The 56,230-nt window shown below is 60.6% G+C and carries 52 protein-coding genes, 1 tRNA gene, 1 pseudogene and 1 riboswitch (1 of these 55 cut by a window edge); of the genes and pseudogenes, 13 read left to right on the top strand and 41 right to left on the bottom strand.

Going from position 1 to position 56,230, the window contains the following annotated elements; all coding sequences use genetic code 11:
• A protein-coding gene (purL, locus tag OKC40_RS05235; protein ID WP_270794401.1) for a phosphoribosylformylglycinamidine synthase crosses the window boundary here: on the top strand, positions 1-1,383 show its final stretch. 2,559 nt of this gene lie to the left of the window's left edge; 1,383 of the gene's 3,942 nt are visible here — the last part of the coding sequence; its start codon lies off the left edge, out of view; the stop codon is at positions 1,381-1,383.
• Positions 1,384-1,628: 245 nt separating this feature from the next.
• Here the strand turns inward: purL and nuoN are convergent, their stop codons facing one another.
• The 29 genes from nuoN to OKC40_RS05090 form a co-directional block, all read right to left on the bottom strand.
• The gene (gene nuoN / locus OKC40_RS05230; RefSeq protein ID WP_234601432.1) at positions 1,629-3,092 is read right to left on the bottom strand and encodes an NADH-quinone oxidoreductase subunit NuoN; all 1,464 of its coding nucleotides are present in this window, start codon (positions 3,090-3,092) and stop codon (positions 1,629-1,631) included.
• Positions 3,089-4,633 (bottom strand): NADH-quinone oxidoreductase subunit M, encoded by a 1,545-nt coding sequence (gene nuoM, locus OKC40_RS05225; protein ID WP_234601433.1) that lies wholly within the window; start codon positions 4,631-4,633, stop codon positions 3,089-3,091. Before nuoM ends, nuoN begins: the two co-directional genes overlap by 4 nt.
• Positions 4,634-4,731: 98 nt before the next feature.
• On the bottom strand, positions 4,732-6,579 hold the full coding sequence (nuoL, locus tag OKC40_RS05220; RefSeq protein ID WP_234601434.1) for an NADH-quinone oxidoreductase subunit L: 1,848 nt from the start codon (positions 6,577-6,579) through the stop codon (positions 4,732-4,734).
• A complete protein-coding gene (gene nuoK, locus OKC40_RS05215) occupies positions 6,576-6,884 on the bottom strand; it encodes an NADH-quinone oxidoreductase subunit NuoK (RefSeq protein ID WP_005337247.1) in 309 nt (102 codons plus the stop codon). The genes nuoL and nuoK overlap by 4 nt, the downstream gene beginning before the upstream one ends.
• Positions 6,881-7,432 carry an NADH-quinone oxidoreductase subunit J gene (gene nuoJ / locus OKC40_RS05210; protein ID WP_111808375.1) on the bottom strand — a complete coding sequence of 184 codons (552 nt, stop codon included), beginning with the start codon at positions 7,430-7,432 and terminating at the stop codon, positions 6,881-6,883. The genes nuoK and nuoJ overlap by 4 nt, the downstream gene beginning before the upstream one ends.
• 10 nt (positions 7,433-7,442) lie before the next feature.
• Complete coding sequence (gene nuoI, locus OKC40_RS05205) at positions 7,443-7,985, bottom strand: NADH-quinone oxidoreductase subunit NuoI (protein WP_005337245.1); 543 nt, start codon at positions 7,983-7,985, stop codon at positions 7,443-7,445.
• Positions 7,986-7,995: 10 nt separating this feature from the next.
• A complete protein-coding gene (gene nuoH / locus OKC40_RS05200; RefSeq protein WP_270794396.1) occupies positions 7,996-8,964 on the bottom strand; it encodes an NADH-quinone oxidoreductase subunit NuoH in 969 nt (322 codons plus the stop codon).
• A complete protein-coding gene (gene nuoG / locus OKC40_RS05195; RefSeq protein WP_270794395.1) occupies positions 8,961-11,717 on the bottom strand; it encodes an NADH-quinone oxidoreductase subunit NuoG in 2,757 nt (918 codons plus the stop codon). The genes nuoH and nuoG overlap by 4 nt, the downstream gene beginning before the upstream one ends.
• 41 nt (positions 11,718-11,758) lie before the next feature.
• Positions 11,759-13,144, bottom strand: a complete 1,386-nt coding sequence (gene nuoF / locus OKC40_RS05190; RefSeq protein WP_043823885.1) for an NADH-quinone oxidoreductase subunit NuoF — start codon at positions 13,142-13,144, stop codon at positions 11,759-11,761.
• The gene (nuoE, locus tag OKC40_RS05185; RefSeq protein WP_075112544.1) at positions 13,141-13,683 is read right to left on the bottom strand and encodes an NADH-quinone oxidoreductase subunit NuoE; all 543 of its coding nucleotides are present in this window, start codon (positions 13,681-13,683) and stop codon (positions 13,141-13,143) included. Before nuoE ends, nuoF begins: the two co-directional genes overlap by 4 nt.
• 80 nt (positions 13,684-13,763) lie before the next feature.
• Positions 13,764-15,569 (bottom strand): NADH-quinone oxidoreductase subunit C/D, encoded by a 1,806-nt coding sequence (nuoC, locus tag OKC40_RS05180; RefSeq protein ID WP_270794392.1) that lies wholly within the window; start codon positions 15,567-15,569, stop codon positions 13,764-13,766.
• Positions 15,570-15,571: 2 nt separating this feature from the next.
• Positions 15,572-16,246: a NuoB/complex I 20 kDa subunit family protein gene (locus OKC40_RS05175; protein WP_005344917.1), complete on the bottom strand. Its 675-nt coding sequence runs from the start codon at positions 16,244-16,246 to the stop codon at positions 15,572-15,574.
• Positions 16,247-16,275: 29 nt separating this feature from the next.
• Positions 16,276-16,680, bottom strand: coding sequence for an NADH-quinone oxidoreductase subunit A (locus OKC40_RS05170; RefSeq protein WP_075112542.1), 405 nt, complete (start codon positions 16,678-16,680; stop codon positions 16,276-16,278).
• A gap of 377 nt (positions 16,681-17,057) precedes the next feature.
• The gene (locus OKC40_RS05165; RefSeq protein WP_270794390.1) at positions 17,058-17,627 is read right to left on the bottom strand and encodes an Lcl C-terminal domain-containing protein; all 570 of its coding nucleotides are present in this window, start codon (positions 17,625-17,627) and stop codon (positions 17,058-17,060) included.
• Positions 17,628-17,640: 13 nt separating this feature from the next.
• Positions 17,641-19,080, bottom strand: coding sequence for an Lcl C-terminal domain-containing protein (locus OKC40_RS05160; protein ID WP_270794389.1), 1,440 nt, complete (start codon positions 19,078-19,080; stop codon positions 17,641-17,643).
• A gap of 59 nt (positions 19,081-19,139) precedes the next feature.
• Positions 19,140-21,587, bottom strand: coding sequence for a proprotein convertase P-domain-containing protein (locus tag OKC40_RS05155; RefSeq protein WP_270794388.1), 2,448 nt, complete (start codon positions 21,585-21,587; stop codon positions 19,140-19,142).
• On the bottom strand, positions 21,584-23,590 hold the full coding sequence (locus tag OKC40_RS05150; RefSeq protein WP_270794387.1) for a prolyl oligopeptidase family serine peptidase: 2,007 nt from the start codon (positions 23,588-23,590) through the stop codon (positions 21,584-21,586). The genes OKC40_RS05155 and OKC40_RS05150 overlap by 4 nt, the downstream gene beginning before the upstream one ends.
• Entirely contained in the window at positions 23,590-25,728 is a 2,139-nt protein-coding gene (locus tag OKC40_RS05145) for a TonB-dependent hemoglobin/transferrin/lactoferrin family receptor (RefSeq protein ID WP_270794385.1), read from the bottom strand. The genes OKC40_RS05150 and OKC40_RS05145 overlap by 1 nt, the downstream gene beginning before the upstream one ends.
• Positions 25,729-25,890: 162 nt before the next feature.
• Positions 25,891-26,769 (bottom strand): flagellar motor protein MotB, encoded by an 879-nt coding sequence (locus OKC40_RS05140; RefSeq protein ID WP_270794384.1) that lies wholly within the window; start codon positions 26,767-26,769, stop codon positions 25,891-25,893.
• Positions 26,744-27,502, bottom strand: a complete 759-nt coding sequence (locus OKC40_RS05135) for a flagellar motor protein (protein WP_075112536.1) — start codon at positions 27,500-27,502, stop codon at positions 26,744-26,746. Before OKC40_RS05135 ends, OKC40_RS05140 begins: the two co-directional genes overlap by 26 nt.
• Before the next feature lie 393 nt (positions 27,503-27,895).
• Positions 27,896-27,983, bottom strand: a tRNA-Ser gene (locus tag OKC40_RS05130).
• A gap of 177 nt (positions 27,984-28,160) precedes the next feature.
• Positions 28,161-28,778, bottom strand: coding sequence for a TPM domain-containing protein (locus OKC40_RS05125; protein WP_005337196.1), 618 nt, complete (start codon positions 28,776-28,778; stop codon positions 28,161-28,163).
• Between the two features lie 20 nt (positions 28,779-28,798).
• Positions 28,799-29,524, bottom strand: coding sequence for a TPM domain-containing protein (locus tag OKC40_RS05120; protein WP_270794381.1), 726 nt, complete (start codon positions 29,522-29,524; stop codon positions 28,799-28,801).
• Positions 29,521-30,111 (bottom strand): LemA family protein, encoded by a 591-nt coding sequence (locus tag OKC40_RS05115; protein WP_270794379.1) that lies wholly within the window; start codon positions 30,109-30,111, stop codon positions 29,521-29,523. The genes OKC40_RS05120 and OKC40_RS05115 overlap by 4 nt, the downstream gene beginning before the upstream one ends.
• An 85-nt stretch (positions 30,112-30,196) precedes the next feature.
• Positions 30,197-30,934 (bottom strand): penicillin-insensitive murein endopeptidase, encoded by a 738-nt coding sequence (mepA, locus tag OKC40_RS05110; RefSeq protein ID WP_139708351.1) that lies wholly within the window; start codon positions 30,932-30,934, stop codon positions 30,197-30,199.
• The gene (locus OKC40_RS05105; protein ID WP_333563265.1) at positions 30,928-31,809 is read right to left on the bottom strand and encodes an amino acid ABC transporter permease; all 882 of its coding nucleotides are present in this window, start codon (positions 31,807-31,809) and stop codon (positions 30,928-30,930) included. Before OKC40_RS05105 ends, mepA begins: the two co-directional genes overlap by 7 nt.
• A complete protein-coding gene (locus tag OKC40_RS05100) occupies positions 31,809-32,630 on the bottom strand; it encodes a transporter substrate-binding domain-containing protein (protein WP_270794373.1) in 822 nt (273 codons plus the stop codon). Before OKC40_RS05100 ends, OKC40_RS05105 begins: the two co-directional genes overlap by 1 nt.
• 2 nt (positions 32,631-32,632) lie before the next feature.
• Positions 32,633-33,430, bottom strand: a complete 798-nt coding sequence (locus OKC40_RS05095) for an amino acid ABC transporter permease (protein WP_270794371.1) — start codon at positions 33,428-33,430, stop codon at positions 32,633-32,635.
• A complete protein-coding gene (locus OKC40_RS05090) occupies positions 33,423-34,193 on the bottom strand; it encodes an amino acid ABC transporter ATP-binding protein (protein ID WP_139406952.1) in 771 nt (256 codons plus the stop codon). Before OKC40_RS05090 ends, OKC40_RS05095 begins: the two co-directional genes overlap by 8 nt.
• Before the next feature lie 106 nt (positions 34,194-34,299).
• On the opposite strand from OKC40_RS05090, the gene OKC40_RS05085 reads away from it, so the two are divergent.
• Together OKC40_RS05085 and OKC40_RS05080 are read left to right on the top strand one after the other, a co-directional pair.
• Positions 34,300-34,842, top strand: coding sequence for a hypothetical protein (locus OKC40_RS05085; protein WP_270794368.1), 543 nt, complete (start codon positions 34,300-34,302; stop codon positions 34,840-34,842).
• Between the two features lie 216 nt (positions 34,843-35,058).
• Positions 35,059-35,340, top strand: coding sequence for an RNA recognition motif domain-containing protein (locus OKC40_RS05080; protein WP_005337180.1), 282 nt, complete (start codon positions 35,059-35,061; stop codon positions 35,338-35,340).
• Between the two features lie 70 nt (positions 35,341-35,410).
• Here the strand turns inward: OKC40_RS05080 and OKC40_RS05075 are convergent, their stop codons facing one another.
• Complete coding sequence (locus OKC40_RS05075; protein WP_270794366.1) at positions 35,411-36,310, bottom strand: aldo/keto reductase; 900 nt, start codon at positions 36,308-36,310, stop codon at positions 35,411-35,413.
• A 147-nt stretch (positions 36,311-36,457) separates the two neighbouring features.
• Between OKC40_RS05075 and OKC40_RS05070 the strand changes: the two genes are divergently transcribed.
• The 3 genes from OKC40_RS05070 to ltaE all read left to right on the top strand — a co-directional run bounded on the left by OKC40_RS05070 (position 36,458) and on the right by ltaE (position 38,786).
• On the top strand, positions 36,458-36,865 hold the full coding sequence (locus OKC40_RS05070) for a helix-turn-helix domain-containing protein (protein ID WP_033137628.1): 408 nt from the start codon (positions 36,458-36,460) through the stop codon (positions 36,863-36,865).
• A gap of 87 nt (positions 36,866-36,952) precedes the next feature.
• A complete protein-coding gene (locus OKC40_RS05065; protein WP_075115894.1) occupies positions 36,953-37,654 on the top strand; it encodes a short-chain dehydrogenase in 702 nt (233 codons plus the stop codon).
• A 112-nt stretch (positions 37,655-37,766) separates the two neighbouring features.
• Positions 37,767-38,786, top strand: coding sequence for a low-specificity L-threonine aldolase (gene ltaE, locus OKC40_RS05060; RefSeq protein ID WP_005351141.1), 1,020 nt, complete (start codon positions 37,767-37,769; stop codon positions 38,784-38,786).
• Positions 38,787-38,875: 89 nt separating this feature from the next.
• Here ltaE and OKC40_RS05055 read toward each other — a convergent pair whose 3' ends face one another.
• Genes OKC40_RS05055 through OKC40_RS05045 form a run of 3 tightly spaced genes read right to left on the bottom strand, consistent with a single transcriptional unit; the run spans position 38,876 to position 41,331 of the window.
• The gene (locus OKC40_RS05055; RefSeq protein WP_005337175.1) at positions 38,876-39,307 is read right to left on the bottom strand and encodes a PAS domain-containing protein; all 432 of its coding nucleotides are present in this window, start codon (positions 39,305-39,307) and stop codon (positions 38,876-38,878) included.
• An 8-nt stretch (positions 39,308-39,315) separates the two neighbouring features.
• Positions 39,316-40,338: a response regulator gene (locus OKC40_RS05050; RefSeq protein ID WP_270794362.1), complete on the bottom strand. Its 1,023-nt coding sequence runs from the start codon at positions 40,336-40,338 to the stop codon at positions 39,316-39,318.
• 54 nt (positions 40,339-40,392) lie between these two features.
• Complete coding sequence (locus tag OKC40_RS05045) at positions 40,393-41,331, bottom strand: LysR family transcriptional regulator (protein WP_075112857.1); 939 nt, start codon at positions 41,329-41,331, stop codon at positions 40,393-40,395.
• An 846-nt stretch (positions 41,332-42,177) separates the two neighbouring features.
• Here OKC40_RS05045 and OKC40_RS05040 point away from each other — a divergent pair.
• The 5 genes from OKC40_RS05040 to OKC40_RS05020 all read left to right on the top strand — a co-directional run bounded on the left by OKC40_RS05040 (position 42,178) and on the right by OKC40_RS05020 (position 48,140).
• Positions 42,178-44,130, top strand: coding sequence for a putative bifunctional diguanylate cyclase/phosphodiesterase (locus OKC40_RS05040; protein ID WP_139406977.1), 1,953 nt, complete (start codon positions 42,178-42,180; stop codon positions 44,128-44,130).
• Between the two features lie 143 nt (positions 44,131-44,273).
• On the top strand, positions 44,274-45,839 hold the full coding sequence (locus OKC40_RS05035; RefSeq protein WP_270794360.1) for an AbgT family transporter: 1,566 nt from the start codon (positions 44,274-44,276) through the stop codon (positions 45,837-45,839).
• Between the two features lie 71 nt (positions 45,840-45,910).
• The gene (gene nfsA / locus OKC40_RS05030; RefSeq protein WP_182937670.1) at positions 45,911-46,636 is read left to right on the top strand and encodes an oxygen-insensitive NADPH nitroreductase; all 726 of its coding nucleotides are present in this window, start codon (positions 45,911-45,913) and stop codon (positions 46,634-46,636) included.
• A 191-nt stretch (positions 46,637-46,827) separates the two neighbouring features.
• The gene (locus OKC40_RS05025) at positions 46,828-47,592 is read left to right on the top strand and encodes a hypothetical protein (RefSeq protein ID WP_058051754.1); all 765 of its coding nucleotides are present in this window, start codon (positions 46,828-46,830) and stop codon (positions 47,590-47,592) included.
• Entirely contained in the window at positions 47,586-48,140 is a 555-nt protein-coding gene (locus tag OKC40_RS05020) for a VOC family protein (RefSeq protein WP_182937669.1), read from the top strand. The genes OKC40_RS05025 and OKC40_RS05020 overlap by 7 nt, the downstream gene beginning before the upstream one ends.
• A gap of 83 nt (positions 48,141-48,223) precedes the next feature.
• On the opposite strand, the pseudogene OKC40_RS05015 reads toward OKC40_RS05020, so the two are convergent.
• The 4 genes and pseudogenes from OKC40_RS05015 to argA all read right to left on the bottom strand — a co-directional run.
• Positions 48,224-48,954, bottom strand: a pseudogene (locus tag OKC40_RS05015) (transposase); the annotation flags it as partial.
• Positions 48,933-49,055: a hypothetical protein gene (locus tag OKC40_RS05010; protein ID WP_267967743.1), complete on the bottom strand. Its 123-nt coding sequence runs from the start codon at positions 49,053-49,055 to the stop codon at positions 48,933-48,935. The gene OKC40_RS05010 and the pseudogene OKC40_RS05015, both read right to left, overlap by 22 nt.
• Before the next feature lie 132 nt (positions 49,056-49,187).
• Complete coding sequence (lysC, locus tag OKC40_RS05005) at positions 49,188-50,540, bottom strand: lysine-sensitive aspartokinase 3 (RefSeq protein ID WP_182937668.1); 1,353 nt, start codon at positions 50,538-50,540, stop codon at positions 49,188-49,190.
• Between the two features lie 90 nt (positions 50,541-50,630).
• Positions 50,631-50,854, bottom strand: a riboswitch (Lysine riboswitch).
• A gap of 107 nt (positions 50,855-50,961) precedes the next feature.
• The gene (gene argA / locus OKC40_RS05000) at positions 50,962-52,290 is read right to left on the bottom strand and encodes an amino-acid N-acetyltransferase (RefSeq protein WP_042657634.1); all 1,329 of its coding nucleotides are present in this window, start codon (positions 52,288-52,290) and stop codon (positions 50,962-50,964) included.
• Between the two features lie 269 nt (positions 52,291-52,559).
• On the opposite strand from argA, the gene msrA reads away from it, so the two are divergent.
• Complete coding sequence (gene msrA / locus OKC40_RS04995) at positions 52,560-53,192, top strand: peptide-methionine (S)-S-oxide reductase MsrA (protein ID WP_270794358.1); 633 nt, start codon at positions 52,560-52,562, stop codon at positions 53,190-53,192.
• Positions 53,193-53,454: 262 nt separating this feature from the next.
• Here the strand turns inward: msrA and OKC40_RS04990 are convergent, their stop codons facing one another.
• The 3 genes from OKC40_RS04990 to OKC40_RS04980 are packed head-to-tail and all read right to left on the bottom strand — an operon-like array spanning position 53,455 to position 54,716.
• Complete coding sequence (locus tag OKC40_RS04990) at positions 53,455-53,790, bottom strand: DUF3802 family protein (RefSeq protein ID WP_042063403.1); 336 nt, start codon at positions 53,788-53,790, stop codon at positions 53,455-53,457.
• A 57-nt stretch (positions 53,791-53,847) separates the two neighbouring features.
• Complete coding sequence (locus OKC40_RS04985; RefSeq protein ID WP_270794356.1) at positions 53,848-54,336, bottom strand: GNAT family N-acetyltransferase; 489 nt, start codon at positions 54,334-54,336, stop codon at positions 53,848-53,850.
• Positions 54,333-54,716, bottom strand: coding sequence for an MmcQ/YjbR family DNA-binding protein (locus OKC40_RS04980; RefSeq protein ID WP_058051672.1), 384 nt, complete (start codon positions 54,714-54,716; stop codon positions 54,333-54,335). The genes OKC40_RS04985 and OKC40_RS04980 overlap by 4 nt, the downstream gene beginning before the upstream one ends.
• Positions 54,717-54,834: 118 nt before the next feature.
• On the opposite strand from OKC40_RS04980, the gene OKC40_RS04975 reads away from it, so the two are divergent.
• Positions 54,835-55,623 carry an alpha/beta fold hydrolase gene (locus OKC40_RS04975; protein WP_270794353.1) on the top strand — a complete coding sequence of 263 codons (789 nt, stop codon included), beginning with the start codon at positions 54,835-54,837 and terminating at the stop codon, positions 55,621-55,623.
• A 112-nt stretch (positions 55,624-55,735) separates the two neighbouring features.
• Here OKC40_RS04975 and OKC40_RS04970 read toward each other — a convergent pair whose 3' ends face one another.
• Positions 55,736-55,984: a hypothetical protein gene (locus OKC40_RS04970; RefSeq protein ID WP_270794351.1), complete on the bottom strand. Its 249-nt coding sequence runs from the start codon at positions 55,982-55,984 to the stop codon at positions 55,736-55,738.
• Positions 55,985-56,230: the final 246 nt, after the last annotated feature.

Here is a 56,230-nt window from a genome sequence, read left to right as displayed (position 1 = left end):
CAGCGCCTCGGCGCCTCGGCCCTGGCTCAGGTCTACCGTCAGCTGGGTGACAAGGCGCCGGATCTTGACAATCCGGTACAACTGAAAGGCTTCTTCAACGCCATTCAGGCGCTGGTGGCCGATCGCAAGCTGATCGCCTACCACGACCGCTCCGACGGCGGCCTGTTCGTTACCCTGACCGAGATGGCCTTCGCCGGTCACTGCGGGCTCGACATCCAGCTTGACCGCATCGGTGGCGAGCTGTTGCCTGCGCTGTTCAACGAGGAGCTGGGCGCCGTCATTCAGGTGCGTCGCGACGACAAGGAAGCCGTGATGACACTGCTGGCCGGTCACGGCCTGGCTGCCTGCTCCCATGTGCTGGGCACAGTGCGCGAGGGGGACCTCATCACACTGCAGCGCGCGGGTACAGAAGTGTATCGTGCCAGCCGCACCGCCCTGCGCACCCTCTGGGGCGAGACCAGCTGGCAGATGCAGCGTCTGCGGGACAACCCCGAGTGCGCGGATCAGGAACATGCCGCTCGTCAGGATGCCACCGACCCGGGTCTGCAGGCCAAGCTCAGCTACAACCCGTCCGAGGATGTTGCCGCGCCCTATATCGCCAAGGGGGTTTCCCCCCGTCTGGCGGTGCTGCGCGAGCAGGGGGTCAACTCCCATGTGGAGATGGCGGCGGCGTTCGATCGTGCCGGTTTCGCGGCTGTGGACGTCCATATGAGCGACATTCTCTCCGGTCGCATCAAGCTGGAAGAGTTCCAGACCCTGGTGGCCTGCGGCGGCTTCTCCTACGGTGACGTGCTGGGGGCGGGGGAAGGCTGGGCCAAGTCCATCCTGTTCAACGACAACGCCCGCGAGCAGTTCCAGCGCTTCTTCGAGCGTGGCGATACCCTCTCTCTGGGTGTCTGCAACGGTTGCCAGATGATGTCCAACCTGCGGGATCTCATCCCGGGCGCAGATCTGTGGCCGCGCTTTGTGCGCAACCGCTCCGAGCGCTTCGAGGCCCGCTTCAGTCTGGTGCAGGTGCAGGAGTCCCCATCGGCCTTCTTCGCCGGCATGGCAGGCTCGGTGATGCCTATTGCCGTTTCCCACGGGGAAGGGCGTGTCGAGGTGCGCGATGCCGCTCACCTGAACGCACTGCAGCAGAGCGGTCTGGTAGGGCTGCGCTTTGTCGATAACCGCGGCAGCGTGACCGAGCAGTACCCGGCCAACCCGAACGGCTCGCCGGATGGTATCACCGCCGTGACCACCACCGATGGCCGCGCCACCATCATGATGCCGCACCCGGAGCGGGTGTTCCGCACTGTGGCCAACTCCTGGCACCCCGACAACTGGGGCGAAGATGGCGCCTGGATGCGGATGTTCCGCAACGCCCGGGTCCGTCTGGGTTAATAGCGACAGCGCAAGCGCATAAAAACAGAAACCGGCCAAATTTGGCCGGTTTTTTTATGGTTCAGCTGAGTGGGTCAGGCAGGCGAGGTGCCAAGTCAACCAATGGCTTCGTCGCCCAGTACGTTGATGAGGGGAGAGTCGATTCAAGCCCTGCAAATGGTTTAAGGGGAAGGATTTGATAAAAAAACCGGCAGCCTTGGCTGCCGGTTTTGACGGGTAATGATGAGGGGGAATGTCAGCGAAGGTTACTGCAACACCACGTGCTGGAACCCTTGTACCAGGCTGATGACCGGCTGGGGATAAAGCCCCAGCAACACCACCAGCGCCGCAGAGAGCAGTACCACCACGCCACCGGAGGAGAGTGCCCAGTCGGCGCTGGCATCCCGCTGCTGCATACCCGGTTCGCGCAGATAGAGGGTCACCATCACCTTGAGGTAGTAGTAGAGACCCAGCGCGCTGCCGAGCACTATTGCACCGGAGAGCCACCAGAGTTGCGCCTCGACGGTGACGCCGATGAGGTAGAACTTGCCGATAAAGCCGAGCGTCATCGGGATGCCCGCCAGGGAGAGCATCATCACCGTCAGCACGGCAGTGAGGTATGGGCGCTTCCAGAACAGGCCGCGATAGCTGTGCAGGGAGTCTGCATCCTTGCCGCGATAGGGGCTCGACATCATGCTCACCACGCCAAAGGCACCCAGGCTGGTGAAGAGATACATCAGCAGGTAGACCCCGGCCGCCTCCACCGGCATCTGGCCGATGCGGCTCGCCACGATCACCGCCAGCAGGTAACCGAAATGGGAGATGGAGGAGTAACCCAGCATCCGTTTGACGTTGGTCTGCACCAGCGCCAGCAGGTTGCCGACCAGGATGGAGATGACCGCCATGGCTGCCAGCAGCCAGTGGATCATCGGGTCCGCTGCCGCCGGTACCGCCAGATAGAAGCGCAGCAGCACGGCAAAGACCGCGACCTTGCTCACGGTGGCGAGGAAGGTGGCGACCGGTGCCGGCGCACCTTCATAGACATCCGGGGTCCAGAGGTGGAAGGGGGCCAAGGAGAGTTTAAAGGCAAAGCCGACCAGCATCAGACCGAGGCCGCCCATCAGCAGCGGGTGGTGTGCCGGGCTCTCGGCCAGGGTCTGCCCCAGGGCGGCAAAGCTCAGGCTGCCTGCCTGTGCATAGAGCAGCGCCATGCCAAACAGCAGGAAAGCGGTGGCGGCGGCAGAGAGCACCATGTATTTCACCGCGGCTTCCAGCGAGTGGCGCTCGCGGTAGGCGTAACCCACCAGACCGAACATCGGCAGGGTCAGCATCTCGATCCCGATAAACAGGGAGGCGAGGTGGCGGGAGCAGGCCAGCACCAGACCACCGGCGGTGGCGATCAGCAGCAGCAGGAAGAACTCCTCCCGGTTATCCGGGTAGGCTTTCAGCCAGGACTGACCGAAGGTACAGGTGGCCAGCGCGCCGATCAGTACCAGTCCCATGTAGAAGACGGCGTAACTGTCCACTTGCAGCAGCGGAGTGACCCCCTGATCCCCCTGCGCCATCACGATGGGCAGCGAGAAGAGCGCCAGGTTGAGGCCAACAATGGTCACGGTAAAGGCGGTGGTGACACAGCGGCGCCAGGCGATGGCCAGCATCAGGGCCGCCATGGCCCCGGTGGTCAACAGCAGGGGAAGCAGTGCCAGCAGTTGGGAAGCGGAGAAAGTCATTGCAGGGCTCCAGCAGTCGGCAGCAGATACCAGTGCAGCACGTTGATAAGGCTGCTGCTGGCGGTATCGATCACGGGTTGGGGATAGAGGCCAAGCAGTACCAGTAGGCCCGCGATCACCATCATCATGGTCAGTTCGCGGTGATCCAGTCCCTTGAGCACGCTCTCATCCTTGGCGGGGCCAAAGCAGGCACGCTGCAGCATGATGAGGGAGTAGACCGAGGCCAGCACCAGACCGAAGGTCGCCACCGCAGTGATGACGGGGGCAACCTGGAAGCTGCCGATAAGGATCAGAAACTCGCCGACGAAGTTGCCGGTTCCCGGCATGCCGAGGGATGCCACCGAGAAGAACAGCATCACGCCGGGCAGATAGCGCAGACGCCCCCACAGGCCGCCCATCTGGCGCAGATCCCGGGTGTGCAACCGCTCGTAGAGCTGACCGCAGAGGATGAAGAGGCCGGCAGCGGAGAGACCGTGGGCGATCATCTGCACCACGGCGCCTTGCAGGGCCAGCTCGCTACCCGAGTAGATGGCGATCATCACAAAGCCCATGTGGGAGATGCTGGTGTAGGCCACCAGCCGTTTGATGTCGGTCTGACCGAACGCCACGATGGCGCCGTAGACGATGCCGATCAGGCCCAGCACCATGGCATAGGGGGCAAACTCGGCTGAGGCTTCGGGGAACAGCGGCAGGGCGAAGCGCAGCAGACCGTAGGCGGCGGTTTTCAGCAAGATCCCGGCCAAATCCACCGAGCCTGCGGTCGGTGCCTGACTGTGGGCATCCGGCAGCCAGCCGTGCAGTGGCACCAGTGGCATCTTGACGGCGAAGGCGATGAAGAAGCCCAGCATCAGCAGCCACTGAACGCCCTTGCTCATCGGGGTATTGAGCAGATCCAGATAGTTGAAGGTGAAGACACCGGTGGCATGCTGGTGGGTCAGCACCAGCCCGATGATAGCCACCAGCATGATAAGGCCCGAAACCTGGGTGTAGATAAAGAACTTGGTCGCGGCGTTGATCCGTGATTTTCCGTCAGTGACCGAGTGGCCCCACAGTGCAATCAGGAAGTACATGGGGACCAGCATCATCTCCCAGAAGAAGAAGAAGAGGAACAGGTCCAGTGCCATGAAGACACCGAGCACGCCGCCCAGGATCCAGAGCAGGTTGAGGTGGAAAAAGCCGATGCGCTGCACGATCTCTTTCCACGAACAGAGGATGGCCAGCACCCCGATAAAGCAGGTGAGGATCACCATCAAGAGCGACAAGCCATCCACCGCCAGATGCAAAGAGATGCCAAAGCGGGGGATCCACGGCAGGCGCCACTCAGCAGCCCAGGCGGAGGCAGCACCGGTGACGCCCGCGCTGTCGAGACCCGTCGTGGCAAGGGAGAAGTCACCACTTAGCCAGATGGCACAGGAGAGCAGCAGGCTGGCGCTCATGGAGAGCAGGGCAACCCAGCGGACAAACTGCCCGCCGAGACGCTCCATCTGCCAGCAGAGCAAGCCGCCGATAAAAGGAATTAGCAAGATCCAGAGTAAGGTCACGGTATCAGCTCTCGTTCAAGTTCATATGAGATTGCGCTCCCTGTTCCATCAGGGAGAGCAAACAGCCTGGCTGTATGATTGTCCGGTTGTTCATCGCGTTACCCCAGCAGCAACAGCGCCAGCACCAGCACGGCGCCGATCCCCATGGAGGCGGCATACCAGCGCAACTTGCCGGTCACGGTCCAGGCCAGCAGCTGGTTGCCACGCAGGGCAATCCAGGCGGGCAGTCCCATCATCCAGTCCAGCGGGTCTCGGGCCAGCAGCCTAGTGGCCAGCAGATAGGGTTTTACCCATAACTGGTCATAGAGCCAGTCAAAGCCCCAGGCGTTGAACCAGAGCGTGCTGAGCAGGCGACCCGGCGCGCTGTTGGCAATGAAGGTGGCCAGACGGCGCTCACCGAGGAACAGAAACGCGGCCAGCGCAATGCCTGCGATGGCGATGATGCCGGAGGCTACCTCCAGCGCATGGCGACCCTCTTCGATATGATCCCCCGGGCCTGCTGGCAGTACCCCGGCCAGTGGCGGGGTGATCAGCGCCCCGATGCCGGTGGAGAGCACCAGCAGCACCAGCAGCGGCAGATGGTGAGCCAGACCGTGGCCGGCGTGGGCTTTGGTCTGCTCTTTTCCATGGAAGGCGATAAAGATCAGCCGGAAGGTATAGAGCGAGGTGAGGAATGCCCCCGCCAGACCGGCCCACAGCAGCGCGCTTTGGCCCGAGGCCTCTACTTGCCACAGGATGGCGTCCTTACTGTAGAAACCGGAAGTGACTAGCGGCAACGCCGCCAGCGCCGAGCCACCCACCAGGAAGCAGGCATAGACCAGCGGCAGACTCTTGCGCAGCCCGCCCATCTTGAAGATGTTCTGCTCGTGGTGGCAGGCGACAATGACGGCACCAGCGGAGAGGAACAGCAGCGCCTTGAAGAAGGCGTGGGTCATCAGGTGGAAGATGGCCCCTTCCCATGCGCCGACACCGAGGGCCAGGAACATATAGCCAATCTGGCTCATGGTGGAGTAGGCGAGGATCCGCTTGATGTCGGTCTGAACCAGCGCGGCAAAGCCTGCCAGCACAAGGGTGATGGCGCCAACCAGCCCGACCAGATGGAGGATCTCCGGCGCCAGCAGGAACAAGCCGTGGGTGCGGGCAATCAGGTAGACACCGGCGGTCACCATTGTGGCGGCGTGGATCAGCGCGGAGACCGGGGTCGGGCCTGCCATCGCATCCGCCAGCCAGGTTTGCAGCGGCAGCTGGGCCGATTTGCCGACCGCACCGCCCAAGAGCATCAGGCAGGCCAGTGACAGGGCAGGGGAGCCCTCGGCAAACAGGGTGGGGGCGCGCACCAGCAGATCGTGAATATTGAGGGTGCCCAGTTCCCGATAGAGGATAAACAGGCCGATGGCGAGGAAGACATCACCCACCCGGGTCACGATGAAGGCCTTAAGGGCCGCCGCGCCGTTGTTGCGATCCTTGTAGTAGAAGCCGATCAGCAGGTAGCTGCACAGCCCCACCCCTTCCCAGCCGAGGTAGACAAACAGCAGGTCATCGGCCAGCACCAGAAACAGCATGCTGGCGATAAAGAGGTTGGTGTAGGTGAAGAAGCGGGAGTAACCCTCTTCCCCGCGCATATACCAGGAGGCGAACAGGTGGATGAAGAAACCCACCCCGGTTACCACGCCGAGCATGGTCAGCGACAGGCCATCCAGTGCCAGGCTGAAGGTTGGGGTGAAGTGACCCACCGCCATCCACTGCCACAGGTGCTGGATATAGACGCCCCCCTCGGGCGGGTTGCCCAAAAAGTCGATAGCCACCCACAGGGTGGTGAGGGCCGACAGGCCAATGGAACCCACCCCGATCAGCGCCGAGGTGCGCTCGCCAAACCGGCCGAGGGAGAAGGCCAGCACCAGCCATCCCAGCAGCGGAAATAGAAAAGTCAGATATAAGAGGCTCATCCGCGCATCTCGCTCACAGTGTCCACGTTCAGGGTGTGGTAACGACGATAGAGCAGCAGTAACAGGGCGAGGCCGATACTGGCCTCCGCTGCCGCCAGAGAAATCACCAATATGTACATGATCTGGCCATCGGCCTGGGCCCAGCGGCTACCTGCCACCACAAACGCCAGTGCCGAGGCATTCATCATGATCTCGATACTCATCAGGATGTAGAGCAGGTTGCGGCGGATCAGCAGACCGCACAAGCCGATGCAGAAGAGCACCGCGGCCAGCAAAAGCCCGTGCTCCATAGGGATTCCATTCATTGCTGACCTCCTTCTTGTGCAGAGCGGGATGCGGAGCGCGGGACGGAGAGCACTTCACCGCTCTTGTCTTCCCGACCCAGGTGATAGGCGGTCACCAGACCCGCCAGCAGCAGGATGGAGGCGAGCTCCACCGCCAGTACATAGGGGCCAAAGAGCTCAACACCGACCTGCTTGGCGGTCACCTCGGTCACTCCGATAAGGCCCCCGGTCACCCCGAGAATGCCGTGGCCCAGGAAGCCCAGCAGGATCAGCGAGAGCAGGGCAGGGCCTACCCAGGTCATGGGGGTGAGCCAGTTTTTCTCCTGCGCCTGGGCACTTCCCAGGTTCAGCATCATCACCACAAACACGAACAGCACCATGATGGCGCCGGCGTAGACAATCACCTGCAGGGCGCCCGCAAAGGCGGCGCCCAGGCAGAAGAAGATCATGGCCACGGCGATGAGGGAGATGATGAGATTGAGCAGCGCATGCATCGGATTGCTTGTGCTGATCACTCGCAGCGTGCTGTAAATGGCCACCAGGGCCGAGGCATAAAATGCCAGTTCCATGATTGACTCCTCAGGGCAGCAGGCTCTTGACATCGATGGGTTTGGCTTCGTTTTCGGCATCCCCTTTCGGCTTGCCGTCGATGGCCATCCCGCTCATGCGATAGAAGTTGTAGTCCGGGTATTTGCCCGGCCCGCTGATCAGCAGATCCTCTTTCTCGTACACCAGATCCTGGCGGCGATACTCACCCATCTCGAAATCCGGCGTCAGCTGGATGGCGGTAGTGGGGCAAGCCTCTTCACACAGGCCGCAGAAGATGCAGCGAGAGAAGTTGATGCGAAAGAATTCCGGATACCAGCGACCATCTTCCCGCTCGGATTTTTGCAGCGAGATACAGCCGACCGGACAGGCAACCGCGCAGAGGTTGCAGGCCACGCAGCGCTCGTCCCCGTCGGGGTCGCGGGTCAGCACGATGCGACCGCGGTAGCGGGGGGCCGCATAGACCGCCTGCTCCGGATAGTTGAGGGTTTCACGGGGCCGCCAGGCATGGGAGAAGACCATGGCCAGGCTGCGTAACTGGGTGCCGACACCCTGAATGATGCTAACAATTTTCATAATGAGTGCCTCACTGCGTACTTATCAGTACAACTGCCGCGGTGACCAGCATATTGATCAGGGTCAGCGGCAAGCAGACTTTCCAGCCAAACGACATCACCTGGTCAAAGCGCGGGCGAGGCAGGGAGGCTCGCAGCAGGATGAAGAACACCATGAAACAGGCGGTCTTCAGGGCAAACCAGATGAAGGGGGGCAACCAGGGGCCGTGCCAGCCACCGAAGAAGAGGGTCACGATAAGGGAAGATACCAGCACGATGCCGATATACTCGCCCACGAAGAAGAGACCCCACTTCATCCCCGCATATTCGATGTGATAGCCGTCGGCGAGCTCCTGCTCGGCTTCCGGCTGGTCAAACGGGTGGCGGTGGGTGACGGCGACACCGGCAAACAGGAAGGTGACAAAGCCCAGGATCTGGGGCACCACGTTCCACAAGTCTGCCTGTGCCTCGACGATATCCCTCAGGTTGAAACTGCCGGTCTGGATCACTATCCCCATCAGGGAGAGGCCGAGAAACACCTCGTAGGAGAGGGTCTGGGCCGAGGCGCGCAAGCTGCCGAGCAGGGAGTATTTGTTGTTGCTCGACCAACCGGCGAACAGCACCGCATAGACTGCCAGCCCCGCGATGGCCAGGATGTAGAGCAGCCCCACATTGAGATCCGCCACGCCCCAGTTGGGGGTGATGGGCACCACAGCAAACGCCAGAATAAAGGCGGTGAAGGCGATGATGGGGGCCAGGATAAAGATCCGTCGATCGGCGAACGGCGGGATCCAGTCCTCCTTGAAGAACATCTTGATCATGTCGGCGGCCAGCTGGAGCAGGCCAAACGGCCCCACCCGGTTGGGGCCGTAGCGATCCTGCCACAGAGCCAGCAGACGGCGCTCGATGAAGCTCATGAAGGCGCCAGCCCCCACGATCCCCACCAGCACGATCAGTGCCTTGCCCACCTCCAGCAACAGATCGATCAGCGACTCGCTCATGCGATCACCTCCTGCAGGTTAGTGATTGAGGCTTGTTGCAGCGCCGTCGGCAGGCCGTTCACCCCAAGGGGGAGACCCACCAGACCGGCGCTCAGCTGTGCACTAAGACGCAGGCGCAACTGCCAGTGGCTACCGCCCCAGGAGAAGGAGACCTGATTACCGGCATGGAGGGCCAGACGCTGTGCATCAAGGGGATTGAGCACCAGCTCGGGTTCGTTCATTCGGGCCTGAATGACCGGGCTGCGAGCGGAGAGCTCCTCGCCGCCAAACAGCTGGGCATAGTTGACCACTTGCAGCGCCTCTGCGGCCTTGAAGGGGGCGGGGATGGTGGTGAACCAGCCGAGCGGCTCCTTGCCTTCTGCCTGCGGGTCTGTTACTTCCAGCAGACGGCGACCCGGATCTCCAGCACGCAGTTTGCCACCCACTTCATCCTGGAACTTGTTCCAGGCGGAGGGGGAGTTCCAGCCCGGCGCCCAGGCGAACGGTACTTGCGGCAGCGGCTGACGGGCTCCGGCATACCCTTCCATGGAGAAGTTGAAGGGGGAGTCGGGATCTTGCGCTACCCGTGGTTCGCTGACGTTCTGATCCGCCAGCATGGAGGTGCGGCCGCTGTAGCGGTGCGGCTCACGGGCCAGCCGCATGCCACGGATCCGCAACCCTGCGTTGGGCGCCGCTTCCAGCATGGTGGCCAGCAGCGGATTGCTGGTGGCGCAGTCATGGTTGACCTGGTCGAAGTTCTGCCAGCGCAGCGGCTTGCGTTCGATCGCCCCTTGCAGCGCCGCCAGCCAGCGCCACCCTTCACGCACCTGAATATCGGCGTTGTAGAAGGCGGGCGCGTAGACCTGGAAGAAGCGCTGGGCGCGCCCTTCCATGTTCACCAGGGTGCCATCGGCTTCGGCAAAACTGGCTGCTGGCAGCACCAGATCAGCCTTGTTGGCGGTCGGGGTCGCCTGATGGTCGATGACCAGCAGGTGCTGCAGCCGTGCCAGCGCAGCATCCACCCGGTTGCGCGGCGCGCGGCGGTAGAGATCGTTCTCCAGGGTGACCAGCGCCAACCCCTCTTCTGACTCGATACGCGCAAGGGCGGCTTCGAGCGGCTTGTCTGACAAGGTTTGGGCGCCCAGCATGGCCAGACCCAGCGAGTTGGCCTCCTGGCCAACCAGCGCGATGCTGGCTTCCAGTCCTCGGCCTTTCAGGGCGCGGGCAATGTTGCTGGCCGCCTCAAGCAGCGCCACATCGCGGGCAGTGGAGCCTGCAATGATTAGCGGCTTCTTGGCGTTGCCGAGCAGCTCGGCCCAGCGAGTCGCTTGTGCCTGCTGCTCGGGGCCGAGATCGGTCACGGCCGGTGCACTCGGGTCGAGCAGGTTGGCGATGGCAAAGCCAAGGCGCGCCTGATCGGCATAGGGGGCGTGCAGCTTGTCGGCCGCCACATCGTCCAGACGGGTGGTGTCGAGGCTGGTGATGAGCAGCGGGTAGCGATCGTTCTGACCCAGAGTCTGAACGGCGGCAACTTGCCACAGATCGACCTTCATCTTGCGGGCCAGCTCGCGAGCCTTGCCCTTGACGGCTTGACGCAGCGCCAGCGCAATACGGGCTGCGCTCATGGTGACATCTTCGCCGAGCAGCAGAATGGCATCGGCCTCTTCCATGTCCCGCAGGCTCGGGGTCGGCACGCCGCCCTGTTGCAGGATCTGCAGCATCTTCAGCTGACAAGCCCACTCGGCCTGCTCGACACCCGCGTAGAAGTTGGCTTCACCCACCAGCTCGCGCAGGGCAAAGTTGCTCTCCAGCGAGGCGCGGGGCGAGCCGATGCCGATGAGGCCGCTGGCGGTGCGCAGGGCATCGGCGGCGCGGTTGAGGGCGCCATCGACAGTGATGGTCAGCTGGTCGTTGCCATCTTTGAGCAATGGCTGGCGCGGGCGGTCGGCCAGATTGACGTAACCATAGCCAAAGCGGCCACGGTCACAGAGGAAGTAGTGGTTGACGCTGCCGTGGAAGCGGTTCTCGATGCGGCGCAGCTCGCCATAACGCTCACCCGGGCTGATGTTGCAGCCCACGGAGCATTGCTGACAGATGCTGGGGGCAAACTGCATGTCCCACTTGCGGTTGTAACGCTCGGAGTGGGTCTTGTCGGTGAAGACGCCGGTGGGGCAGACCTCCACCAGGTTGCCGGAAAATTCGCTCTCCAGGGTGCCATCCTCGACCCGCCCGAAATAGACGTTGTCGTGGGTACCGTAGACCCCGAGATCCTCGCCACCGGCATAATCCTTGTAATAGCGGACGCAGCGGTAGCAGGCGATACAGCGATTCATCTCGTGACCGATGAAGGGGCCCAGCTCCTGATTCTGGTGGGTGCGTTTGGTGAAACGGTAGCGACGGCTGTTGTGGCCGGTCATCACCGTCATGTCCTGCAGGTGGCAGGCGCCGCCCTCTTCACACACCGGGCAGTCGTGGGGGTGGTTGGTCATCAGCCATTCCACCACGCTCTTGCGAAACTCTTTGGCCTCTTCATCCTCGATGGCGATGTAGCTGCCATCGGTGGCCGGGGTCATGCAGGACATGACCAGACGACCGCGCTTGTCATCGGCATTCTGATACTGTTTGACCGCGCACTGGCGGCAGGCGCCCACGCTACCCAGCGCCGGATGCCAGCAGAAATAGGGGACGTCCAGACCCAGCGACAGACAGGCTTGCAGCAGGTTATCTGCCCCGTCTACCTCGTACTCTTTGCCGTCTACATAAATGGTTGCCATACAACTTCCCTGAAACCTGTTTTGTGAAATCTGTGGTGTCGTTACCAGCGCTCGCCCAGCAGATTGGGCTGGATCCCTTTGACCGGCTTGCGGTTATCGCCGCTGCCTTTGATCCCGGCCTCGAATTCGGAGCGGAAATATTTGATGGCGCTGGCCAGCGGCTCGACGGCGCCCGGAGCGTGGGCGCAGAAGGTCTTGCCCGGGCCAAGGAAACCGCAGAGTTGCTCCAGGGTCGCCAGATCGCCGGATTGCCCTTCGCCACGCTCCAGTGCTCGCAGCAGCTTGACGCTCCAGGGCAGGCCGTCGCGGCAAGGAGTGCACCAGCCGCACGACTCGCGGGCGAAGAACTCTTCCATGTTGCGCAGCAAGGAGACCATGCTGATGGAGTCATCCACCGCCATGGCAAGACCAGTCCCCATCCGGGTGCCCACCTTGCCGATACCGGCGGTATACATCTGGGCATCGAGGTGCTCCGGCAGCAGGAAGCCGGTGCCCGCGCCGCCCGGTTGCCAGGCTTTCAGGCGATAGCCGCTCTTCATGCCGCCGGCGTAATTTTCAAACAGCTCGCGGGCGGTGATGCCAAAAGGCAGCTCCCAGACGCCCGGGTTGTTCACCTTGCCAGAGAAGCCCATCAGCTTGGTGCCGTGATCTTCCGAGCCCGGCAGCGCCAGCCCGTGATACCAGGCGACCCCGTTGCCGATGATGGCAGGCACGTTGCAGAGGGTTTCGACGTTGTTGACGCAGGTGGGTTTGCCCCAGACGCCGGAGACGGCGGGGAAGGGGGGTTTGGCACGCGGGTTGGCGCGGCGCCCTTCCAGCGAATTGATCAACGCCGTCTCTTCACCACAGATGTAGCGACCGGCGCCGGTGTGGACGAACAGCTCGAAGTCAAAACCGGATCCCAGAATGTTCTTGCCCAGCAGGCCTGCTGCTTTTGCCTCTTCCACCGCCCGGCGCAGGTGGATGGCAGCATCCACATATTCACCGCGCAGGAAGATGTAACCGCGATAGGCCTTGAGCGCCCGGGCACTGATGATCATCCCCTCGATTAGCAGATGGGGCAGTTGCTCCATCAGCAGGCGATCTTTCCAGGTGTTGGGCTCCATCTCGTCGGCGTTGCAGAGCAGGTAACGGATGTTCATGCTCTCGTCTTTGGGCATCAGCCCCCACTTCACACCCGTGGGGAAGCCCGCGCCGCCGCGCCCCTTGAGACCGGCATCCTTGACGGTGCTGACAATCTCGTCCGGGCTCATCTGGCCGAGCGCCTTGCGGGCGGCGTCATAGCCCTGCTTGGCCTGATACTCCTCCAGCCACACCGGCTGGCCGTCGTCACGCAGCCGCCAAGTGAGCGGATGGGTCTCGGCGGTGCGGGCTGTGCGGTTGGCGGTGCCAAGAGAGGCGAGGATCTTGTTCTGCGGCAGGCTCATGGGTAAGCCTCCAGGGTTTTCAGCAAGGTCACCGGATCGAGGCCGCCATAGGTGTCGTCATCGATCATGATGGCTGGCCCCTTGTCGCAGTTGCCAAGGCAGCAGACCGGCAGCAGGGTGAAGCGGCCATCCGGGGAGGTTTGACCGGGGCCGAGGTTCATCACCTCCTTGAGACCGGCAAGCAGATCTTCGTGGCCATTGATGTAGCAGACCATGCTGTCGCAGACGCGGATGATGTGGCGCCCCACCGGCTGGCGGAAGATCTGGCTATAGAAGGTGGCGACCCCCTCCACGTCGCTGGCGGGAATGCCGAGCTCGGCGGCGATGGCGTGAATGGCGCCGTCGGGGACCCAGCCTCTGGCCTGCTGCACGATCTTGAGCGCTTCGATGCTGGCGGCGCGGGGATCTTCGTAGTGGTGTTTCTCGTGTTCGATGGCATCGCGTTCAGCCTGGCTCAGAACGAAGTCGTCCCGTTTGCTGCTGCATGCCCCTTGCCCCTGTGGGGTCTGATTATTGTGACACTGACATTGCTGGCTCATGACTTGACCTTTGGTGGCTTGTCCTTTTACTGCTCGTCCGGCGATCCCGATTCCCGGCCATGGCCGGGAGGGCGGATCACTTAACGGTCCACATCCGACATAACAAAATCGATACTGCCCAGATAGACGATGAGGTCCGACACCATGCTGCCCTTGATCACCGAGGGGATCTGCTGCAGGTGAGCAAAGCTCGGGGTGCGGATCCGGGTCCGGTAGCTCATGGTGGAGCCGTCACTGGTCAGGTAGTAACTGTTGACCCCCTTGGTCGCCTCAATCATCTGGAACGACTCGGCAGCGGGCATCACCGGGCCCCACGACACTTGCAGGAAGTGGTTGATCAGGGTCTCGATGTGCTGCAGGGTGCGCTCTTTGGGCGGCGGTGTGGTCAGCGGGTGATCCGCCTTGAAGGGGCCCTCCGGCATGTTCTTCATGCACTGCTCGATGATCGACATGCTCTGGCGGATCTCCTCGATCCGCACGGTGGCTCTGTCGTAGGCATCACCATTGCTGCCGACCGGCACTTCAAAGTCGAACTGATCGTAGCCGGAGTAGGGACGCCACTTGCGTACATCGAAGTTGAGGCCGGTGGCGCGCAATCCGGCCCCCGTGGTACCCCAGGACAACGCCTGCTCGGTGGTGTAGGCAGAGACGCCTATGGTGCGACCGCGCAGAATGCTGTTGCGCATCGCCGCTTTTTCGTAATCCATCAGCCGCTTGGGCAGCCAGCTCAGCAGGTTGTCCTGCACCAGCCGCTGCCATCCCTTCGGCAAGTCGTGGGCCACACCGCCGATACGGAACCAGGCCGGGTGCATGCGGGCACCGGTGATCGCTTCGATGATGGTGTAGATCTTCTGCCGGTCGGTGAAGGTGAAGAAGACCGGGGTCATAGCCCCCACGTCCTGGATATAGGTCCCGAGGAACAAGAGGTGGCTCTGGATGCGGAACAGCTCCGCCATCATCACCCGGATCATGTCGACCCGCTGCGGCACCTTGATGCCGGCCAGCTTCTCGACCGCCAGCACATAGGGGAGGTTGTTCATTACCCCGCCCAGATACTCGACCCGGTCGGTATAGGGGATGTAACTGTGCCAGGATTGGCGCTCGCCCATCTTCTCGGCACCACGATGGTGGTAGCCGATGTCGGGCACGCAGTTGCGGATCTCCTCGCCATCGAGCTGCAACACCAACCGGAAGGCGCCGTGAGCAGAGGGGTGGTTGGGGCCGAGGTTGAGGAACATGTAGTCCTCATTCTCGTTGCCGCGGGCCAGGCCCCACTCTTCCGGTTTGAACAGCAGGTTCTCCTGCTCCATGTCCTGTTTGGCGGCATCGAGCATGAAGGGATCGAATTCGGTGGCGCGCGCCGGGTAATCCTTGCGCAGCGGGTGACCCTGCCAGCTCTTGGGCATCATGATGCGGGTCAGATGGGGGTGGCCATCGAAGGTTATGCCCATCAGATCCCACACTTCCCGCTCGTACCAGTTGGCATTGGGGAAGTGGTTGGTGATGGTGGGCAGATGCAGGTCACTCTCGGCCAGCGCCACTTTCAACATCACATCGGCGTTACGGTCGATGGAGATGAGGTGATAGAAGACGGTGAAGTCGCTATGGGGCAGACCGTCGCGATGGCTGCGCAGCCGCTCGTCGGTGGCGCTGAGATCAAACAGCATCACAAACGGGGAGGGCACCTTGCGCAAAAAGCCCATCACATCCTGCAGCAGTTCGCGGGGGAGCCAGACCACCGGTACGCCGGTACGTGTGGTCTGCACGGTGAAGTGCTCGGCGCCAAAGTGGGCAAACAGTTCGCCAATGACTTTGGCATCCTGGTGGTCGCTGGGCTGCCACTGGGCCATGGCGTAATTGCTGGGAAAATCACGAGTCAGTTTCATGGTCAGATCTCATCCGGCGTGCGCAGGTTGGTCACATTGATCCGTTCGCCGCGCTTGCGCTCTTTTTCGGCCTGCATCTGGGGACGGTAGATCCCCTGATCGCCTACCACCCAGGAGAGGGGACGGCGCTCTTTGCCGATGGAGTCCTGCAGCAGCATCAGGGCTTGCAAAAAGGCTTCGGGACGGGGCGGGCAACCCGGAATGTAGACGTCGACCGGCAGGAACTTGTCCACCCCCTGCACCACTGAGTAGATGTCGTACATACCACCCGAGTTGGCACAGGCGCCCATGGAGATCACCCACTTGGGTTCGAGCAACTGTTCATACAGGCGCTGGATGACCGGCGCCATCTTGATGAAGGGGGTCCCTGCAATCACCATGAAATCGGCCTGACGCGGCGAGGCGCGGATCACTTCTGCGCCGAAGCGGGCCACATCGTGGGGGGAGGTGAAGGCGGTACACATCTCTACGTAGCAGCAGGAGATGCCGAAGTTGTAAGGCCAGAGGGAGTTTTTGCGGCCCCAGTTGACTGTGTCTTGCAGCACCTCCTCGAGACGGCCCATCATGATGCCGCGCGTCGCTTCTTGCGCCAGTGGGTCATCGACGGTCTGGCGCTGCTCCTGGGGGTAGCGCTCAACGGGTGCATCCGGGTCAATCCGGGTCAGGGTGTACTTCATGGTGCAACCTCAAGGAAAGGGTCTGTGGTTCAATCACTGTTTTTGTTGTTCAACTGCGGTTTGCGCGGTGACCACTCCAGCGCGCCGATGCGCCAGAGGTAGATCAGGCCGATAAGCAGCAGTCCGATGAAAATGGTGGCTTCAATAAAGCCGACCCAGCCGCTTTCGCGCACGGAAACGGACCAGGCAAATAGGTAGAGCGCCTCGACGTCGAAGATGACGAAGAACATGGCGACCAGATAGAACTTGGCGGAAAAACGCAGACGGGCACTGCCGACCGAGTCGACACCAGATTCGAATGGTTTGTTCTTGGTACGGCCGTAGGCACGGCCCCCCAACAGGGCGGCGAGACCTATCATCACCAGACAGATGGTGATGGCACCGATGACATAAATGGCAAAAGCCCAATGTTGAGCAGAAATATCAGCAAACATAGAGGTTTTTCCTAACCAATTTAATCAAGTGACTTAACAATAATGTTACGCATTATGACACTTTCGTACTGATTTACATGTCATTTTTATGGGTTAATTATTAATCGGTTAACTGGTAATTAAATTTTGTTAAGAAGCGCACTTTTTTGTTGGTTATGGGAGGCGGGAAAGGCTTGGAAAGTGCAGAACCCTGCTCCTCGCCATCACCTGAAAGGGGTAAATGCCGAGAGTGAAGCAAGGTCTGATCGGTATTACGGGTAGGGAAAGCCGGGGTGAGAAAAGTGGGGTCGGGTGAGACGGGCACGATCAAAAGGCAATAAAAAGAGAGGCTCGCAAGCCTCTCCTGTCATCACGTTCCGGTGTCGAGCGTGGTGCGGTCAGGGTTTATTGGCGACCAGCAAGACCTGATCCGGGTAGGCGCCAATGACGCGAAGACCGATATCTCCCGAGGTGATATCCAGATACGCCCGCTGACCATTGGCGGAGGTTACCGTGCCGCTCATCAGATAGACGTAGCCGTCGTTGACCTCTTTACCGCCCCCCGCCATGGCGCGCGGGAAAATGGCTTCATTGAGAGAGGGCTTGTAGCAGGCGTGCTCGACCAGGGTCGCCAGCTCCTTGATGTCGGGCAGACGCCACTGGCTGATACCGCCGAAGTGATAGAGAGCATGGCTGCTGTCACTGCGGATCCGCTCCGCCACTTGCAACCCCTGCTGCCAGTAGTAAACGGTCGGTTCCCCCAGGCAACTGCTGCCACTCCATGTCTGTCCCAGTTTGCAGCGCATCCAGGTGAGGCCGGTGTGTTGATCCGTGACGGTGCCGTTGCCATGGTCAAGAAAACGGGCAGAAGGGGCGGTGCGATCCATGCTGTCATCACAAATGGCAGCACCGTGGGCAAGGGGGGCCAGCAGTGCCAGCATGGCGAACGAAAAACGATAAAGGCTCATGATATTCCTCGAATTATTGTGGGGTAGCGACCAGTCGTACCTGCATCAGTTCGATATAGGTATCTTGCTGCACCAGCGCGGGATAGGTGGTGCCCGCATCGTCTCCCAGGAACAGGGCCGTGCGTTTGCTGATGGGACCACCGGAGAAGCGCTGGGCGGTGTTGCTGGTGGCGCTCCAGTAGTAGCCATCGTAGGTGTCATCTTCCGAGGGGGCGATATCCGGGAAGTAACGGGTGTCCACGATGATGCGTTGACCCAGCGGGTCCTTGGCCAGGCTGCCGTAGTGCATCAGTGACATCAGCTCACCCATGGTGGGCAGCCGCCACTGGCTGATGCCGCAGCGCTGCTCGCCATTGAGCCACTGCTGATACGCGCGGGTGGTCAGCATGGTCGTCAGCGCCTGTGCCCGGGCGAGGGCAGCCAGATCCCCTTCGGCGGTGAGCTGTTCGATCCTGTTATGGATGTGCTGGTAGGCCTCTTTCTGCTCGCCTGCGGTCGCTGTGAATTGCTCATCCTCATAGGCAAAGGGTCTGCTTTTCCAGGCCGGGCTCAAGGGATCATCCGATTTGACCTCCCACACCAGACCGGTATTGAGATCCTTGACGCACTGCCAGCTCGGCGCGTTGTCAGGGAGCGCCTGACCGCGATCATCGAGTTTGCGATAGGCAAGCTGGGGACGCGTGCGATTCCAGCTGGCATCTTGTCCCGGATAGTCGGCGGGTTCCTGTTCCAGCAGCGGATCGTTGCCATCGCTGAAGGTGGTGACGCCGGTGACGGTCAGCAGGTTGCGTGGCTGTTGCTGTACCAACAGGGTCAGCAGCTCGCGTTGGGTCTTTTCGGCAAACTGGCCGTTGCGCTGCCACTCCTGAGCCAATTGCGCCAGCATCAGGCTGATGGCGCGATAGCTGGTGGTGAGCAACTGGCTCTCCTTGGCGGTGGCAAGGCGTGTGCGGGCCTGTTGCTGCAAGCTGATCGCCACCTGTTGCAGCGCCTGATCAAACTGGCCGAGACCTGCGAGGGCCACGCGGTCGCTGCCCGGTTGCAGCGGCGCGAGATCGGCCAGCAGCTGCGCCAGTGCGCGATCGGCGGCCACCCCTTCGGCAATGCGGCTCTGCAACAGGGTGCTGAGCAGGGTCGGTTGTAGCCGTTGTGGATCCCCTTTGGCGGCCGGATGTGCCAGCAGCAGTCCTCCGCTCCTCGGTACGAACAGCAGGGGCGAGTTGACGATGTTGGCCGAACGGCTGACCAGGGCAACAGTTCCTTCGCCGCTGACGGCAGGATCGGCGGGATCACACTGCCAGTTCTGATCCAGATCGGCACACAGGGTACCGGCGGTCGGCAGGGCGACATCGACCCGGTAGTCCGGGATCGCCAGTGGTGCGTTATCTTCCCCGCCGCCACAGGCGCTGAGCAGGGCTGAGAGGGTGGCAATAACCAGTACGGATGGTTTCACTTCACATTCCTTGATTCGGTCACAGGTTCACGGGGGCGGTAACCCCCGTGGTACAGGATTCAACGGCGCGGGGTGCTCCGGCGCCAGAGGCGGGGCCACAGGGCCAGCAACAGCAGCAGGGGGGAAGCCGTGCCACCCCCCCCTTCATCCTGCTCAAGGGGGATGATGCCGGTGTTGGGCTGGGTTTCATCCTTGTCGCAGCGGGCGCCGACTTGCTGGGCGACACGCCAGCTGCGTAACTGACCGGTATCACCGGCGCTGGTGTCGTTGATCTCCAGCAGCCAGCGGCCAGCGAGCGGTTCGCCGTGCAGCTTGTCCAGCGATTCGAACGGTACCAGTTCACGGGGGAACTCCCCCTTGAGCCGGGTATGGCTGGCGTAGCCCTTGTTCCACAGACTGATCCGGGTGCCGTAGGGGGAGGTGAGCCAGATCTCCAGTTGCTCCAGCTTGCTGTGCTCCAGATCGAGGGCGACCACGAATCCGCTGTCGATGCGGGCCTTGCTCTCGGGCAGCGTCAGAGTGAAGCGGGACAGGCCGTGCCGTTCATCGCTCACCGCATCCTTGATCTGGCCACCCTGGCCGATGGCCCGTTGCCAGAGCGGTTCACCGATCGGCAGTTGCAGGTCAAGGCGGGTCTGGCGCTCGGTGGGGCTGGGCAGGGTGAGCTGGAACTGCAGCGGCAAGGTGACCGCCTCGCCACAGGTCAGGTTGCTCGCCGCTTCCAGCGGCAGGGGCCAGCGGGCGGTGCCATCGGCTTTGAGCTCTCCCTGCCAGTGACCATCACCCATGATCCCCTTGGTCGGGAGCAGGCTGGCGTCAGTAACGGTCAGGGGGCGGCCGCTCTGGTTGGTCAATTCGATGGCGAGGCTCTTTTTCTCCCCGGGCAGCAGGTAGCTGTCATCGGCGAGGCGGGCCACGATGGGGGTGGGTAGCAGGGCGTGGTGGCGGAAGGCCTGCTCCAGCAGCTTGCCATAGCTGCGGTCCGGATAGAGGCGGTTGGCGGTATCCACGGTGACGCGCGCCAGCTGGGGCATCCGCACCTGCGGGCCCAGGCCGAAGTGGGATTCAATCAGCAGGGTATCGAACTCGTTACGGGCTACCTCGCCATACTGTTCAACGGCCTGGCGCAGCGCGGTGAAGAGCGGGGTGCCCCACAGCTGGTCGCCGTTGCTGCCATTGATGGTGAGGTGAGCCGGATAGAGGAAGCCCGGGTGATAGCGCGCCCGCAGATCATCGAGCTGACGGGGCGTCCGGCCGCTGATCCTGGCATCCCAGTTGAAGACCATGAAAGGCTCGAACTGGCGAGCCTCTGGGCTGCGCTGACGCCAGCTGGCGGCCAGATAGTCGCTAAAGCCCTCACCGATGGCACCCCAGTCACCCTCGTCTCCCATATCAGGCAGGATATGGTGTTGCACCGCATGGCCAAACTCGTGCCAGATCACCATGGGATCTTCGGCATCGGGCACCCCGACCCGGCCAATTTCCAACCGGCGCAAGAAGGGATCATAGAGTGAGTTGTCCTGCTCCCCGGCATCGGTATCGATGGCCAGGGGGCCGCCCATCAGCGTTGGGTAGCCCAGGGATTCCACGTGGCGCTGGGCCAGATCCAGATGGTAGTAGCCATTGATATCGAGGAAGGCGGGCTGCTGGTGATCCAGCTGGAAGCCATCGGCATCAGGGCTGCTAAAGGGAACGGTTTCCGGCGCAGTGCCGTCCACGACCCGGGCGCGAGGGCCGCTCAGCAGGTAGGTGTCATCCACCTTTTGTACCGTGAGCGGGACGGTACGATAGGCCCCGTTGTCCAGCACCAGATCATGGCGCCACAGCAGGTTGCCATCTTTCAGCTGGGTGCGGGGATCGAGGGCAAAGACGCGGGCTTGCACCGTGGCCGTTTCTCCTGCCAGCGGGGCCGGTTCGGCGCGGGTGCTGGCCTCTTGCAGCGTGCGCCCCAGCAGGGCGCTGCCATCGCAAGTGACAAACAGTTGCCAGTGGCTGCTCTTGCTGTTGCCCGGCTGGCTTTCCACCGCCAGCAGACGCCAGGCCGGAGTCAGTGTGTCGCCATCCTGCCAGTACCAGGACTGAGCTTCGTTACTGCCGGCGAATTGCCACACTGCACCATCCAGCGTGGCGGTATAGGCATCCACCCCGGCGCGGCTGGTGTCGTCACATGGCGTCGCCTGTGCCTGCATCAGTCGGGTATTGTGATAAAGGCGCCACGGGCGACCCTGCTCATCGAGACTGACGGCGGCCATCAGGCCGGCGATCGGTGCGCCATTGAGCTGCTGGCGATAATGCAGATAGTGGCCCAGCTTGCCTTGGCGCTGATAGGCCGGGGCATCACTCAGGGTGACGCCGAGCTGCTGTTCGAGCCAGAGGCGGGGATCGGCCGGGGCGTCCTGTTCGACAAAACGCAGTTCGGCGGCCTCGGTGGCAAAGCCAGCCAACCCCAGCAAGAGGGCGGGCAACAGGGGTTTCATAGTGGTACTCCCAATCAGCGGCAGGGTCATTGGTTGATCCCCGCCAGATACAACAAGAAGGCAAATTCACGAGCCCGATCGCCACCACCGGCACGGTGGCCCCCCTCCAGTTCGGTTAGCAGCAGGTAGGGGCCGGAACCCGTGCTGTGTTCCCGCAGGCGGGCCAGCCATTTGACCGGCTCCCAGTAGGGAACCTGGCTATCGTGCAGGGCGGTAGTGACCAGCAGGGGCGGGTAGGGGGCGCGGTGCAGGTTGTCGTAGGGGCTGATGCGGCGCATCGCCTGATACTCTGCGGGCTTGGCCGGGTTGCCCCACTCCTGGTACTCCTGACGGGTCAAGGGGAGGGCAGGATCGCTCATGGTGCCGAGCATATCGACGAAGGGAACCTGCAACACGGCGCCGCTAAAGAGCGTCGGTTGCTGGTTGAGGGCCGCAGCAACCAGGGTGCCACCGGCGCTGCCACCCATGGCAAACAGGGGCAGAGGGGCTGCGTCGGGCGACCAGTGGCGCAGGGTGCTACCTGCGGCGATAAAGTCGCTGATGCCGTTCTGCTTGTGGATGCCCCGCCCGTCGCGGGTCCACTGCTCCCCCAGCATGCCACCGCCGCGCACATGGGCGATGGCGTAGACAAAGCCCCGATCCAGCAGGCTCAGCAGCTCTTTCTGGTAGTAGGGGCGCATCGGCGTGCCATAGGCGCCATAGCCATAGAGCAGCACGGCGCGGGGGGCCAGATCCTTGCGCCACACCAGTGAGACAGGCACCCGGGTGCCATCGGCAGAGGTGATCCAGCGCCGCTCGCTCTGATAGGGCAATGCTTTATTGCCTGCGGTGTGCTGGTCGTTGATCCACTGACCGCTGTTCAAATCCAGCCAGCGCTGGCCGGGGGGCTGGCTCAAGCCCTGACTGCGCACCAGAATGCGGTCGCTGGCCGGGTCATGTTCTCCTTGCAGCCAGCCGGTACCGGCGCCACTGGCCAGCGGCAGGCGCTGGCGTTCATGGCCGTTGCGATCGAGCAGGGCGAGCCAATCCTCCCCCTGCTGGCGAAACTGCACCACCAGATGGCGATCAAACAGTCGCCACTTCTCGGGATCGCCGAGATCTTCACCTTTGGCGGGCCACAGGCGCTGCCACTCACCGAGCGGCTTGTTGGCTGAGTAGAGGGCAAACGCCCCCTCCTGGTTGCTCTTGATCACCCAGCCGGATTGACTGTCCAGATAGTATTCCACCCCGCGCTGGCGAGGTTTGACCTGCAGCGGCTTGCCCGAGTCGAGCAGGTACTGCTCCGAGCTGTCGTGATTGTTACCCTGCAACACCAGATGCTGGCCATCCGTGGTGCGATAGAGGCTGAGCAGCCAGGCGGGATCCTGCTCCTCATAGAGAGTCTGCTCCTGGCCATCCTGCCAGCCGCGCAACTGCCAGGGGCGCAGGGTATCGCGCTCGTTGGCGATGGTGTAGAGGGTGCGACCATCTTGTGACCAGACGAGATCGGCGCTGCGCTGCGCCAAGCTGGCCAGTGCCTTGCCGCTGTGGATATCGAGCAGGGTGATCTGATAGTCGAGATCGCCGCGCCTGTCTTCGGCGATGGCCAGCGTGCGGTTATCCGGGCTCAGGGCCCAGCCGCCCGCTTCGTAATAGCCCTCACCCGCTCTGGCGGGAAGCCGTTGCTGTGCCTTGCCCCCGTGGCGTTGCCAGAGGGAGCCGTCCGGGCGCAGCTGCCATGCCTGATCGCCGCGCACAAGCCAGTTGTCCGGCACAGGTTTCCCCGCCGGATGGCGGGCAAACTCGGCGCGCAGGGTCGCTTCCAGCGGCTGCTGCGCGGCGAGTTGCTGCTCGCTCCAGCGATTTTGCTGCTTGAGCAGAGCGAGTATGGCCGGGTTGCTGCGGCTTTCGTCCCGCAACCAGAAGTAGGGATCCTGGCGTACGGGATTGCCCGAAATCAGGTGTAGCTGGGACGGGATCTGCGGTGGCAGGGCCTCTTGCGCCCACGCCAACGGGGCGGCCAAGAGGGCCGCCATGATTGCATGGTGCTTCATCACATCCCCACGAAACGGTAGCTGAGGCTGGCGGACAGGTAACGGCCGCTCTGGCTGTAGAGGGAGGTGTCGCTGCCAGCCGGGAGTCCGGCCACATCCTGATAGCGGACGTAGCGGGTATCGAGCAGGTTGCCGATGGTGGCATTGACCTTGAGCGCGTCGGTGATCTGCCAGTCGCCGGTGAGATCCAGGCTGAACCAGCCCGCGCTGCTCTGGCAGGCACCGCTGTAGCCAGTCTGCGCACTGGCGCACCGGGGCACCTTGGTCATGGCGGCGGCATAGTTGCCACTGAGCTCAACCCCCCAGTCGAGCTGTTGCCAGCGCAGGGTGGTGTTGCCTTCCAGCGGTGTCTGGGTACGCAGCGGCTCGCCGCGGTGATCCTTGCCATCCATCCAGGCCAGATTGGTCGAAAGCTCCCACTCGTCGCTCAGCCAGAGGCTGGCGGCCAGCTCGGCGCCCCAGGTTTCTGCTTTGGCGACGTTGCGATACTGGCGCAGGAAGACACCGTCATCGAGGCGGAAACCGGTCTGGCGCCAGTCGATGAAGTTGTAGTAGCGGTTGTAGAAAACGGCCGGTTTGACGCTCCAGTTGTCACTTTGGCCATTCACTCCCCACTCCAGACTGTGGCTGGTCTCCTCCTTGAGGTTGGGGTTGGCAATGATCTCGAACGGCGGCATGGCAAAGTAGTGGGGAATGTTGCCGTAAACCTGATCGTAAGCGGGGGCGCGGAAGCCGTTGGCATAGCTGAGCCAGCTGCGCCATGTCTCGTTGAAGCGGTAACTGGCCGCCAGACTGGGGGAGATGTGGTCGCTGCGGTTCTCGGCCAGATTGCTGTCCGGTGCGCGCAGGCGCTGGCGGTCAAAGCGCAGGGTCGGGGTAAACTGCCAGCTGCCCAGATCGATCACATCGCTCAGCCAGATGCCATCTCGGCGGGTCTCGGCCTTGCTGAAGGGGGCTTTCTGTCCCTGGGTGGTGATGCCATCTTCCAGGGTGAGATTGCTGACCGGCCGCTCGTGGTTGGCCTGCTCCAGCTCCACTCCGTAGCTGAAGGTGTGATCCAGCGCGCCGGTGGTCAGCTTGCTCTGCAGCTCCAGCTCGCTGCCAAGGCGCAGCTCCTCGAACGTGGAGAGGGTGCGCTGGCTGCGATATCTGGGATAGCCGCTCAGTGCATCGTTGCGCAGCAGCTGGCGCTGGTTGGCCTCGTTGCGGGACTGGTTGCCAAACAGGCTCCAGTTGAGGGTGTCGACCATGCCCAGATCGTTGGCTTCCCAGCTGAACTTGCCGCCCTGAGTACGTTGATCACTGTTTTCCTGAAAGCCGACCACATCCCAGCTGCCATCGGGTTGGGGCACCGCCTTGGGGCCCATCAGGCGTTTGGCGTGATCCTCGTAGTAGTCCAGCTCCAGCCGCAGAGCGTGATGGGTATTGAGGGGGAGGCGGCTGCTGGTGGAGGCACTCATGCCATCCAGATCTGCCGGAATGCGGTTCTCCTCAAAGTTGGCCGTTTCGTTGCCGCGCCAGCCGGAGAGGCGCAACAGATGTTCGCTCTCCAGCGCCCGCGCCGCGCCGGTCATGCTGAGCTTCTTCTTGTTGCTGTCGCCACCGTAGAGGGTTTTGGCCGCCAGATAGCTATCCTGCTGTTGCAGATAATCTTCCGGCTGCTTGGTGTTCATCACCACGGTGCCACCGATGGCATCCGAGCCATGCAGGGAGGAGCCAGCCCCCTTGGCCACCTCAATCTGCTTGATGTCATCGAGATCGAAGTTGAAGCGCCCCACCTTGTCATTGATGTTGTCGGCGCCAAAGCCGTCACTGACGCGCACACCATCCTTGATCAGCAGGATGCGGTTGCCCCCGATGCCGCGCACGCTGATGTTTTGCGGTCGCCCGGCAGAGCCGGTGACCGAGACGCCGGGGATCTTGCGAAACACATGGGTCAGCTCGCTGGCGACCTGACGGTCCAGCTCTTCCTGAGTGATGACGGTGATGGAGCCGGAGACATCGGAGAGTTTCTGTTGTACCCGTTGTCCGGTGACAATGATGGTGTCGTCGCTGCGCGCCTTCTCCACAGGAGGAAGATCGGCCGCGCCAGCCGAGGCACACAGGAGTGCCGGCCATGCCTGAAGCAGTTTGTTCATAATGATAATTGTTTTTATTTAAGCCTGAGGGGCGGCATTATTGCAGAGGCCTGACCACTTGACAATAAATGGAAATCATTATCATTAAGATCTTATGATGTTGATATTACTGAGTTATTTGTTTTTAAAAAGAAACTCCCGCGCGAGGCGGGAGCAGGGTGATCAGGGTTTGAGCAGTTGCAGCGACTCTTCTGCTGCCTTGCCTTGGGAGAGGGTGATATCGACCCGGCGGTTCGCCTGGCGATGTTCGGGGGTGTCATTGGCGAAACGGGGCTGGGTGTCGGCAACACCCTGGGCAATGACCCGTCTGGCATCCAGCTGGGGGTTGGCCAGCATGGTCTGCACGATGGAGGAGGCCCGCAGCACCGAGAGCTCCCAGTTGTTGCGATAGAGCTCCACCGGCGCTTGGGAGTTGTCGGTATGACCGGTGACCACTACCTGCCCCGGGATGTTGGCCAAAATGCCGGCGATCTTGTTGACCAGCGGGATGAACTGGGGCTGCAGGAACGCCGAATCGGAGGGGAACAGCGCCTTTTCGCCGATGCGGATCACCAGCTGACTGCCAAGCTGCTCGACCTCCAGATCCTTGGATTCGATCTGTGCCTTGAGTTGCTGTTCCAGCTTCTGCTTGGTCACCTGCACCCACTCCTGCTCCTTGGTCTTGTGGGGCCAGGATTCGGTGGCGCTCGGTTTTTCCGAGGCACCTATGGTCTCGTTGAAGGGGTCAGATGCCGCGGGTTGCGCCTCTTTATCCAGCAGGGTCTCTTTTTCCGAGCTGCTGGGGGTGGTCTTCGATTCCGGTTCAAGAATGCCGGTACCGCCCTGCATCACGGGTGAGCCGGCAGGAGGGGAGATGAGGCCGATTTTACCCAGTGACTCGATAAAGCCCTGGATAAGCACCCGGGTTTCGGACTGCTTGGCCATGGCAAAGGAGTAGAGCACCACAAACAGGGCAAACAGCAGGGTCATGAAGTCGGCATAGGAGACCAGCCAGCGTTCGTGGTTCTCCGGCGCTTCAGCTTTTTTCTTTTTGGCCACCATGGCCTCCCAGATAAGGTTCGAGGGTAACTTGCAGGCGCGCTTGGGACTCGCCATCCACGATGCAGAGAATGCCGGTCAGGGTCATCTCCTTGTAGTGGCGGATCTGGTGGGCAAATCCCTTGTAGCGGTTGCCGAACGGCAAGAAGATCAGGTTGGCGGCGGATACCCCGTAGATGGTGGCGATAAAGGCCACCGCGATGGCACCACCCAGCTTGTCGGGGGCATCCAGCAGACCCATGGCATGGATCAGGCCAAATACCGCACCGACGATCCCCATGGTCGGGCAGTAGCCCCCCATGGCTTCATAGAATTTGACTGTCTGTTCGAGATCTTCCTGTTCAAATTCGATCTCGTTCTCCAGCACCTCGTGGATTTTGTTCTTCTCGTAGCCATCGACCATCATCTGCACCCCTTTCTTCAGGAAGGGATCCTTGATCTCCTCGATCATCCCTTCCAGCGCCAGCATACCGCTGCGGCGGGCGTTGCCTGCAAGGGTCTCCAGCAACTGGGCCTGTTCCAGCATGTCGAGTTTGAGGGGGGAGAGCAGCCATTTGAAGCGCTTCAAGGTGCTGCCGACGACGGAGAAAGGAAACTGGGTCAGCGCAGCACCTATGGTGCCGCCGATTACGATAAGGAATGCGGGCAGATCGAGCAGTGCACTGGGGTGACCACCCTCGATCATGTTGCCGCCAAGGATGGCGATCAACGCCAGTACCAAGCCAATCAAACTCATTTTTTACACGTCCCTGCATGTTGATAATGGCTAGTGTAGCTACTTAAGTATCAGTTTTTCAAAATGATATCCAATCGCTGAGCAATTAATGGGCGCTGAGTAACATTCGCAAGGGGAGGTGTGTTGCGCTAATGAGATGGCCTTGCAATCACCTTGTTGCACTGCGCCGTGACAGGGGGAACGTTTGTCGGGTTGGGCAATCACAAGTACAGGATAGGAGGGGGACGTGAGCTGGAAATACGAACAGTCCTGATGTTGCCATCAGGGCATTGCAAACCGGGGTGGTGAGAGCATGGATGATCCGCTACTGCGTGGCTTGTGCTCCCTTGTCGGCATAGGTGTTTGCATTTGCCGGAAAGCAAAAAACCGACCCTGAGGTCGGTTTTTTAAATTTGGCGGTGAGGGAGGGATTCGAACCCTCGATACGTTGCCGTATACACACTTTCCAGGCGTGCTCCTTCAGCCACTCGGACACCTCACCAAATTTTGGTCTGTGGTTTAACGTGTTCAGCCAACACGGTGTTCACTGCGCTGTTGCGCTGGAACGGGGCGTAATTTAGGGGAAAGGGCTGTGTGGGTCAACCTCTTTTCCCCTTATTTTTCATAATCTTTTCCGAATGACTAACCCTTGCGCAGAATGCCGGTTTTTTAAACCGGATCAGGGCTTGTCGAGGATGATCAGACTGTCCGGCAGCTCGTTTTGATCCCGGGTGGCCGGGAAGGCGTCGGTCAGAATGGCGCTGACGCGCTCCACGCACTCCAGAAAACCCTGTTCGATCTCCTTGTTGCGCACTCTCGCCACGAAGTCGTCGATGATCTCCTGCCACTGGCCATTGTCGATATGCTGGGCGATGCCGTCATCCACCAGTATTTCTACATAGTGCTCGGCGGCAGAGACGAAGATCAGCACACCGAGCCGGTCGCGGGTGCGGTGCAGCCCCTGCTCGACAAATTGCAGGCGGGCCATCAGCGCCGCCCGGTGCTGGCGTACTTTCTTCGGGATCAGCCGCATCTTGATGGGCGTCCAGTGGAACAGCAGGCTCAGCAGCAGCCAGACCGACCACTGCACCAGCAGGATCTCGTACCAGCCGAGCCAGAAGCCGAGCTGGAACACCAGCAGTGGGGTGAGCATCGCCAGCAGCGCCGCCCAGAGGGTGGGAATGTAGCGATAGCCATCGCTGGCCGGGGCCAGCACGGTGACCAGTTCAGCATCAGTCTCTAGCTCCGCTTCGCGCACCTTGGCCTGAAGCGTGTGGAAGAACTGTTTAGAAATCATGATTTGTCTCTTTACTCCTGTTACCAGCCACCGGAGGCTCCGCCGCCGCCAAAACTGCCGCCGCCACCGCTGAATCCGCCGCCAGAGCGACCACCAAAGGCGCCGGAACCAAATCCACCGGCCATGTAGGCCGCCCGACGTCGTCCTCCCGGCCCACCGCCGCCCCCCCCGCGCAGGTTGTGGAGCACGATCATCGCAATCACCACCAGAATAAACAGCCAGGGGCCACCGGATGTCTCATCCTTCTGCTGCTCGACCGGCTGATATTCCCCGGCGAGTGCCTTCATGATGCTCTGGCTGCCCGCCATGATCCCGGCCACCATATCGCCGCGCTTGAAGGCGGGCAGGATGCGGCCATGGATGATGTTGGCGGCGATGGCGTCGGGCAAGGCTCCTTCCAGCCCGTATCCCACCTCGATCCGCACCTTGCGCTCATCCTGGGCGATCAGCAACAGCACACCGTTGTTCTTGCCTTTCTGGCCGATCCCCCAGTGGCGACCGAGCTGGTAGCCATACTCCTCGATAGTCTCCCCATCGAGGCTGTCGACGGAGACCACCACCAGCTGGATACCGCTGCGCTTTTCAAAGGCGGCCAGCTGCTGGGTCAGTTGATGGGCCTGTTTGCGAGACATCAGCGCTGCCTCGTCCACCACCCGTCCGCTCAACGCCGGAAAGTTCGGCGCGGCCTGCAGCGCCGCCGTCCAGAGCAGCAGAAAAGGGAGCAGCGCACGCAGCATCATCTTCATTGGAAGCTGACCTTGGGCGCCTCATCGGCACCGGGTTTGGCACTGAAACTGGGTTTGGCTTCCAGATCCGAGTAGAGCAATTTGGACCAGATGACGCCGGGGAAGGTGCGGATCTCGGTATTGAACTGGCGCACCGCCTCGATATAGTCGCGGCGGGCCACCGAGATGCGGTTCTCGGTTCCTTCCAGCTGGGCTTGCAGGGTCAGGAACTGCTGATCCGCTTTCAGCTCGGGGTAGCGTTCGACCACCACCATCAGGCGGGAGAGGGCTCTGGAGAGCTGGTTCTGCGCCGCTTCAAACTCCTTGAGTTGGGCAGGATCGCTCACCTGCACGCTGCCGACCCGGGCGCGGGCATCGGTAACCGCCTTGAGGGTCTCCTGCTCATGGCTGGCGTAGCCCTTGACGGTCGCCACCAGATTGGGAATGAGATCGGCGCGGCGCTGATACTGGTTCTCCACCTGTCCCCAGCTCGCCTTGACCTGCTCATCCAGGGTCGGGATGTTGTTCATGCCGCAGCCGGTCAGGCCGAGCAGCAGGGTCAGGGTCAACAGGCTCTGCGTGGTGCTGCGCCAGAGTGATGTGGCCATCTTGTTGTTCTCCTTTGATATTTCGAGTCGATAGTGCGCCATGGATGGTGCACGACCAAGAGTGCATCACCATACCAGCTCGGGGTCAGTTGCCACAACGCGCAGGTAGCTCGGGTCGCTTGTTGATGCCTGAGACCTTGGGCAGCTGGGGCTTGTCCTTGAGCCAGGAGGCCAGCTCTTCCCCGCAGCCGTTGCCGGGAGGAATGGGGGCCTGGGGCTCGCAATCGGGGCTACCCACCGGGCAGCGCAGCCGCACATGGAAGTGGCTGAAGTGGCCCACCCAGGGGCGCAGCTTGGCGACCCAGGGTTCATCACCCGCCTGCTGGCAGACCGCGGATTTGATCACCGGATTGACAAAGATGCGGGCTACCTCGGGTTTGCTGGCCGCCAGCCGCAGCAGGGTGAGCTGCTGCGTGCCAAAGCGCCCCGGCAGCATCTTGTAGCTGGGCTCATCGATCAACGCCCACTCCTTGGGGGCATCCTGTTCCCACTTGCTGATGGGGCGGTTGGCCATGCGAAACCAGATATCGGCATCAAGGCCAGTCTGGTGGCTGCGATGGCCGGAGGTAAAGGGGCCGCCACGGGCCATCGCCAGATCGGCGATATAGAGAGCCGGCAGCCCGGCCATGCGGGTCTGGTTGGCCAGCGCCTGCAGGTAGTGGATAAGGTCGGGGTGGCCGTAGTAGCGCAGCCGCTTGGTGCGGATCACCTGATAACCCGGCCCTTCGAGGGGCAGGGATACGCCGTTTTTCAGGCAACCGGCGGCATAACCGCCGATGGCTTCCGCTTGCAATACGGTCGCCAGCAACAGGGACGTCAGCATTTGCGTGCTCCTTGTCTTGCTTCGAGTCGGCTCAGCAGTACGAACAGACTCAAACATATCAATAAATAGGCAGCTGCCACCAGCAGCCAGATCTCGTACACCAGTCCGCTGGAGTTAGCCATCTCGGTGCCGACGAAGGTGAGCTCCTGCACCGAGATAAGCGAAACGATGGCGGTATCCTTCACCAGCGCGATGAGCTGGCCGGTGAGGGGGGGCAGCATCAGCAGCATGGCCTGCGGCAGGATCACTCGGCGCAGCCGCACCCGGGGAGCGAGCCCGAGGCTCTGCGCCGCCTCCCATTGACCACGGGGGATGGCGGCCAGCCCGGCGCGGACGATCTCGGCGACGAAGGCGGCGCTGATCATCCCGACACAGAGGGTGCCTGAGATAAGGTTCTCCCAACGGGCTGGTGGGCCAAACAGCGCCTCTTGCCACGGGGAGAGTGATATGGTGCCGAGCCAGCGGGAGAGGCCGCTCGCGGGCAGCAGCTGGTTGGCGATAAAAAAGTAGAAGATGAAGATAAAGACCAGCGGTGGCAGATTGCGGATCAGCTGGATAAACAGGGTCGCGGGCATCACCAGCCAGGGGCGGCGGCTGAAGGCGGCTACCCCCAAAGCAGTGCCGAGCAGCAGCGCTAGCACCATGCCGAGCAGGGCGATGCGCAAGGTGGTGAGCAGACCGCTGAAAAAGTAGGGCAACTCGCCGTGAGGGCCGGGGGTGAACAGCAGATCGAAGGCTTCATGCCAGCGCCACTGATAGGCCACCCCGATGTGCAAGCGGCTGGCCAGCCAGAGGCCAGCCAGCAGCAGGAGCAGGGCGATCACCCCATCCAGCCAGTTGATGCGCCGGATGGTCTGTTTGAGAGCCATCAGCATCAGGGGTTGGCGACCTGCGCTTCCCACGCCAGCGACTTGAACCAGTAGTCATGGCGCGCCTTGAGCCAGCCATCGGCCTGACGGGCGGCGATCCACTCGTTGAACTGTTCAGCCAGGGCATCATCCCCCTTGCGCAGGGCAAACCCTTCACTCCCCTCTGCCAGCGGATGGGCAAATGGCATAAAGAGCGCATCGGGGTGGCGCAGCGTTTCTTGTTCCGGTTTGGGTGAGGAGGAGAGGGCGCCGTGGGCGCGGCCGTTCAGCACTTCCTGAAATACCTGTGACTCGTCATCAAACTGGCGCAGGGTGGCTTTGGGGAAGTGTTCTTTGGCTACCTGTACCGGCGAGGCGCCACGGCGTACCGCCAGGATCACCCCGCGCTGGTTGAAGTCCGCCACGGTTTTCTTCTCTTTGGCCATGGTGCTGGAGGCGGCCAGCTGCACCCCGGAGTGGGAGTAGGCCTGGGTGAAGCGCACGCTCTTCTCCCGCTCGGGGGTGATGGTGAGGCCACCGATGATGACGTCATATTTTTTCGCCAACAGGGAGGGGATGATGCCATCCCAGGCGGTAGGCACGAACTCTACCTGCCAGCCGTTGTCGGTGGCGAGGCGACGGGCCACGTCAATCTCGAAACCGATCAGGGCCCCCTGCTTGTCGCGCATCGCCCAGGGGGCGAAGGTGGACATGCCGACCCGCAGGGTACCGCTCTGCTCGATCTGCGCCTGGGTGTCGGAGGGGGCAGTTTGTGCCAGTGCCGGAGTGAGCAGGCTTGCCAGCAGCAGGGCAGCGCCCGACAGGGTGGTCTTGAATGACAGATTCATGGTTAGCGTCCTTGTTGATCCGGATTCAGGTGACGGGCCAGCGCCCGCGAACAGGCTGACAACGTCAGGGTTAACAGCAAATAGAGGGCGGCCACGGTAAACCACACCTCAAAGGTCAGAAACGTATCGGCAACCAGAGTACGCCCTTCGTTGGTCAGATCGAAGATGGCGATCACACTCACCAGCGCCGAATGTTTGATAAGGGAGACCAGTTCGTTGGTGAGCGGCGGCAAGGTGATGCGCACCAGCTGCGGCAGGATCACCTTGCGCAGGGTGATGGTTCGCGACAAGCCAAGCGAGCGGGCCGCCTCCCACTGCCCTTTGGGAATGGCCTGTACACCTGCACGCAGCACCTCGGCGGTGAAGGCCCCCTGATAGAGGGAGAGGCTCAACACGGCGCAGGCAAGGGGGGCCAATCCCAGCATGGGGCCCAGCAAGAAGTAGAGAATATAGAGCTGCACCAGCTGGGGCGTGGTACGCACCAGCGCCAGATAGGCGATGGCGAGCCAGGGGCCGAGCCGGGAGGGGAGCAGCCGCAGGCTGACCACGCACACCCCGACCACCAGAGTGCCCAGCAGGCTGAGCAGTGCCACCTGCAGGGTGACCAGCAAGCCGTTTAGCAGGGGGCCCGCATAAAAGGTCCCCTCATCCCACTCGCCGAGAAAGGGCAACACCCGCGGCCACTGCCACTCATAGCCCATCTGGCGAGCGCCGCTATAGAGCGCCCAGCCGAGTAGCAGAGAGAGCATGACTGTGCCTGATAACCAGCCGAGCAGGTGGGGGCGTCTGAGCCTAGCCATGATAGCTGAGCACCTGTTCGAGAAAGGCCTGGGTGCGCGGGTGCCGGGGGGCGCTGAACAGCTGGGCAGGCGGGGCCGATTCGATGATCTTCCCCTCGTCCATAAAGAGCACTCGATCCGCCACCTGACGGGCAAAGCCCATTTCGTGGGTGACGCAGATCAGGGTCATTCCCTCATCAGCCAGCTCGCGGATCACATCGAGCACTTCGCGGATCATCTCGGGGTCGAGGGCGGAGGTGGGCTCGTCAAACAGCATCAGCTCGGGTTGCATGCAAAGGGTGCGGGCGATGGCGACCCGCTGCTGCTGGCCGCCGGAGAGCTGGTGGGGGTACTTGTCGGCCTGTGCCTGAATGCGCACCCGCTCGAGCAGCCCGAGCGCCCGGGCTTTAGCCTCCTGAGGGCGCAGCCCCAGGGTATGCACCGGCGCCACCATCAGGTTCTCCAGCACCGTCATATGGGGGAAGAGGTTGAACTGCTGAAACACCATGCCGACCCGACCTTGCAGGCGGCGCAGGTAGGCGGGGGTCACCGGCTCGCCAAACAGGAACAGCTGGCCGCCGTCGATCCCCTCCAGCCCGTTGATGGTGCGGATCAGCGTCGATTTACCCGAGCCTGACGGGCCACAGATGACCCACTTCTCTCCCCGTTCAATGGTGAGATCGATATGATGAAGAGCCTGAAAGTCGCCATAGAATTTGTCGACGCCACAAAAGCGCACACAGGGTTGCGAGCTGGTCAAGACGCGGGTTCCACTGAGAATCATTTACGCCATGGTATTGATTTTATAGGGGGATGACAAAGAAAACCCCCTTGTCAGCATCCTGATGCCTATTCACAATGGCGCCATTTCGTGATGACAGGAGCTTTTCATGCGTATTACATCCTTGCTTGCCGATTCGCAGGTACAGCTGTTGATGCCGCCAGCGGTTCGCTATCGCTGTGTCATTTTTCTGCTGTTGCTGGTGAGTTGGGGCGTGGTGGCAGCCTCCTTGTGGGATGGCTGGGGCGCCATGGCGCTGCTCAACTGGGTGGGGGTCGTGTTTGGTGGCATCACCGGGATCATGGTGTCGCTGCCCCGCAGCTGGCAGCCCTGGCGACTGGCGGAGCTGGGGTGGGATGAACGGCATATCTATCTGCTCAATGGCAATAAAGATGAGGCGCAGGCGCTGCCCCGCAGTCAGCTGGTGGCACTCGAGCGGGAGCGGCGAGTGGGCCATGACGGTCAGTGGCTCGACTTCAGCCTCGATCTGCAGCTGAGTGATGAGGAGCTGGCGGCGGCCATGGCCTTGCTGGATCTCAAGGCGGGGGAGCTCCATCTGGTGAGCCCGTCGGTCTATCGCTTCGGCTTTAAACGGGCCTGGCACGGTCGCCGGATGCTGGCGCAACGGTTGTCAGATCTGCAAGCGGTCTGAATCGACTATTTTCTCGACAATTCCCGGCAAAGCTCAGATACTGCCAGTGACTCGAATTGATCTTGTCTGCACTGTTCACCCAAGAGATCAATCACTTGACGACAGTGTGGAGAAGGCCACGGCATGAAGCCATGGCAGGTCCGGCATAGGGGTTGTGCCCTTACCGTTATGCCGGGAATTGCATAGAGAAGGCACCTTGAATCGAGAGTGGATGGCATGAAGATTTACGTAGGAAATCTGTCGTACCGGATGACGGCCGACGAACTGAAAACCCTGTTCAGCCAGTTTGGACAGGTCGACAAGGTTGATATCATCATCGACCGCGATACCGGCCAGTCAAAGGGGTTTGGTTTTATTGAAATGCCGGTCAATGGTGATGCCGAAAAGGCCATCGCCGGTCTGCATGGCACTGAAGTCGGTGGCCGTACCATCACCGTCAACCAGGCCAAACCGAAGACAGATGCTCCTCGTGGTCGCCCGCAACAGCGCCACCGCTAAGGTGCCTCGGCAATGAAAAACGGCATGGGTTTCCCCCATGCCGTTTTTGTTTCTGGACGTTTTGCTGTGATCAGGGGACGTCGTAGCCGAGCGCCGCTTTGCGGATGCGGAACCACTGCTGGCGATTGAGGGCGATGGATTCGGCGGCCACGGCGGCAGCAATCCGCTCCCGCTTGCCGGAGCCAATCAATGGCAGCGGCTGGCTTGGCAGCATCATCACCCATGCGTAGACCACCTGCTCGATAGTCTGGGCGCCGACTTCCTGGCGGATTTGCTCCAGCTCGGCGCGCAGCGGCGCATAGGCATCATCGCTGAACAGTCGGCCGCCACCGAGACATGACCAGGCCATCGGCTTGATGCCAAGCTGCTGGCACTGATCCAGGGTACCATCGAGGGTCCCGTCCTGATGGAGCGGCGAGATCTCCAGCTGGTTGGTGACCAGCGGGAAGGGGAGGCGCGATTGCAACAGCTCGAACTGACGGGCGGTGAAGTTGGATACCCCGGCGTGTTTGATCTTGCCCGCCTGTTTCAGGGTGATAAAGGCGTCGGCCACTTCATCGGCGTTCATCAGGGGATCCGGGCGGTGGATCAGCAGCAAGTCCAGATGGTCGGTGCCGAGCTTGTGCAGCGAGGCTTCGGCGCTGGCGATGATATGGTCCTTGCCAGTGTTGTAGTGGTTGAGGGCATGCTCCGGCTTGGCGGTGAGGGCGATGCCGCATTTGCTGACGAGCTCCATCCGATCGCGCAGGGAGGGTTCGAGGCGCAGGGCGTGGCCAAAGGCCTCTTCACACTGATAGCCGCCATAGATATCGGCGTGATCGATGGTGGTGACCCCCAGATCCAGATGATATTTCATCAGACTGAGCAGGGCCGTCGGGGATAGCTGCCACTCCATCAGGCGCCAGTAACCCATGATGAGGCGAGAGAAGGTGGGGCCTTGCGGATGCAGTGCGACACGGGATACAGACATGGTTGACTCCTTGAAAAACGCGATGCGAAAACGATGTGCAATATAGATGACAGCGGGCATCTTGGCGCCATGTGGCTGGCAAAGCAATCATGGGCAGTGGCATGATTCGAACTTTGGTTCTGACCGCAGAGTAGGGGAGAGAGTTGGATGGAAGGATTTGCCGAGCGCTTGCAGAGCCTGATCGGGGAGATGAGCGTGAGCGCCTTTGCCCGCAAGGTGGGGCTCAGTGAAGCGCTGATCCGCAAATATTTGAAGGGAGCCGAGCCTGGCCTGGCGCGGGCCAACCAGATCGCCATGGGAGCCAACTGCTCGCTGGAGTGGCTGGCAACCGGCTGCGGTTATCTCTACCGTCAGGCGGAAGTGGTGGACAGGGAGGCGCTGGCGGCAGCGCAGCAACTGCTGGGCGAGCAGCAACCCGGGGTGGGGTTGCCCGATGAGGAGGCGCTGGTCACTCTGCTCGCCTATTACCAGTTTTTGCGCACCCACAAGAAAGCAGACGGTTTTCTCGATCTGGCGCTGGCGCGGGAGTTTGGCCGCCATCTGGGGGAAGCGTGATGAGGGGCATATTACTCTTTGGTCGTGTCACGGCCGGTTGATTATTCTGATACGCTCTAAGCAAGATAACTCTCCATGGAATGGGCGATGAGCTACTTGATCCTCGGAAGCGGTGCGCTGGGCTCGGCGCTGGCAAGAGAGCTGATGGCAAGGGGGGAGTCCTTCCTGCTGGCCGGGCGCACCTATCCAAAAGGGATCGAGATGGGGGCTTTCTTCCCGCTGCAAGAGGTGGACGCCATCTCGTTCGACGCCCTGTTTACCCTCTACGACACCGATCCTCTTCCCACTGTGGTGATCAACACCATCGGCCTGTTGCACGATGTCAGCTTTATGCCAGAGCGGCGGGTCGAAGAGGTGCACCCCAAATGGCTGTGCGACAGCCTGCTGGCCAATGCCTGGCCAACGCTGGCGCTGGCTGCCCGTTTCAGTCGGTTGATGGGCAATGACCATCCGCTGTGGCTCTGTGCCATTTCTGATCTGGCGGGCTCCATCACCGCCAATCTGGAGGGGGGGCGTTACAGCTACCGGATGAGCAAGGCGGCCCTCGACATGGGGGTGAAAACTCTGGCCCTCGAGTGGGCGCAACGTTTCCCGCAAGCGGGGGTGGTGGCGGTGGCGCCCGGCTTGATGGACTCCCCGATGAACACCCCCTTTCTGAGTGAGTTGCCTGCGGAGCAATTGCAGGAGCCTGCCGAGGTGGCGGTGAAACTGCTCAATCTCATCAAGGGGTTATCGTTGACCCAATCGGGCCAGCTACTGGATCTCAACGGTCAGCCGCTGCCCTGGTAAATACCGCCTGCGGGTTCTGCGGACGTCTATTAGCTTCACATTCTGCTCATGCGCCCCTTGCCAAGCGAGGGGCGCATGGCTAACGTCACTCTCCTGTTTCAGGAGGGATCTCATGCGCTATATCGATTTACGAAGTGACACCGTCACCCAGCCTACTGACGCCATGCGTCAAGCCATGCTCCACGCCGAAGTCGGTGACGATGTCTATGGTGAAGATCCGGGCGTCAACGCGCTGGAGGCCTTTGGGGCCAGATTGCTGGGCAAACAGGCGGCGCTGTTTGTGCCGTCCGGCACCATGTCCAATCTGTTGGCGGTGATGAGCCACTGTCAGCGCGGTGAGGGGGCCATCCTCGGCAACGCCGCTCACATCTATCGCTATGAAGCGCAGGGGAGTGCCGTGCTGGGCTCCGTAGCCCTGCAACCCTTGCCGATGCAGCGCGATGGCACGCTGGCATTCGATGATATCAAGGCCGCGCTGGCCCCTGATGATGCCCACTTCGTCCAAACTCGCCTGATCTGCCTTGAGAACACCCACAACGGCAAGGTGCTGCCGCTCTCCTATCTGCAGGAGATGGGGGCATTCGTTGCCGAGCGCGGCTTGAAGCTTCATCTCGATGGCGCCCGGCTCTTTAACGCCGCCGTGGCCAGCGAGACCCCGGTCGAGGTGATCGCTGCACCGTTTGACAGCATCTCGATTTGTCTCTCCAAGGGGTTGGGCGCACCGGTGGGCTCGCTGCTGGTGGGCAGCCACGATTTCATCGCCCGTGCGCGCCGCCTACGCAAGATGCTGGGAGGTGGCATGCGTCAGGCGGGGATTCTGGCGCAAGCCGGTCTGTTTGCCCTCGAGCAGCATGTGACCCGCCTGGCCGATGATCACCGCCGTGCCAAACGGCTGGCCGAAGGGTTGGCTGCACTGCCGGGCATCGAGCTCGACCTCTCGCTGGTGCAGAGCAACATGGTGTTCCTGCGGCTGCGTGAGGGGGAGTCTGCCCCTCTGCTGGCCTTTATGAAGGAGAGGGGGATCCTCTTCTCCGGTTACGGCGAGCTGCGGTTGGTGACCCATCTGCAGATCAACGATGACGATATTGAAGAGGTGATCGACGCCTTCACCGAGTATCTCGGAGCGCGTTGAGACGGCTGGTGAGGTAGAGGTTATACCAAGACCTGCTCATACCTAAATAACAGAGGGCGCCGCGGCGCCCTCTGTTATTTGCTGAAAGCTCAAGCCTGCCGCTGGCCGCTCATCAGCATGGCCTCATCGGTGGCGTCGTAGATCATCACCGCGATATGGGTTACCTGACCGCCGAAATCGGCCAGTGGCACCAGCGTCAGGTTCTGGAACATATGGGGAGCCGAGCCGGTAATGGGGCGATAGTTGGAGAAACGCAGCAGATAGGGCTTCTGCTCCCAGGTGCTGAAGGCGCGGTTGTTGAGCTTGAAGACCATGTTGGCCTTGCGCTCGAACCAGGCTCTGTCCACATCGGGGAAGAGCTCGAACAGTACGCCATCGCGCACGTCACTGGCCAGTCGGCCGCTGTGGCTCTCCATAAAGCCGTTCCACACCTGAACCTTATACTCCTTGTCGAGCACCACCAGGCCTACGTCCAGGTTCTGGACTATGTTCATCAGCCAATGAAATTCACGGATTTCCATAGTCACTCCTAGAGCATGTGCATGATTTTGTTGTTCATGGTGGCGATGGAATCTTCGGTAAACAGCAGCAGCAGATCACACTGCACCGCGTAATCCTGGATCCGGTAGTTGATCTCGATGGCGAGCGTACGGCGCCAGCGACTCTTGTTGGTGTTGATCAGCTCGTTGATGGGCCTGTGCTGGCCGAGCACCACCGGGTGGCCCTGACTGAAGGGGGTATCAAGCTGGTTGGCGTAGCCGCGCAGGAAGGCGCCGATCAGCACGTTGGCGGTATCCATCAACAGCTCCAGTTCGGCGGTGCGATCCAGCGTCCCCTGATGGTTCATCAGCTTGGCCAGATCCTTGAAGCTGGAGTCATGGAACAGGATCAGCGCTTCGCCGGCGATCCCCGCCCCGATAAAGCCCTGACAGACGGCGGAGAGGGTATCCGAATCGGCGGCCGCCGAGAGGGCCATGTGCAGCTCGGAGACCTCCAGCACGTTGACGTTGGGGATGGGCAGCACCACGAAGGCGTTGAGCAGACGGGCCAGCAAGTCGGCCGCCTGCCCCATGGAGACGTTGGCCAGCTCCTGATAGACATCGCGGATTTCGGGGGTGATCTTGACGCCTGCATCGGCAATCACGCCGCTGGGCAACGGCTCGGTAGTGCTTGGCTGACCGCTCGGGGCGGCACTCCAGAAGCCGTGTTGTTTGAGCAGGGCAAGCAGGGTATCGGGGGCGGCGGGTTTCTTGATGAAATCGAGTGCCCCCAGCCCCATGACCCGCTGATAGGCTTCCGGCTGGATGTCGCCGGAGACCACGAATACCTTGCTACGCAGCCCCTCCCGCTGGAGGGTCTCCAGCACGCCGTAACCGTCCATCTCCGGCATGGTGAGATCGAGGAAGATGAGATCGCCATGACCCATCAGCACCTGTTCGATCCCTTCGAGACCATTGGCTGCGTAGTGCAAATCGACTTTCCAGTCGGCCGGGAGTGCCCGTGCCAGCTGTTTGCGGGCGAACCCGGAGTCATCACATATCAATACATTCATGGCGTTAGGCAGGCTCTGTTGGCAAGGGTTGCTATAAGTGTGGCCCGCTAACGGTCAGATGCAATGGGTGAGGGTGTCACCTTGTGAAAATTGGTTGTCCCATTGCCGGTTGCGATAGCGCGCTGAGTATTTTTCAACAAATTCAACGAACATCTTAACACGCAACGGAGCAAACTGGTGTTGGCAACACAACATGTAGAAGGGGCGATTGCCGGTTTGCCAGTCGGTCAATACTGGCACCAACTGCTCGTCATGAAGGAAGTTGTTCAGATAGTGCAAGGGGGCGTTGACGATCCCCAGATGGCGCCGTGCTGCGCGCACCGCGGCCTGGGTCTGGTTGACGGTCAGCTTGGCGCTGCGTTTGACGCAGACGCTCTGGCCATCCTTGTCGGTCAGCTGCCAATGCTGGTGCGGCCAGCAGTAGATGAGATCGTGATCTTCCAGCTGGTTGGGGTGAGACGGGGTCCCCTTCTTGGTCAGATAGAGCGGTGAGGCAAACAGGCCGTACTCGATATGACCGAGACAGATCGCATTGGGTAGCGACTGGGGCAGCTCGCCATTGAAAAAGACCAGATCCCGATCATTGTCGAACAGGTGCTGGTGATCATTGGTCTGGGTGATGTCGAACTGCACCTCGGGATAGTGCAGTCCGAATTCGGCCAGCATATCGATGAGGATGGTGTTGGAGAGTGCGATCGGCGCCGCTACCCGGATAAGCCCGGTGATATCGGCCTCTTTACCCTGGATCTCGCTGGTGGCCTGTTCGATTTGGGCGAGCGGCGTGCAGAGGCGCTCATAGTATCTGAGCCCCTCATCGGTAAGGCGGAGCTTGCGGGTAGAGCGATGTAGCAGGGAGCAACCCAGTTGCTCTTCCAGCTGGGAAATGCGTCGACTGATGGTGCCTGTTGGCATGCCCAGTGCGGCGGCAGCGTGGGAGAATCCTCCCTCTTGCACCACCTTGACGAACAGGTAGAACTCTTCGATGTGCTTCATAAACGCTGTTCTGGGTGTAACAAGGGGGCAACCATAAAAAGAGCGTTCCGGGTTGGCAAGGGTAATTCAGCGTTTAATTGATCTGGATTCGATTTCTGCTGATACCAGTTTTCGACTCTTCGTTCACACTCCTGCTACCTGCTCGCTTGCGCTCATCACCATGCGCGCGTCAACCCGTCCCGGTCAGCCACACCGTTCAAGGCGGCCAAACGCAGTGGTCACGGGGCAAATCTGAGGGTGAGGAGGGGGCAAAAGTCAGTCAGATCTGCCTCACCGTGCTGTTTCTCCTTTTTGAAGAATGTGACCAAGGTCATATATTCGGTTTTTGCACACAGACCGTGGAAAAATACATCCTGGATATATCTGTTCCTCTCGGGCGCACTATTTTTGTCCATCTTGGTGGTTTTTTGGCTGTTTACCCAGCCACTTGGTTAATTAATGAAAGCTTTGTGGCAATGAATGACGACTATTTCTGTCGTTGATTTAATTGTTAATAGTTGTGTTGTCGCAGCGAATAATGAATTTGTGTTTCAAGGTCTCGAGTGGGTAGCTCTTAGTACTTGTTTTTACTGGGGAAAAAAGATAAAAATCGACAGTGTGATTTGTTCTGATTAACAGGTTGTTTGGCTGAGTCCGTTTCTGTATTTCAGGATATGCTCCCCCTGTTGCTCATGTCTGAAATAGTGTTGTCTGCTCTTGGCCATGTTAAAAAAGATGATGGCCGGGAGGTGTTTGCACCTTGCATTCTCCATCTAGCGGTTTGCTAGATCTGTTTTTAACCAGTGACCATCCCGCATGAATGACCTTGACCAGATGAATACGCTTGACGAACGGTTACTGAAGACGATGGATGTTCTGCATACCCCGATCTGGGTCTATGACATCGAGCATCATCGTATTTTCTGGGCAAACAGCGCCGCGCTCCCGGTGTGGGAGGCGACCTCACTCGACGAGCTCTGCGCTCGCGACTTTTCTGCCGACATGGCGACCGCCATCGATCTGCTGTTGCAGCGCTATCTGGGTGATTTTCAGCAGGGGCGCAGTTACAACGAGTGGTGGACCCTCTCCCCGAAGGGGGTCAAGAAGCAGATCTATCTGCGCCTCTCCGGCATTCAGCTGGCTGGCCGTCTGATGATGATGACCGAGGCGGTGCTCGACTCCGATGCCCTCTATCAGGAGTCATCTCTGGCGAGCGGCGATACCCTGGCCAGCCTGTTTGATAGCAAGGGCAATTTCGAGAGCGGTAACTACCACTTCGAAATCTGTTTCGGCCAACAGGTCGCCCGGCTCTCCCAGGTTTTCTCCGGTAATGACGACAGCTTTTACCAGAAACTTTCCCGGCTCGATGAGGTGGTGACCGAGGGGGAGTGCCGTACCCTCAAGGGGATGCGCTGGTTCCAGTATCAGTTCCGCTATATCCAGCAGGGTGCCCGCATTCTGCTCACCATGCGCGATATCACCGACCGCAAACTCGAGGAGCTGGAGCATCGCCACCTCGCCTGGCACGACTCCCTGACCGGCCTGCTCAACCGTTATGGCTTGATGAAATCCCTCGAGGCCTATTGCGGTCTGGGTGAGCGTTTCGCGCTGGTGTTCATGGATCTGGACAACTTCAAGCTGGTCAACGACAACTACGGCCACAAGGCGGGAGATCGCCTGCTGGAGCGCGTCGCCGGTCGCCTCAAGCAGATTTGCCCGCGAGATGTGGAGCTGGCTCGCCTCGGTGGCGACGAGTTCACTGCGTTGGTGCCGCTGGGCAATCAGGGGGATCGGGCGCAAGAGGTGGCCGATCAGATGCTCTCCCAGATGACCAAGCCGCTGCAACTGAGCGGGCTGCCGGAGGTGACCATTGGCGGCAGTATCGGCATCGCCATCTATCCCGATGATGCCGATGACGGGGACAACCTCATCACCCGTGCCGACATGGCGATGTATCAGGCCAAGCAGATGGGGCGGCTGCGCTGGCAGCGTTTCACCCCCAGCATGCAGCAGACCCTGCAGCGCAAACTCAACCTCAAGCAGTTTCTGGCCAAGGCCATCGGCCGTCAGGAGCTGAGTCTCTGTTACCAGCCACAGGTCGATGCCGCCAAAAAGCGCCTGATCGGTTACGAGGCGCTGTTGCGCTGGTACAACCCGGTGCTGGGCCATGTCTCGCCGGTGGAATTTATCCCGCTGGCCGAAGAGATGGGGCTGATCCGCGAGATCGGCAGCTGGGTGCTCTCCACCGCACTGGCCCAGATGGCCAGCTGGCAGAAGCGTTTCCGGCAGCGGGTGCCGGTTTCCGTCAACCTCTCCGGTTTCCAGCTCTCGTCGGCGCTGCCCGGGCAAGTTCGCCAGCAGCTGGAGCTGCACGGGGTGGATGCCTCCCTGTTGACGCTGGAGCTGACCGAAACCGTGCTGATGCTCGATATGAAGGGGTGCCTCGGCATTCTCGATGATTTGAGCGAGCAGGGGATCAAGATTGCCATCGACGATTTCGGCACCGGCTACTCCTCGCTGGCCTACCTCAACCGCTTGCCGATCAACAACATCAAGCTGGATCGCTCCTTCGTGGTCGGTCTCAACTTGCCGGTGATCCGGGCGACCGCGGCCATGGCCACCAATCTGGGGTTGGGGATCATGGCGGAAGGGGTGGAGGAGCCTCACGAGCTGGCCGCACTGCAGACCCAGGGGTGCCATGTGTTCCAGGGGTATCTGTTCAGCAAGCCGCTGACGGTGGCGCAAGTCGAGGCGAGCGGCTTTGTGGTGGAGTGTCAGGTTGGGCGTTATCCACTGCTTAATGCTGTAATGGCAGAGTAACAAGTGTGCGTTAGGCCACAATTTGGGATTTTATCCCGCCATATTTAATCAATATTAATCATCTTTTTGCGGCCCGTCATGAGACGGATTGGCAGGAATTGTTAGCATGCGAGCTCATTTCTAGGGAAAGGAGTATCGCAATAATGAGTCATGCTGCTGTCAATGACCGTCCGGCCAGCTCTCCCAAGGGCTGGCTGAACCGTTTCCTCAATGGCGTCGAGAAAGCCGGGAACAAATTACCCGACCCCGCCATGCTGTTTCTCTACGCCTTGCTGATCGTCTGGGTCGGCTCCTGGGTGTTGTCACAATTCCAGTTTGATCTGGTCAATCCCCGCACCGGGGAGGCAGTGGTGGTCAACAACCTGCTGACCGGCGCCGGTCTGGCCGAGTTTCTCTCCACCATGGTGACCACCTTTACCGGCTTTGCCCCGCTGGGGATCGTGCTGGTGGCCATGCTGGGGGTCGGGGTGGCCGAGCAGTCCGGTTTTATCAATACCGGTTTGAAAAAGTTGCTGAAAGTCACACCCGCCCGTTTTCTCACCCCGATGCTGATCCTAGTGGCCATCGTCAGCCATACCGCCGCAGATGCGGGTTATGTGCTGGTGATCCCCATTGGCGGCATCATCTTCCACGCGGCCGGGCGCCATCCGCTGGCGGGGATCGCCGCCGCCTTTGCCGGCGTCTCCGGCGGTTTTGCCGCCAACTTCCTGCCCTCCGGCGGGGATGCGTTGCTGCAGGGCTTTACCCAGTCCGCCGCCCAGATCCTCGACCCTGACTACATGGTCAACACCCTGTGCAACATCATCTTTACCGGTGCCTCTTCGCTGCTGATCATCTGCGTCGGCTGGTTTATCACCGAGAAGGTGGTTGAGCCGCGCCTCAAGCATGTCGCGCTCAACGAGGATCTGGAGAGTGCCGACGAGATGGGGCGTTACAGTGCGCAAGAGAGCCGGGCCTTCAACTGGGCCGGGTTTGCCATGTTGGCAGCCATCGTGCTGCTGGCGCTGGCGCTCTCCCCGAGCGATTCGCCGCTGCGTGCCGCAGATGGTTCTCTGACCACCTTCGCCGCGCCGGTGATGAAGTCCATTGTGCCGCTGATCTTCCTGCTCTTTATCCTGCCCGGGATTGTCTACGGCTTTGTCGCAGGCAGCTTCAAGAGTGGCAAGGATGTGATCGACGCCATGTCGGCCACCATGAACAAGATGGGCTCCTACATGGTGATGGCCTTCTTCTGCGCGCTCTTTATCAAGGCGTTTGGCGACTCCAATCTGGGCACCCTGCTGGCGCTCTCCGGCGCCGAAGTGCTCCATGCGCTGGCGCTGCCCGGTGAGGTGACCATCGTCGGGATGATCCTGCTCACCGCCAGCGTCAATCTGGTGGTGGGGTCGGCCTCGGCCAAGTGGGCGCTGATCAGCCCGATCCTGGTGCCCATGCTGATGGCGGTGGGGATCTCCCCCGAGCTGACCCAGGCAGCCTACCGGGTCGGGGATTCGGCCTCCAACATCATCACCCCGCTGATGGTCTTCTTCCCGCTGGTGGTGGTCTATTGCCAGCAGTATGTGAAGAGCACCGGGATCGGTACTCTGGTCTCCATGATGCTGCCATACTCACTGGCCTTCCTGGTGAGCTGGACCATCTTCCTGCTGCTCTACTGGGCGCTCGGCTTCCCGCTCGGGTTGCAAGCCCCTTATGTCTATCCGGCCCCTTGAACAGGGTGTGCGAGGGAGCCTTGGGCTCCCTCGTTTTTTTCGCTATGGTGTTACCTCATTTTGGAGGTGCCATGAATCAGACCATCGATCTTATCCTTTCCCATCGCTCCATTCGTCAGTTCACTGCCGAGCCGATCGCCCCGCAGCAGCTGGATGCCATTCTCGCCGCCGCCCAGTCAGCCTCGACCTCGAGCTTCTTGCAGGTGACCAGCATTGTGCGAGTCAGCGAGCCCGAGGCGCGCCAGCAGCTGGCCGTGCTGGCGGGCAATCAGCCTTATGTGGTGCAGGCAGCCGAGTTTCTGGTGTTCTGCGCCGATTACCATCGTCACAGCCAGATCGTGCCCGAGGCCCAGACCGGTTATGCGGAGCAGTTGCTGATCGGTGCCATCGACGGCGCCCTGATGGCGCAAAATGCCCTGCTGGCGGCGCAGTCGCTGGGGTTGGGCGGGGTCTATATCGGCGGACTTCGCAACCATCCGGCCGAGGTGAGCGAGCTGCTCGGCTTGCCCCATCAGGTGATCCCGCTGTTTGGTCTCTGTCTCGGCCATCCTGCCCAGCAGCCGGAGCAGAAACCCCGTCTGCCCAGGGGGTTGGTGGTGCATCAGGAGCGCTACCGGCACGAGCTGGATCGCGACCTGCTGGCCCAATACGATCAGCAGATCGCGGACTACTATCAGGCCCGTAGCAGCAACAACAAGCAGCAGACCTGGAGTGGCCAGATCCGCGCCATTCTGGGCAAGGAGTCCCGTCCTTTCATGTTGGGCTTCCTGCAATCTCGGGGCTTTAACCTCAAGTAATGGCGCTGATGGGCGATACTATGGGGAGGTGACCGTCATGGTCATCATCCCCTGATCCTGCAATCTCTCCCTGAGACCGGGGACACAGCTTGGCGACAAATCGTGGGCAAGGGGGGATCTGCAGGCTACCTTAAGTGGGTAAGCTGTTGTAGGATCACGCAATTGGATAGGAACAGGGGTTTGGACATCCTATGATTTTAACTTTGGTATTGCTGTCTATCGGCGCACTCCTGTTTTTGGTTATCGCCTATAACGTGGTGCAGCAATATAAGCAGAAGGCGGAAGCGGAAAAGCGTCACGCCATTGCCAGACACAAGACGGTGGCCGACGAGACCGAAGAGGTGCTGCTGAACGTCAATCTGGTGCCTTTCTCCAAGAATATGGTGTTGCTGTTGCAGCACCGGATCCTCGATGCCTATCGCGCCATCGTGCAGGTGATGCCCAACAACCAGATCAAACAGCGCATCGCCGATGTGCAGATCCAGATCAAGAACGTGCAGGAAAATTACAGCAGTCAGGATGAAGGACACTTCAAGACGCCGGAGTCCGACCGTCAGGCGATCCAGATGCTGCAACTGGTGAAGAAGCTGCGGGCGGTGCTGCGTGTCGAGCACAACAAGGGCAAGATTGACCCTCAGGGGTTCGCCCAGGAAGAGCGCCGCCTCGAGCTGATGCAGCTCAAGATCAACATCTCCAATCTGGTCAAGCGGGCGATGGATGCCCGCATTCAGGGCCAATATGGCACTTGCCGTCAGCTCTATACCAAGGGCCTGTCGGCAATGGCGAGTGTGGCCGACAAGGATCCCTACCTGCTGGCCCGTGAAGAGGATATGCGCCAGGGCCTCAAGGAGCTGGAAGAGCTGCAACAGCAGAACAGCGCGCAGGATCTGCAAAACATCAAGGACAAGGAAGCCGACGAGCTCGATGTCCTGTTTCAACCCAAGAAGAAATGGTAAGCATGTCTCATCCACTCGATTCCACACTGGGGCCAATGGCCCCATTTGTTTCTCAGCTGTTGGCCGAACTGGCCGCCACTGGCATCAATATTCCCCAGCCAACGGTCGATCACCTCTGCTATCGGGCGGCAACCTTGCAGGAGTACCGTGCGCGATGTGCTGTGCTGGCTGAGGCGGGCATCTTGCTGGTGGAGGGGATGATCGGCGGTCGTCCCATCGCCACTTATCAGTTGCATCAGCCGCTGCTGGTCGGTGAGGTGCAGGTGCCCTGTATCGAACTGGCGGCGCCGAAGCCGGGTCGTGTCCATCAGGCGGGACTGGAGCATATCGAACTGGTGGTCGCCTCACTGCAGGAGCTGGTGGCGCACTATCCCGAGCACCCGTTCAAAACCGGCAATATGCAGGATACCCGCAACCCCGATATCGGCCTGATGCTGCCCTCCGGTCAGATCAAGTTTCACCTGTGCCCGCTGGCAGAGGTGATCGCCGAAGAGGTGGCGACCGGCGCTGTGGTCGTGGTGCCTGCGGATTATTTCGAGCAGGATTGATTGTGCGCACAATGCCGAGCGCACCTGACAGGTTCGTGAATAGCGCAGCAAAAGAGGTCACCGGTGTGACTAATGCCAGCCAATCAAGCCTGACTGGTATTGTTTTTATTGATTTTTTCACACTATCTCTCTGTGGCCTGGCCTTCACGCCGCAGGGTAATGTCGTACCTTTCGTTCTGGTAACACAAACTGCCCCGTTTGTTTCTCCAGGTCAGCTACTCGCTTCGGGATAGTCCTCGCTGACATGTATGGCATGCAGCTCCGTTCATGGGTGAGATAGACCGACGCCATGTGAAAACTCAACTGGCTCGCCGTGTATCCCTTCAAACTCGCCGCCATCTTCACCATCGCTGCGCAGCAGGTTGTATGCCAGCAGCCCGCCCCACAGCTCTTGCCGTATCCCCGCCGCCGTCTTGCTACGCAGGGTCAGCCGGTGCGGCTGCAGGCTGTGCTTCATCTCCCGATAGCCCAACTCGATTTCCCAGCGGTGGCTGTAGAGCTCGACGATGTCGGCTCCCGGGAAACGCATCGGGTCGACCATTGAGGTCAACACTTGGCGCTCCTTGCCGTTGATGTTGCGGGTCAGCAAGCGGGCTTCCAACGTGTCCGGCAGTTGCGGCCACTTCTTGCGTGCCTGTGGACTGGTCGTCAGATGCACCAGCACATCATGACGCCCCAGCTGGCGTGCACGCCCTTTTTGGGCGGTAAGAGCCAGTGCCGCTCGCAGCCGGTGGTTTGACAGGTACAGGTATGGAACGGGCTAAGCGAATAGACCCCCCTTGTCGAACAGGGTCAACGAGTGGTCTGTTCGCCGAACAGAGTCATGATTAGCTCGGATGGAATGAGGTCAGAGAGTGACTCAAACTGGGCGGCATTGTTGGCGTTGAGGAAGTCGAGATCCTGGTCGATACGCATAAAAAATCCGAAACAAAATCAACAGGTTTCGGATTTTTACACATCAGGAGGATCGGTCAATGGATCCTTGACTGATCGGCATTAACCTTGTCGGCGCCCTGTTGCATGGTAGGAACCGCATCGCGGTGAGGGTCAGTCCAGCAACTCCTGATGGAGGCGATTGATGATATTGCCCGCCTCGCTCTCCTTGACCAGGAAGCAGAGGTTGTGGGCGCTGGCGCCGTAGCAGATCATCCGGATGTTGTGCTCGCGCAGGGCGTCAAAGACCTGACTACCCACCCCGTTCACTTCGCTCATCCGGTTGCCGATGAGCGCCACCAGTGCCAGACCGGTTTCCACCTCCACCTTGCAGAGTTGCCCCAGCTCGGCCAGCACCTTGTCGCTCAGGATCGGCTCGCCGTTGCTCTGGCTGCCGGTGTGATCCAGCGTCAGCGACACGCTCACCTCCGAGGTGGTGATGAGATCCACCGAGATGCGGTGACGGGCCAGAATGCCGAACACTTCCGCCAGAAAGCCGTAGGCGTGGAACATGTTGAGGCTGTGCAGGGTCACCAGCACCTGCTGGCGGCGCAGGGCGACGGCGCGAAACAGCGGGCTTGAATCTGTGCTGGCGCGGATCCAGGTACCACCGGCGGCGGGATCCTTGGCGGAGCCGACAAACACCGGAATATTCTGGCGCACCGCCGGTTGCAGGGTGGCGGGGTGCAGCACCTTGGCGCCGAAGGTAGCCATCTCGGCCGCCTCGACAAAGCTGATCTCGGGAATGGGGCGGGCGCGGGTGACGAGACGCGGATCCGTGGTGTAGATGCCGGGCACATCGGTCCAGATCTCGATACTGGCGGCATCGAGTGCTTCGGCGAGCAGAGCTGCGCTGTAGTCAGAGCCGCCGCGCCCAAGCGTGGTGGTGCGACCATCGCCATCGGCACCGATAAAGCCCTGGGTGATGACGAGGCTGTCACCCAGCTGCGGGCCCAGCGTCTGCTGACAGAGAGTGCGGGTGGTAGCCAGATCGACGGTGGCCTTGCCAAAGCGGCTGTCGGTGCGCATCAGCTGGCGCACATCCTGCCAGTGGGCCTTGACGCCGCGCTGGCGCAGCAGTTCGGTAAAGAGGCGGGTAGACATCAGCTCGCCGCAGGCGATGAGGCGATCGGCCAGCTCCGCATCGGTATGCTGGTGGGCTTGCTGGGCCATGAGGCGGATCTCGTCCAGCTGACCATGAATGAGGGCGCTCATATCAACGGGGTTGCCGAGATCGGCCAGAATGGCTTGCTGGATCCCGGCCAGTTTGGCCAGCTGCTCGTCGCGGCCCGCTTCGTCCAGCTCCCCTTGTGCCAGGGCGACCAGCAGGTTGGTGACACCGGCGCTGGCGCTTAGCACCACTACCCGGGTGGCGGGATTGGCCAGCACGATGTCGGCGCAGTGGTTCATGGCCGGGAAGTTGGCGACACTGGTTCCGCCAAACTTGGCGACATTGATCGGGCTCATTGCTTACTCCTGTCTTAATTTAAGATTCCGGTTCCATCGGGCAAAAAAGAGAGGAGGAGGCTGAAAATGGCAGGAATGAACGAAGCTATCCCGGCCAGAAGCACTCCACCTGCAGAGCCCATCCCGTACCGCCCCTGACAGGGCGCGGTGGGGGATGATCACTACCGATGACAACCCGGGGGATTCAGCCCCCGCAGCCGACGTTGAGGTCACCAGTCTCCTCACTCGTCTCGGCGCTGCTCCCCCTGACCCAAGTTCACCGGACGCTGGCGTCCTCCCTTGGGCTGCCTGGGCAGCGCTCCTCTTCTGGCTCCACCAGGGCGGTGGAGTGCATTTAGAAATACCCTGCGTTGGATTGTACTGTCAATCGAGTTTGTGAAAAAGTTCAAATTGTCGGCTAACTCAACGCAGAATCAATGGCTTAGGCAATGGTCTTTGACAAAACCTTGGAGCGGCGCTGCCAGTTGTAGAGACGCTGACGCGCCACCGGCAGATCTTCCACTTCCAGCGGATCGAAGCCCCGCTCCCGGAACCAGTGGATGGAGCGGGTGGTGAGCACGAACAGGCGACGGATGCCGAGCCGCTTGGCCCGCTCGGCCACCTTGGCCACTAGCTGATCCCCGCGGTTGGAGTTGCGATAGTCGGGGTGGATGGCGACGCAGGCCATCTCCGCCATCGCCTCTTCCATAAAGCAGTAGAGGGCCGCGCAGCCGATGATCAGGCCATCGCGATCGATGATGGTGAACTTGTCGATCTCCATCTCCAGCTGCTCGCGGGAGCGGCGCACCAGAATGCCTTCCTCCTCCAGCGGGCGGATGAGATCGAGAATGCCGCCGATATCCTCGATGGTGGCGGCGCGGGCCTGCTCGGCACTTTCCCGCACGATCTGGGTGCCGAGGCCATCGCGGCTGAACAGCTCCTGCAACATGGCGCCATCATCCTGATAGCTCACCAGATGGGAGCGGGGCACGCCGCCACGGCAGGAGGCAATGGCCGCGCGCAGGTAGCGGGCGGTGCCGGACATCTCTTCTCCCGCCTGCTCCAGTTCCACCAGCAGCTCTTCGGCCTGCTCGGGGAAGAGCTCGGAGATGGCTTCGCCGCGCCTGTCCATGACTCCCTGGGTGCTGCTAAAGCAGATGAGCTTGTCCGCCTTGAGATCGACCGCCACCCGGCGGGCCACCTCTTCCGAGCTCAGGTTAAAGCTCTCGCCGGTGACCGAACAGCCGATGGGGGAGATGAGCACCAGACTCTTCTGATCGAGCTGGCGGGTGATCCCCTCCACGTCGATGCGGCGCACCCGGCCGCTGTGGCAAAAGTCGATGCCATCATCCACCCCCAGCGGCTGGGCGGTGACAAAGTTGCCGCTCACCACGCTGATCCGCGCCCCCTGCATGGGGGTATTGGCGAGCCCCATGGAGAGCTGGGCGGTGATGTCGTATTGCAGGCCACCACACACCTGTTTGATGATGGTGAAACTCTCGTCATCGGTGACCCGGATCCGCTTGTGATACTGGGCCTCGATACCGGCGCGGGCCAGTGCCTCATCATTTTGCGGACGTGAACCAAACACCAGCACCAGGCGTATGCCCAGTGTCTGCAGCAGGGCGATATCGCTGACGATATTGGCGAAGTTGGGGTGGCAGATGGCTTCTCCCCCCATCATCAGCACAAAGGTGGCACCCCGATGCACATTGACATAGGGGGTGGATTGCCGAAAGGCATTGACCAGACTGGGTTCGCGTTCACGCACTTGATATTTCTTCCATAAAAAAACAGCGATTGGCTCAATATATGAAAATTAATTCACAAATCAAGACTAAATATTGATTTTGACTGTTTCTGGTCTACCAGAGACGGCTTGGCCGTGCGGATCGGGGAAGGGGGGCGGGAGGCTTAGATGGTATGACGGGGCGAGCGGGAAGGGGCCCGCCGGTTGATCCGGCGCGATAAACTGCTATCTTCGATGCTCCTTTTCGTCAGCTGTGTGATTTCACAGGGTTTTATACAAGGACAGAATTCATGGAACAGATTATTTCACCGGCAGATGCCCTGCCGGGACGACGCGAAGCGATGGTGATTGGTCAGCAGCATGCGGTGAACGGCAACCCGACCCGGGGCCCCTGGCCAGAAGGGATGGCGGTGGCCTGGTTTGGCATGGGCTGTTTCTGGGGCGTGGAGCGCCTCTTTTGGCAGCAGCCGGGGGTCTACTCCACCGCGGCCGGTTATCAGGGCGGCGTGACCCAGAATCCCACCTACAAAGAGGTGTGCAGCGGCCTGACCGGCCATGCCGAGACGGTGCAGGTGGTGTTTGATCCGGCGGTGATCAGCTACGGCGATCTGCTCAGACTGTTCTGGGAGCAGCACGATCCGGCGCAGGGGATGCGGCAGGGGGGCGATGTGGGCACCCAGTACCGCTCGGTGATCTTCTATGGCGACGAGAGCCAGCAGATCATTGCCCAGCAGAGCATGGCGGCCTATCAGCAGGCGATGGCGGCGAGCGGCGACAGCCGTGCTATCACTACCCGCATTCTGCCGCTGGCGCCTTTCTATTACGCCGAGGATTACCATCAGCAATATCTGGAGAAAAATCCGGATGGCTACTGCGGATTGGGGGGCATTGGAGTCTGTTTGCCGCCGAGTCTGAACCGCTGAACAGGTTTGTAGGGGTTTTCTTAAAAAAAGTGAAAATAAATGAGGTCTGGCGGGAACTTATTGCTACCTGGCAGGACTAACTAGGTAGCGTCCAGGGATCGGATGCAAAGTCCAGACACATTTCTTGCCTTGAAAACCACCCAATGAATGAACGCTTGGGTGGATTGAAAATGATAGCAAGCAGGGCTGCCCACCAAGGCGGCCCTTTTCCTGTCTGCGTGTTTTGAAAACCTTGCGTTGGGCGAGAGAACCAAGCGGCAGATCAGCCGATCGCGCTGTCGAACAGGTTCTTGATCAGGTCAATAAACTCGATGAGGAAGGCTTTTTGTTCCGGGGTCGGGGCGCGCAGCCAGACGGCGGAGAGCACCTCTTCCAGATCGGCGACCACGGCATCGGCCTCCTGCATAATGGCAAAACGCACCTTGGCATCGAGCTGGGGGTTTTGCTCGCAAATAGCCATCAGGTTGCTGGCAACACGGCCACTGACCAGATCTTCGATGGTCTCTTCACCGTTGCTCTGCTGTTGGGATTCAAACAATCCCAAACTCTCCACCAGATACTCGATCAGCGAGATATAGCCTTCACTTTCTACCACCATGGTTGCTGCCTCAATACAGTAACAATACGAAAATTAAGCGTATTTTAGTGGCTTGCCCTAGCTTGGCAAGCAGCAGTGCAGGCGATGGCGCGTAAAACTGACTCCGCCCCGCTCCACGCACTCCAGCCCGGTCAACGTAAAGCCATGTCGTAAAAATAGCTCATAACTGAAGGCGCTGGCCTCGGTGGTGATGTGCTTCAGACCGAGCGCCCGAGCCCCCGCCAGTGCCGTGGTGAGCAGCAGATTGCCTAGTCCCTGGCGCTGATGGTCGGCGCTCACATAGAGCAGACTGAGGTGGCCATCAGCACTCAGAGTGACAAAACCGAGGGGCACATTTGCCTGCTCCGCCACCCAGCCGTGGTGTTCGCGCAACTGGCTGACAAAGCCGGGATGTTGTGAACCGAGAGCCCACTGTTCCACCTGTTCGGCGCTGTAGTGCTCGGGGCCGCTGCGTCGCACCGCCTGCTCAAACAGGCTCACAAGGGAGGGGATATGTGCCTCGCTGAGCGGGACAATGCAAAGTGCTGGACTAAGTGCTGGCGTCATAAGGTCTGGTCGTCAGTGGGGTGGAGGGGGCGTGGCGCCTGTGGTCGTTTGGCTTTGGGCAGACCCGCGACAACCCGTTCATAGGAGTGATGCACCCAGCCTTGCCACAGCTCGTCCGGCAGCGCATCGGTTAACGTCACCGTGTTCCAGTGCTGCTTGTTCATATGCCAGCCCGGTTTGACCTCGGGGTGGATCTCGCGCAGCAGCAACGCCAGCTCGGGCTCGCACTTGAGGTTGATGGTCAGCGGCTCGGCCTGCCAATCCACCAGCGCGAACATCTTGCCCGCGATGCGGTAGACCAGGATCTCCGGGCCAAACGGGGTATCTTCGGTGGCGCCCGGCAGGGTCAGCAGAAAGTGGCGCAAACGGGTCAAATCCATGGAAAGTTCTCGCGCAAGGGGTGATCCGGGTCATGTCAGGCGCATATCTATCGGCGGGCCTGTTCTGTTAATATGCGCGCAGCCGAGTATACCCCCCATCACCAAGGGAGCCTATTGGATGTTGTATCACAAGACTTTCGAACTGGGTCCCGAGCGGGATTGGGTGGTGTTTGTCCACGGTGCCGGTGGCAGCTCCTCCATCTGGTTCAAGCAGCTGCGCGCCTATCGCGAACACTTCAATGTGCTGCTGCTGGACTTGTGCGGCCACGGCCAGTCCCACCAGCTGCAACAGGTGGTCAAGGGCCACTACAGCTTTCGGGAAGTGACCGAAGATATCGTTCGGCTGCTCGATCATCTCGATATCCGCCGCGCCCATTTTGTCGGCATCTCCCTTGGCACCATCCTGATCCGTCATCTGGCCGAGCTCTGCCCGGAGCGGGTGAAAAGCATGGTACTGGGGGGCGCCATTTTGCGGCTCGATATCCGCTCGCGGGTGCTGGTGCAACTGGGCCGACTCGGCCAGCACTTCCTGCCCTATATGTGGCTCTACCGGCTGTTTGCCTTCATCATCATGCCGCGCCAGCACCATCAGGAGTCGCGCAACCTCTTTGTGCGCGAGGCTCGCAAGCTCTGCCAGAAAGAGTTCAAACGCTGGTTCCGCCTCGCCACCGAGGTTAACCCGCTGATGCGTTACTTCCGCGAACGTTCCCTGCCTATTCCCACTCTTTATGTGATGGGGGAGGAGGATCATATGTTTCTGGCACCGGTGCGCGAACAGGTGGCCCGCGATGCCAGCTCCTCACTGGCGGTTATTGAACAGTGTGGCCATGTCTGCAATGTGGAGCAGCCGGAGCAGTTTAATCGCCGTACGCTGGCATTTATTCAATCGCTGGGTGTGAAGAAATAATCTATTTCTATGATTCCTTGGGGGGCAGACTAAATAAGTCCCCAAAGGGGTGAATTGTACTGGGGACTTATTTTATGATAAAAAATCAAGGTGCTATTTGTTTTTTATCTAACTATCGATTATCATAACCAATATATGAAACTACATTCAATAATGTTTCAGCCAATTCTTTGGCTTGTTGTTTAGTTAAATGGATTGTATTTTTATGACCTTCTTGGAGTTCTATTCTTAGAAATATTTGATCGTCACCAAAGTAATTTGTACGAAATAGTTCTAGACTTGTTTGTGGTTTGGATTTATCTGCTCGGCCGTCGTCATTAGCAGGATAAAAATCATCTTCAAAAAATGTAGTAGTGGACATATTTTTCCAAATGTTGTTATGTGATATATAAATGGGTAAGTGATTGTTCAGTCTTTGATAATAAATAGGTGGGTATACACTGTTTCTAAACTGGATGTTAGCCAATGTATACATCATTCCAATGACGATAGTAATTGCTTTATGATGCCTTTATCATATACTTATAAAAACCTGATTACCCATGACCCTCAGCCAGCTTCAAGAGCCGATATGGCATCGGAGGGCTTGCCACGACTGCATGCCCCA

Source organism: Aeromonas sp. QDB11 (assembly GCF_027705265.1).
Classification (GTDB): Bacteria; Pseudomonadota; Gammaproteobacteria; order Enterobacterales; family Aeromonadaceae; genus Aeromonas; species Aeromonas allosaccharophila.
The sequence above is the reverse complement of the archived record's forward strand: the minus strand, read 5'-3'. Positions and strand labels throughout refer to the sequence as shown.

What these genes read in the sequence shown, in the direction of transcription:
- nuoN (WP_234601432.1), bottom strand. Translation starts at nt 3,092, where the DNA reads ATGACTTTCTCCGCTTCCCAACTGCTGGCACTGCTTCCCCTGCTGTTG.
- nuoL (WP_234601434.1), bottom strand. Translation starts at nt 6,579, where the DNA reads ATGAGCCTCTTATATCTGACTTTTCTATTTCCGCTGCTGGGATGGCTG.
- nuoK (WP_005337247.1), bottom strand. Translation starts at nt 6,884, where the DNA reads ATGAATGGAATCCCTATGGAGCACGGGCTTTTGCTGGCCGCGGTGCTC.
- nuoJ (WP_111808375.1), bottom strand. Translation starts at nt 7,432, where the DNA reads ATGGAACTGGCATTTTATGCCTCGGCCCTGGTGGCCATTTACAGCACG.
- nuoI (WP_005337245.1), bottom strand. Translation starts at nt 7,985, where the DNA reads ATGAAAATTGTTAGCATCATTCAGGGTGTCGGCACCCAGTTACGCAGC.
- nuoH (WP_270794396.1), bottom strand. Translation starts at nt 8,964, where the DNA reads ATGAGCGAGTCGCTGATCGATCTGTTGCTGGAGGTGGGCAAGGCACTG.
- nuoG (WP_270794395.1), bottom strand. Translation starts at nt 11,717, where the DNA reads ATGGCAACCATTTATGTAGACGGCAAAGAGTACGAGGTAGACGGGGCA.
- nuoF (WP_043823885.1), bottom strand. Translation starts at nt 13,144, where the DNA reads ATGAGCCTGCCGCAGAACAAGATCCTCGCCTCTCTTGGCACCGCCAAC.
- nuoE (WP_075112544.1), bottom strand. Translation starts at nt 13,683, where the DNA reads ATGAGCCAGCAATGTCAGTGTCACAATAATCAGACCCCACAGGGGCAA.
- nuoC (WP_270794392.1), bottom strand. Translation starts at nt 15,569, where the DNA reads ATGAAACTGACTCGTGATTTTCCCAGCAATTACGCCATGGCCCAGTGG.
- OKC40_RS05175 (WP_005344917.1), bottom strand. Translation starts at nt 16,246, where the DNA reads ATGAAGTACACCCTGACCCGGATTGACCCGGATGCACCCGTTGAGCGC.
- OKC40_RS05170 (WP_075112542.1), bottom strand. Translation starts at nt 16,680, where the DNA reads ATGTTTGCTGATATTTCTGCTCAACATTGGGCTTTTGCCATTTATGTC.
- OKC40_RS05165 (WP_270794390.1), bottom strand. Translation starts at nt 17,627, where the DNA reads ATGAGCCTTTATCGTTTTTCGTTCGCCATGCTGGCACTGCTGGCCCCC.
- OKC40_RS05155 (WP_270794388.1), bottom strand. Translation starts at nt 21,587, where the DNA reads ATGACCCTGCCGCTGATTGGGAGTACCACTATGAAACCCCTGTTGCCC.
- OKC40_RS05150 (WP_270794387.1), bottom strand. Translation starts at nt 23,590, where the DNA reads ATGAAGCACCATGCAATCATGGCGGCCCTCTTGGCCGCCCCGTTGGCG.
- OKC40_RS05145 (WP_270794385.1), bottom strand. Translation starts at nt 25,728, where the DNA reads ATGAACAAACTGCTTCAGGCATGGCCGGCACTCCTGTGTGCCTCGGCT.
- OKC40_RS05140 (WP_270794384.1), bottom strand. Translation starts at nt 26,769, where the DNA reads ATGGTGGCCAAAAAGAAAAAAGCTGAAGCGCCGGAGAACCACGAACGC.
- OKC40_RS05135 (WP_075112536.1), bottom strand. Translation starts at nt 27,502, where the DNA reads ATGAGTTTGATTGGCTTGGTACTGGCGTTGATCGCCATCCTTGGCGGC.
- OKC40_RS05125 (WP_005337196.1), bottom strand. Translation starts at nt 28,778, where the DNA reads ATGATTTCTAAACAGTTCTTCCACACGCTTCAGGCCAAGGTGCGCGAA.
- OKC40_RS05120 (WP_270794381.1), bottom strand. Translation starts at nt 29,524, where the DNA reads ATGAAGATGATGCTGCGTGCGCTGCTCCCTTTTCTGCTGCTCTGGACG.
- OKC40_RS05115 (WP_270794379.1), bottom strand. Translation starts at nt 30,111, where the DNA reads ATGGCCACATCACTCTGGCGCAGCACCACGCAGAGCCTGTTGACCCTG.
- mepA (WP_139708351.1), bottom strand. Translation starts at nt 30,934, where the DNA reads ATGCTGACGTCCCTGTTGCTGGCGACCGTATTGCAAGCGGAAGCCATC.
- OKC40_RS05105 (WP_333563265.1), bottom strand. Translation starts at nt 31,809, where the DNA reads ATGCTGATGGCTCTCAAACAGACCATCCGGCGCATCAACTGGCTGGAT.
- OKC40_RS05100 (WP_270794373.1), bottom strand. Translation starts at nt 32,630, where the DNA reads ATGAATCTGTCATTCAAGACCACCCTGTCGGGCGCTGCCCTGCTGCTG.
- OKC40_RS05095 (WP_270794371.1), bottom strand. Translation starts at nt 33,430, where the DNA reads ATGGCTAGGCTCAGACGCCCCCACCTGCTCGGCTGGTTATCAGGCACA.
- OKC40_RS05090 (WP_139406952.1), bottom strand. Translation starts at nt 34,193, where the DNA reads ATGATTCTCAGTGGAACCCGCGTCTTGACCAGCTCGCAACCCTGTGTG.
- OKC40_RS05085 (WP_270794368.1), top strand. Translation starts at nt 34,300, where the DNA reads ATGCGTATTACATCCTTGCTTGCCGATTCGCAGGTACAGCTGTTGATG.
- OKC40_RS05080 (WP_005337180.1), top strand. Translation starts at nt 35,059, where the DNA reads ATGAAGATTTACGTAGGAAATCTGTCGTACCGGATGACGGCCGACGAA.
- OKC40_RS05075 (WP_270794366.1), bottom strand. Translation starts at nt 36,310, where the DNA reads ATGTCTGTATCCCGTGTCGCACTGCATCCGCAAGGCCCCACCTTCTCT.
- OKC40_RS05070 (WP_033137628.1), top strand. Translation starts at nt 36,458, where the DNA reads ATGGAAGGATTTGCCGAGCGCTTGCAGAGCCTGATCGGGGAGATGAGC.
- OKC40_RS05065 (WP_075115894.1), top strand. Translation starts at nt 36,953, where the DNA reads ATGAGCTACTTGATCCTCGGAAGCGGTGCGCTGGGCTCGGCGCTGGCA.
- ltaE (WP_005351141.1), top strand. Translation starts at nt 37,767, where the DNA reads ATGCGCTATATCGATTTACGAAGTGACACCGTCACCCAGCCTACTGAC.
- OKC40_RS05055 (WP_005337175.1), bottom strand. Translation starts at nt 39,307, where the DNA reads ATGGAAATCCGTGAATTTCATTGGCTGATGAACATAGTCCAGAACCTG.
- OKC40_RS05050 (WP_270794362.1), bottom strand. Translation starts at nt 40,338, where the DNA reads ATGAATGTATTGATATGTGATGACTCCGGGTTCGCCCGCAAACAGCTG.
- OKC40_RS05045 (WP_075112857.1), bottom strand. Translation starts at nt 41,331, where the DNA reads ATGAAGCACATCGAAGAGTTCTACCTGTTCGTCAAGGTGGTGCAAGAG.
- OKC40_RS05040 (WP_139406977.1), top strand. Translation starts at nt 42,178, where the DNA reads ATGGATGTTCTGCATACCCCGATCTGGGTCTATGACATCGAGCATCAT.
- OKC40_RS05035 (WP_270794360.1), top strand. Translation starts at nt 44,274, where the DNA reads ATGAGTCATGCTGCTGTCAATGACCGTCCGGCCAGCTCTCCCAAGGGC.
- nfsA (WP_182937670.1), top strand. Translation starts at nt 45,911, where the DNA reads ATGAATCAGACCATCGATCTTATCCTTTCCCATCGCTCCATTCGTCAG.
- OKC40_RS05025 (WP_058051754.1), top strand. Translation starts at nt 46,828, where the DNA reads ATGATTTTAACTTTGGTATTGCTGTCTATCGGCGCACTCCTGTTTTTG.
- OKC40_RS05020 (WP_182937669.1), top strand. Translation starts at nt 47,586, where the DNA reads ATGGTAAGCATGTCTCATCCACTCGATTCCACACTGGGGCCAATGGCC.
- OKC40_RS05010 (WP_267967743.1), bottom strand. Translation starts at nt 49,055, where the DNA reads ATGCGTATCGACCAGGATCTCGACTTCCTCAACGCCAACAATGCCGCC.
- lysC (WP_182937668.1), bottom strand. Translation starts at nt 50,540, where the DNA reads ATGAGCCCGATCAATGTCGCCAAGTTTGGCGGAACCAGTGTCGCCAAC.
- msrA (WP_270794358.1), top strand. Translation starts at nt 52,560, where the DNA reads ATGGAACAGATTATTTCACCGGCAGATGCCCTGCCGGGACGACGCGAA.
- OKC40_RS04990 (WP_042063403.1), bottom strand. Translation starts at nt 53,790, where the DNA reads ATGGTGGTAGAAAGTGAAGGCTATATCTCGCTGATCGAGTATCTGGTG.
- OKC40_RS04985 (WP_270794356.1), bottom strand. Translation starts at nt 54,336, where the DNA reads ATGACGCCAGCACTTAGTCCAGCACTTTGCATTGTCCCGCTCAGCGAG.
- OKC40_RS04980 (WP_058051672.1), bottom strand. Translation starts at nt 54,716, where the DNA reads ATGGATTTGACCCGTTTGCGCCACTTTCTGCTGACCCTGCCGGGCGCC.
- OKC40_RS04975 (WP_270794353.1), top strand. Translation starts at nt 54,835, where the DNA reads ATGTTGTATCACAAGACTTTCGAACTGGGTCCCGAGCGGGATTGGGTG.
- OKC40_RS04970 (WP_270794351.1), bottom strand. Translation starts at nt 55,984, where the DNA reads ATGTCCACTACTACATTTTTTGAAGATGATTTTTATCCTGCTAATGAC.